We start from the raw sequence: 57,671 nt of genomic DNA on the forward strand, positions 1-57,671 counted from the left end.
TAGGCTATAATCTCGCTGACTCCGTCGTAAATTGTTCTTTAGTTCTTTTTTCATAATAAGCTGAGTTATATGTCAACTTATTTCAGGACGGGACATAATGATAAAAAAAGCCGGATACAAAAATGTATTCGGCTTTTTTTGAAAAATGTAATATTATTATTATTTATCGTATCTTTTAGGATGATTATTTTCATCCATATCTGCCAAAAATAAATGATCTTTGTTTGGATGGATCTTAAGAAGATATTATTTAATTCTTATCTTTAAATAATGGTAATGTATATTGAATCAGTATTGATTACGATCAACCCAAACTAATTTTTATTTTATGGACTACTCTCAATTGATAAAGGAAACGGCCGAATTTGTACATAAGTATATGGATGAACATGACCTTTCAAAATTCAGCTTCCATAATGATGCACATACGCAGGAGGTTGTGGATGCAGTTCAGAAAATGGCAAGTTATTATAATCTTGAAGAGCGCGACACCGCAATTGTAACGTTATCAGCCTATTTTCATGATCTTGGTTATTGTGTTCATGGCAAAGATAGTCATGAAGAGAGGAGTGCGGCCATTGCTTCAGATTTCCTTCATTCAAAAGATGTTGATGATAGTTTCATTCAGTCTGTGTCTGGCTGTATATTAGCGACAAAATTACCGCAATCACCAAAGAATCTATTGGAAGAAATTGTTTGTGATGCTGATTTATTTCACTTAGGCAGCGATCGCTTTGATGCCCGCAATAAATTGATGCGTCAAGAAGCGAAAGCTTGTGGATATGTAGTGAGTAAAGATGAGTGGCGAAAAAATACGATTAAATTAATGGAAGATCATCATTATCATACGGATTATGGTCGTAATTTACTAGAAAATAAAAAGCAGCAGAATATGACGGTTTTGAAACAAAAAGAAAATTCTGGAACTGCTGATCAAGAAAAAAAGAACGGGAGACCTGAAAGAGGGATTGAGACAATGTTTCGCATCACCTCGACTAATAATCAGCGTTTAAGTGATATGGCTGATAATAAATCCAATATCCTAATCACTGTTAATTCGATCATATTATCTGTTGTTATTGCTCTCCTATTACGTAAATTAGACAATAATGCTCATTTAATATTTCCTACATCAATTTTATTATTTACTAGTTTAGCAACTATGGTGATTGCTATTTTGGCAACGCGACCATCTGTTCCGGACGGAAAATACACCGATGAAGATTTGAAAAGTAAAAAAGTCAATTTGTTGTTTTTTGGTAACTTTTACAGAATGAATCTAGAGAGTTATAATAGCGGAATGAAACTTATGATGGAAGAGCGTGATTATCTGTATAGTACTTTAATAAAAGATGTCTATTCTCAGGGTGTTGTGTTGGGCAGAAAGTTCAAATTACTTCGATTAGCTTATAATATTTTTATGTACGGGTTGATTGTATCCGTATGTGCGTTTATTATTGTTGTATTGATTAATTCCTAATGTATGCTAAACATTGAAAGTGAAGAAGTGAGTACACGTCTTTATAATCGTGATTTGAGCTGGTTATCGTTTAATGAGCGTATTTTGAGAGAAGCAGGTAAAAAACAAGTTCCGCTATTAGAGAGAATTAATTTTTTAGCAATTTTCTCTTCAAATCTGGACGAATTTTATCGGGTTAGAATGCCCGTACTGCTTGCTTTGAAAAAGATTAAACATCAGGAAAACATAGATAATGACTCGCAAGACGTTAAAATTTATAAACAGGTCAAGTTACGCATAAAAAAACAGTTATCTCTTTTTGGAAGTATCTTGGTAAGTGAAATCATTCCTGCTTTAAAATCAGCTAACATTCATTTCATCTATAATGAAACAATCCCCGATACTATTGTTAACCAAACTAAAGATTATTTTTATGAACGGATTGCATCATACTTAGAAATATCTATTATCGAAGATGTCACTTTTTTTCCAAAAAACAATCAACTTTATTTTGTTTTTACTTTCAAAGAAGGGGAACTTGATAAGTTGGGAATGATTTCTATTCCGTCGGATCAAGTTCCCAGATTCTATTATGTTGCCACTGAAGATAAAAATTATATTGTTTTTATTGACGATATTATTAGGCAAAACTTTCCAGATATTTTCAAAGATCACTTCATTACAGGTATGTATTCATTTAAGGTGACTCGTGATGCAGAGTTGGAGTTAAATAATGAATTTGAAGGCTCGTTGCTTCTGAAAATTGAAAAGCAGATCAGAAAAAGAGATTTTGGGCTAGCGACACGTTTACTCTATCAGCCAGATCTTCCAGATGATCTTTTAAGTGCATTGATTAAGTTGTTTAAACTTCGCAAATCTAGTTGTATAAAAGGAGGTAACTATCATAATCTAAAAGATTTTTTTTCTTTTCCGATTGATAAAAAAGAGTGGAAATATAGACCTCAACCTCCAATACCTTATCGGTTTAAATCTTCATTTTTATCTTTGTTAGATGAAATTAGTGTTGAAGACATCCTCGTTAATACTCCCTACGAGTCTTATGATGTGGTGCTTAGATTTTTTAATGAGGCAGCGGTTCGTCGAGATGTGGAAGAAATATATATATCCATGTATCGGGTAGCTAGTGATTCTAAAATTCTACATGCAGTATTAAATGCAGTCAAAAATGGAAAAAAAGTAACTGTTTTCGTGGAATTAAAAGCGAGATTTGATGAGGAAAATAATATTTATTGGGCAAAGAAATTAAAAGCAGCAGGTGTAAATGTACTATATAGTATTCCAAATTTAAAAGTGCATGCTAAAATTGCTTTAGTAAAAACAAAACAAGGTAATGCCGTCCAGTATTTTGGTTTACTTTCTACGGGCAATCTGAATGAAAAAACAGCCCATAGGTATGCTGATCATGTTTTATTGACTGCTCAGCAAGAAATCTTACAAGAAGTAATGGAGGTGTTTAATGTGTTAAAAAAAAGACGAGATCAAACTTCCTATTATAGTACCCATTTCAAGTATTTACTGGTGTCACAATATAATTTGGCAGCAGGTTTTATGCAGCTCATCGATCAGGAAATTGCATCTGCAAAGATGGGATTGCCAGCATGGATTATTATTAAGGTCAATAATTTAGAAGAAAAGGGCATGATCCAAAAGTTGTATGAGGCAAGTCAAGCTGGAGTGGTAATTCAATTAATAGTCAGGAGTATCTGTCGTCTAATACCGGGTGTTGCCGGTCTAAGTGAAAATATTAGCGTTAGACGTTTTGTAGATAGATACTTAGAACATAGTAGAGTTTTTATATTTAACAATAATGGTCAAGAACAGGTGTATTTAGGATCGGCAGACTGGATGCACCGTAATATATACAATAGGATAGAAGTTTGTTTTCCGATTGTTAATAGACGATTAAAAAAGGAGATTCAAACAATTATTGCTATACAATTGGAAGACGATACGTCTGCTGAAGTTCTGGATGAACATATGGATTCCATCGAAAGATCTGTTGATAAAGGTATTCGCGCCCAAGAGTGTATTTATGATTATTGTAAACAACTAAATGAGTAAGGAAATGAATGGTAGAAAATTATTATTGATATGTATGCCTATTGCTAGTCTATTTTTCTTGACAGCATGTGCACAAACTACTCAAGTTTATAGGAGTCCAAAGGGCTATGATTTCAATAAAGGAGAAAAATTATTTTTACCAGATGCTCTTCATGAACTATCTGGAATAGCATTTCCTGCAGAAAGCTCCAAACATATCTTTGCAAACGAGGATGAAAATGGTCTGGTGTATTATTTTGCGCCAGGTGAACACCAGTACCAGCAGATCAAGTTTGCAAAGAAAGGTGACTACGAGGGAATTGCCATCAGTAATGGATATATTGTAGTGCTAGAAAGTAAAGGTACAGTCTATTCGTTTCCTTACAGTGATATACTTCAAAGGGAAGCTACAAATGTTAAAGTAGGAAAAGACCTGATTCCTAAAGCTGAATATGAATCACTAGCGGCCTCTCAAGTAGACAGTTTATTGTATATTATATGTAAGAAATGTGCTGTTGATAAATCGTCTAGCAAAGTTACTGGTTATGTATTGGGACTTTCTAAAGAGGGTGATTTTTTCAAAAAAGGGGAATTTAAAATTGATGAGAAACAAATTGACTTAATTAGTAGTTTAAAAGGAAAACAGTTTCGGCCATCAGCTTTGACTAAAAACAAGCGGACAAACGAGTGGTATATTTTGTCCTCGATTAATAAAATGTTAGTTGTTGCAAATGAAAAATGGGAGGTGGTTGGCGCATTTCCATTAGATCCGTCACTTTTTAATCAGCCTGAAGCTATTGCATTTGATGATTCGGGCAGTTTATATATTGGTAATGAGGGTGGAGATAAAGCAAATAAAGCAACATTATTAAAATTTAAATTGAATTAAAAGATGTTGAAATTTTTATGTGTTACACTTCTTTCATTTTTAATGACTGGGGTATTTGCACAAGATAGTGTAGTAAACCGAGTTATTTTTATTGGTGATGCCGGTGAGATTAATTTTAAACAGGAAACGATTATTCCACTTGCCGCCGCACTGGTTTTAAAAGGGAAGACAACTGTTATGTTTTTGGGGGATAATATCTACCCTAGTGGTATGGGGCTACCCGGTAGTAAGGAAGAATTGGAAACAGCATCGATCTTAAGGTCACAGTATGAACCTATGCGAGCCGCTGATGCACCGGTATATTTTATACCCGGCAATCATGATTGGGATAAGATGGGGAAACAGGGACTAGCAAAGATCAGAGCTCAAGGAAATTTTCTGGATGCACAACAAGATTCACTTTTGCAATTAGTTCCTAAAAATGGCTGTCCTGATCCGGTAGAAATTCCTATTTCAGATCATCTGGTTATTATTGCCTATGATAGTGAATGGTGGCTTTTTCCTCATGAAAAGATCGATACTAATATTAGATGTGGCTGTGATTCTGAAGTTAAAGTTATAGAAAAACTGAAGGAATTGGTTCATAAGAATAAGAATAAAACAATTTTGGTTGCTTCACATCATCCTTTCTATTCATACGGTGTTCATGCGGGTTACTATTCGTGGAAGGACCATATTTTTCCACTTACAATATTGAATAAAAATTTTTACCTTCCATTACCTGTAATTGGATCATTGTATCCATTAATGAGATCAACAGTGTTTTCAAATCCTGAAGATATGAATCATTCGGATTACAAACGTTTAAAACTACAAGTAAATGCGGTATTTGAGGGAGTTCCGAATTATGTTTACATATCTGGTCACGATCACGGCTTACAGTTTATAAAAAAAAGAGATCAATATCAAATTGTTAGCGGTTCTGGAGCAAAAAGCTCATCTATAAAAAGTAATAGTAACTTACTTTATAAAAATTCAATGCAGGGTTTTGTTACTGTGGATCTATTATTGGATAGAAGTACTCAGATTACTTATTATACTTACGATAATAAGGGTATTAAGGCAGATTATGCATACCGGATACCTTATAAAACAGAAATCACAAATAAATAACGAACTGAATCTACTCTGCATAACATTCCCATCTTAAATGTGATGGGTCGTGTTAGTAATTTAATTTTTTTAATATGCAATCAGCATTATTTACTATAATAAATGAGGAGGAAGATCAATTTCCTGAAATTGAAACCCACCTTTCTTTTGACCCATTTTTGAATTATCTGAAAAGAAAAGGTGAAAATGAAATATCAATTAAAAAGAACTTTTTAGCTAGTGTATTAAAGGATTTTAATCAAGCATTTGCAAAATATGGTCCTTTGGATAAGCACAATATTCACCAATTTGAAAACGAATTTAGATTAATTCATGCATCTTTAAATCCAGTATTACAAGATGATGAGGACACTTATTGGGCATTGGGCTTTCCTTTAGGACAAAAAATATGTTTTGGAACAGATAAATTCTATGCTTTACTTGAACAGTATAGATGTGATAATCAACTTGCTTTAGCACATGATTCTGTTGGGTTTTCTGAGAAAATCCAGATGTTGTATTCATTTATATTAGAAAGGTTATATGGGATAAAATCTGCAAAGCATTTTGAGATAATTCATTCCTTTATCGATGCATTGACTGGACTACAAAAGTATTACCGGATCAATATCGATCATACTTTTGTAGATGTAAAAGTAATCGGAAATTTACCTGTTTTTGATCGGATAAAAGTAATTGATGAGTTTTCAAAAACATTAAATTTTGAGATAATAAAAACTTTGATTCCATTGAATAAAATCAAAATGGATGGTTTTTCTATTTTAACAGTTACTGATATTACTGAGCAACAGGCGCTTGAAAATATAAAAAATATCATTATAAGGGGAATTGATGAAGCAGATTCTTATGGACACGTGATTATGGCTTTAAGAACATTAGCAGGAAATCCTGCTATTGAATTTTCTCTTTTACCTTTTTTTAAGTTGAATAACAAAGTCGTATTTGATTTTAAAGAAAAGAAAACGTCAGCTTTATTGGATTTATTAAAAATTAATAAAGGAAGTGAGCAACGTATTCAAGAGTTGCTGGATGAATTTATTAAGCAACCCCAAATTCTTGTTTTTAGTAAAGATTTTCCTATTGAAGATAAAACTATGTCGTTCCTTTGGGAACGACTGAAAGATCTGGGCATCGTCAACTATGCATTGATTCCCATAGCCCATAATAAAGAGATCGTAGGTGTTATCGAAGTCTTTACAAAAACAGATGCAGTTCTTGATGAACAGATTTTGGCTCGAATATTTAGTGCAAGTACCTTACTAGCACAGTTGCTAAAAGATGAAATTGTTGAGTTTCAGACAAAAATAAACGAGGTTATAAAGGAAAAATTTACATCTCTTCAATCAGCAGTACAGTGGAAGTTTAATCAAGAGGCTTGGGAATATTTACAAAGAATAGAACAAGATAAACCTAAACCTATTGTTGGTGATATTAAATTTGAACAAATATATCCGTTGTACGGTGCCATCGATATTCGAAATTCAACTATTGAAAGAAATAAGGCGGCTTTTCAGGACATGATTGTTCAATTAGAATTATTGGAGAATGTCTTAATTCAATTGAAACACTTAAATAGTATTGTTATTCTTGATGAAATGATTTTCAACTGCCGAAGATGGTTACAGGAAATTAATGAAGAATTAATGGATAGTATGCAGATTCAGCTTAATGACTTTTTTAATCAAAATGTGGCTGAAGTTCTCACTTATTTTAAGGAGAATTTAAAAGAATCTCATCCGATTATTGCCGCATATGAAAATGCTATCCATCCTTTAAATGGGGTTGTTTATAAAAATCGTAATGTTTTAGAAAAATCGATACGTTTAATTAATAGTGGAATAAGTGGTTATCTGGAGTTATTTGAAAAGGAATTGCAAAATTCTTACCCTTGTTATTTTGAAAAATTTAGATCAGATGGTATTGAATATGATATTTACATAGGCCAATCTATCGCTCCAGACAAAAAGTTCAATGAGATATACTTAAAAAATATCCGACTTTGGCAATTGACGTCAATGGCGGCGATTGCAAAAATTACACATAGTCTGTTGGATCAAATGGAGAAACGTTTACTAACAACGCAGCTTATTTTTGTTAATGCTACGTTGATCGATATTAATTTTAGAACAGATGAACACCGATTTGATGTAGAGGGAGCTTATAATATTCGCTATCAGATTATAAAAAAGAGAATCGATAAAGTGACTATTAAAGGTTCGAACGAACGCCTTACTCAGCCGGGTAAAATTGCTATTGTCTATTTTACAAAGCGTGAGGAAAAGGAATATTTAGGATATATTCAATATCTACAAAAGAGCGGATCTTTATTAGATGATCTAGAAGAATTGGAATTGGAAGAATTACAGGGTGTTAAAGGATTGCAAGCGTTGAGAATAGGAATTAATTTAGCCTAAAGTAGCATACTCAACGTATCAAACAAATGATCTAAATCAATTTTTAGATTTTTAGTAATCCTTATTTGCAATTATTAGATATCTACCTAATTAATTAAAATAACAGTTTATGGCAACATACAAATGGTCAATAGACCCAAGTCATAGTGAAGTCGCTTTTAAAGTGAAACACTTAATGATTACAACGATAACAGGTTATTTTGGGAAGTTCACACTTGATCTTGAAACTACTTCTAATGATTTTAATACCGCTAAGAATATAGCATTTAAAGCGGAGATAAATTCTATCAATACCAATGATACACAAAGAGACGAACATTTGAAGTCAGCTGATTTTTTTAATGCTGAAGCCTACCGTTATTTAGAATTTACTGGTGTTAAATATGTAGGAATCGGGGATGAAGCGCAACTAACCGGAAATTTGACAATAGGAAATATTACCAAAGTTATTACATTACAAGTTTTGTTTGGCGGGATTGTGGTCGATAGTTATGGCCAAACAAAAGCAGGCTTTTCTTTAAGCGGGCAACTTAGTCGTAAGGAATTTGGTTTAACATGGGATGCTGTTACAGAAGCTGGTAATATTGTGGTTAGTGATGAAGTACGAATTAGTGCTGAAGTTCAAGTGATTAAAAAAGATATAATACTCTAGATTTTGGATCATGATAAAGATATATCATAACAAATTGTGTAGTAAAAGCTGTGCTGTATTAGATTTATTGAAATCGAAAGATGTAGATTTATCAATACGGGAGTATCTTCAAGATGTTCCTAGTAAAGATGAATTGCTTGAGCTGGTCACTTTACTTCAATTAAAACCTCTTGAGCTGATACGACGTAATGAATCAATTTTTCAAGAAAAGTTTAAAAATCTTGTTCTTTCGGATGAAGAATGGATCTCCGTTATGTTGGAGTATCCTATTCTAATTGAGCGTCCTATTGTTTTAAAAGATGGTAAGGCCGTTATCGGTCGACCGATTGATAAAGTAATAACACTAATATCAGAAAGTTAACATTATTTGTTATGAAAAGTATCTAGATAGGATTGCATACTTTATTTTTTTTAATATTGGGTATCTAAATAGAAATCCAGTCGGAACTTTGGGAAGGTGTTAAAAAATCAGTGCGTGGTGGAAGATTTAGGTATGGATAGTTAACTTTGGATAGATACAAACCTATTGGATGGGCTGGTCTCAATATTTTGGGAAGTTCTAATGTAATGAAATGATTTTCAAATTCATCAATACTTAGTTCCCCATTACCTATTTTTAAAAGTTTACCGGTTAGAATTCTGATCATCTTACCTAAAAATCTATTACTGGAAATATTAAACCGAATTCTATCACCTTTTGTATTGACAAATATTCCTGCAGCTGTTACGTGGCAGATTGTATGTTCATTTTTATCAGGATGTGTGCAAAAGGGACGAAAATCCTTATATTTTAAGAGCAATTTTGCAGCTTCACTCATTTTGTCTAAATTTAATTTGGGATATAAGTATAATGAGCTTTGATTGCTTAAGAAAGGATCTTTGTACGTGTGAATAAAGTAATCATATTCTCTATGCACTGCATCAAAACGAGCATGCGGCTTACCTTCCATTTTTATTATATCGTAAATGGCGATGTTATCAGGAAGAGCCTTATTGAGTCGAAATAATAAGTCGAAATCATATTCTTTCTCAATATCCGCATGAAAAAAGTACTGACTAGCGTGGACTTGAGCATCTGTACGGCCACAACCAAATATGGTGGTTGGTACTTTTAATACTTTATGGAGTGTATTTTCCAAAACTTCTTGTACGCTTTCTACATCAGGTTGTCTTTGCCAACCATTATAATTCTGACCCTGATAGGCGATATGGAAAAAATATCTCAATTTACCTTTTTAATTTAATGCAATTTTACAAAAAAATGCTAGCTTATTTTTATAAAAAACTTATTACCTTCATAATATTTTAAATTGACTATTCCTTATTCATTTTTGCGATTTTAATATGTGCAAGATGATGCTCACAATGCCAAGCGTACAGTCCAATATTTGTTTTAATATTAATGAGTTCGTTCGAATCAGGATGTCTAAATTGTCTGGCCATATCCGAAGGTGTCATATTTTGTAGTAAAACTACCCAGCGGTAATGTAGAGCTTCTAGCATATTTATAGAAGAATTAATAGCAAGTTCTTTTGAGTCAATAAGTTCTGCCCAAAGATCTTCAGCATATGGTTTTATAACGGGTATATCTTCTGTCAAAGCTAGTTTAAATCTGATTAAACTATTCATGTGGCTGTCAGCACAATGATGTATTATTTGTCTTATTGACCAACCATTAGGTCTATAGGTTTTTTGTAATGCTTCTTCCGATAATTCTTGAACTTCTTTTTTTAGAAGATCTGGGAAAGATTGTATAATTCCAATCCATTTTGTTATCGTTCCATTATCTATTGTATTTGGCGCAATAAATTTACCAATTGGAAACTTCAGTTTATCGATATTAGATTTCATATCTACGTATAAGTTCTTATGTTTTTAACGTCATTGTCGAGCTTCCTGAAAAGATCACTTATTTCTTTTATTTCGAATTACGTATGTATTAATACGGCTCTTAATTCCTTTACAGCGATAAATCATTGTTTTAATAATACGATTAATAATGCGATAGCAAAAATAACCGATTACAGATACAGTTAAGATTATTATTGTATTATCAACCCATTTTGGCAATAGATGATTTAGCAAAAAATATCCCATGAAGATCAGGTATGCTACTAAATAAAGTATGATGTAAAAGCTCTTTTTCCAACCAAACCAAGCTGAGAGATATAAATAGCTACTGATTAATCCAATACATGGTAATATGTAAACAAGGTTTGTATCAGCTAACTTATCATCAAAAGGAGCATAGAAGAATCTACTGATCAGGATGATTATAGCTAAATTAAAAATAAATTTAAGGATCCAGTGGATATTATATATGTACATAAGTTTTATATAATTATTAAAGACAATTGCCAGGTTTTCAACGTATTTTACTATAAACTATAGGTACAGACCAATAATTGAAAACCGAAAAAATTAAAATTAGCAAATTTCGATTCGAAAAACTAATTATAAATATGAAACAACTTGCGTAATCGGTCATAAGACATTTCTAGTTTATTCGGAATATTTATTTATGCATTTAGATTAATGTGTATTATTTTCTTAATTTTTAAACTAAAAATAAGATTCGGTTGTTTAGTAATCGAGTATACATTACAAGAAATCACGATCATGGAAACAATTGTTTTTTTAACCGATTTTTCTGTTCCTGCTAGACATGCTTTCGATCAACTCTTGACCCTTGCTAAGCAAACAGCTATAAAAAAAGTCATCATATACCACTCCTTAGGGTATCTAAATGGAGGATTTTACTATGTCGGCGAGTTTATACCGCCACCAATTCTTGTAGATGAAACAGATATTGCGGCAGTAGACTCAAAAATGCTTCTTTTGAAACAGGAATTATTAAATGTTTCACCAGCTACAAACGTCCATACAAGACATGATAGTTTTACTGTTTTAGATGGCATGGAGCGAATTTCCGAAGAGGGGCATGTTGACCTAGTTATTGCTGGAATGAGAGGAAATGATGATAATGGTAAAAATAGTATTGGTACTATTACCAATGAGCTGATACAGGCACATCTGTATAACCTTTTATTGGTGCCAGATATGGATAAAGTACATATCTTTAAAAATGTGATCCTTGCAGTGGATCTATTGCATTTAGATGAACGATTGCCCGTGAAAACAATATTTCATTTACAAGAATTGTTATCTTTAAGATGGTATGTTGTAAATGTAAGTGTTCAAGGGAAGCATAAGGCAGCTGATTTAATTGAGGAACAATCTTTTTTGCATGCAAGTTTAGATAGTCTTGAACCGACTTACTCTTATTTGGAAGGTGAAGATTTTGTTGAGAAACTAAATGTATATGTTCAAGAACATAATATTCATGTATTGATCACTGTACCCCGTAAACTTGGATTTATCGCTTCGTTTTTTCAAAAAAGTGCCTCAAAAAAATTGGCAGTTAATGCCAAGGTCCCTATTTTAATGTTAGTATCTTAATTAACTTCTTCATTTTTGTAAGTTAAATCAATTAGATTAAAATAAAGGGGTGTATATAGATTAAGATCTATATACACCCCTCTATTTGTTATTGTACGGGTAGATTACTGCATTTGCATTCCTTCCATCGAATTTTGATTTTTGTTTTTCTTAAACATATTCATATCCATTTTTCCAAAGCGATAAGATAAGTTCAATTTGATTAGTTGAGGATTTGAAAGTCGATAATAAGATTGTGTAAACCCTTCTCCTGAAGATACAATTGTATTACCTCGGCTTCTGAAAATATCATTCACAGCTAAAGTTACTGAGGCAGCTTGATTTTTTAAGAAACTCTTTTTGAGAGCTAGATCGACACCATAAAAAGGTTTGATGTATCCTTGGGATGAGCTTTGTGCTTGATTCATTGGAGGACCAAATGACTGGCCTTGTGTGACAGGCATATTTGTTTTGCCTTGATATTCAAATGCGACTTGAAGATTCCAATTGTTTTTAACATTAAAGGTGTTGTTCAATTTTCCAAACACTGTCCACATTGCTTCAGACGGGGTACTGTCGTCAACTTCTATTTTTGAATTATAGAAATTAAGATCTGCGGTTAAATCCCACCATTTTTTAAGATTATTGGTATATGTAAATTCTGCACCATAGTTTTTACTAGAATTGGCATTAATATAGGTATTTATAAAATCCATCTTGCCTGTTACTGGATTTAATTCCTGAGTCAAAAATCTGGTAATCAAATTATTGGTAGATTTATAATAAACTGAAGCTAAAAAAGTGCCTTTTCCATGTGTTCTACTATAAGAAAGCTCGCCAGAAGTCGTGAATTCAGGAACAAGATCGGCATTACCTTTCGTAATATTTAAGCTGTCTGTATAATCGATAACAGGTATCGTTTGAAAAAAATTAGGACGATTCACGCGACGCGTGACACTCATCTGGATTTGATCTTTTTCGGTCAGTTTTTTACTTAAAAACACAGATGGAAATAGGCTTAATGGATAATTGTTCTTAAATTTTTCATTAGTATTTAAAAGTTCTCCATTATAAGTTGAGTTTTCAGCACGTAGACCTATTTTATAGGATACCCAATCTTTAAAATTTCCTCCGAGGGAAACGTAAGCGGCATAAACGCTATTTTTACTATCGTAATTAGCGGATGCTGAAGAAATATTTTTAAAGTCTTCTTCACCAATATCTTGTATTGAATTATCGTTGAGATTTTTTAATTTATTAATTTGGGCACGAAGACCGGTCTCCAATTTCATTCCATTTTTGAAAGGCTTAACATAGTCCGTTTGGATAATAATAAATTTATTATTTCCAAAACCGATGTTCTGTTGTTTTTTTGTGCCTGTTATCTGGTTTATATCATTGAGATAATTTGTGGTGTAAAGACCGTTTGAATTATTATTACCTCCGAAATAATTAAAGTCAACAGTTAATTCCTCACCTTCTGTTTTAAATTTCTGCACTATTCCGGCCTGTAGACCTCTTGGTTTAAAGCTTCGTTCGGATTCCGAAATTCGATTGCTTAATGAGGTTTTTCCTTCAGATTGTGTTGATATTAGGGTTTCTTCATTTGGACGAAATTTCCCTTCAACCAAAACTCCGGCAATTGATAATGAAGTTCGTGGACTGAAATCATAATCTAAACCAAGTCTTCCAAAAGTGATCATACCCTTTGTTTTTCCTTCAATATCTTGATCTACAGTTGAATTTATGTTATTTATATTACTCGTTCTATGACTATCTCCTTCAGTATTCGTACGCATTCGCATATTCATTCCTGTAAATGACAGGTTTAATTTGTTTTGACGCGCATTGAGGCTTCCCATAAAATTAGTTCCGCCAAATCGATCTCCACCTAGGGTAACCATACCATTATATCCTGTTTTCTTATTTTTTTTAAGGATTATATTTAAAATTCCAGCCATACTTCCTGAGGCATCGTACTTTGCAGAAGGGTTTGTGATGATCTCTATTTTTTCGATGACATCTGCGGGGATCTGATCTGGTGAAAGTGTTGTAGGCTTTCCATCTACAAAAATGGTTGGTGCAGCATTTCTGAGCTTGACATTTCCATCGATATCTACTTGTACAGATGGCATATTACGAAGTACATCGATAGCAGTACCGCCAGTTGCTACGATGTTTTTTTCCACATTGAATACTTTTTTATCAATATCCATTTCCAATAAAGCCTTTCGACCTGTGACAGTTACTTCTGCAAGTTGTTGATTGTCATTTTTAAGTACAATAGTTCCTATATTTTTGTTTAAGACTTTTTTATCATCACTATGATCAACATTTAGCTCGAGCGTTGCGTAACCTATTGAGCTGATTTTTAATTTCCAATTATTGGTATTAGAAATAGCTGAAAAGTTAAAATTTCCATTTTCCAGCGAACTTGTACTTCTTATTAATATTTCTCTTTCCTGATTGTTTTTTTGATCTTTGATAACCTGAAAGAGATTAATCGAAGCCTTTGAAATAGGTTTTCCTTGACTGTCTATAATTTGACCAAAGATTGTACCTTCAGACTTATTTACGTTTGTAGGTGAATTTTCAGCGGTATTTTGAGCATACACAGTTGATATTGCAGTTGCTACAATAAGCGTTGATATATATCTTTTCATTATTCTTTTTTTATCGATTTGTTTATCCCTTTTTAATAGAGGTCTGATATATGACAAATTTGAGAAGGATTTTTAATCTACACAATGATCTGTAGACAGACAGCGTAAATGTGTAGACGAATGAAGTTATTGAAATAAATGTTAGTGTCGACAAGAGAATTTAATTTAGAAAATTTCGATATTTCCAACATATTTTTTGCCTACTGGCAGTGCAATCTCAGGAAGTGTTAATTTCGTTAGAGCGACGTGCTGAATTCTATTTTTGTTTACTATATATGAATTATGGATTCTTAAAAAATCTTTTACTGGCAGAATTTTTTCCATACCTCTTAGGTTACTACGGGTAAGAAGTGGAGCATTCCGATTTACCATATAGATTTTAACATAATCTTTTAATCCTTCTATGTAACTTATTTCATTGATAAATATTTTAATCTTTTTATACTCAACATTGACGACGATGTGATCTACTGTATTATTTTGATTTGCTCGTAAAAGCATAATGTCTTCAACCTTTCGAATAGCGCTAGTCAATCTTTCTTTTGCAATGGGTTTCAATAGATAATCCACTGCATTCAATTCAAAACCCTCCACAGCATATTGATGATATGCCGTAGTGAATATAAATAAAGGTGGATTAGTAAGTTCCCGGATAAATTGTGTTCCTAATTTTTCCGGCATTTGTATATCCAAGAAAATCAGATCGACTTCATGATCTCTCAAGTAATCGACGACATCGATTGGCGAGTTAAACTTGTGCAGTATTTCAACCTTGTCAAAGCTTAATAAATCGTCTTCTAAGATGTTTAAAGCAAATGGTTCGTCATCTATAAGTAAGCATTTAATTTTCATCGGTCATCAATTTGAGTAGTACCTGGAAATAACCGTCATCCGTTTTTGTAATGGAAAGATCATGACGATTTGGATATAACAGTTGCAAGCGACGCTGAACATTGGTTAATCCAATTCCTTCACTTGTTCGAAGTTCTGTATGCTGTAGTATTTTATTGCTGGACTTAAAAATTATACCGCCTGGAATCTGTGCGAATTGAAACTTGATTTCTGGACTGTTTTTACTGTCTACACCATATTTGAATGCATTCTCTACAAAATGAATAAATAGTAAAGGTGGTATCAATCTATTTTTTAGATTAGATTCAATTTCGAGATCCACATTTCCAGCTATCGGAAGACGGAGTGTTTGTAAGGCAATAAAATTCTGCATATGCTCGATTTCCTTAAAGAGCTCTACTTTTGCACCATCAACTTCATAGAGAATGTACCGCAATATTTCGGATAATTTGACGATTGTGTCTTCAGAATCTGGTGATTGTTTACGGATCAACCATCGGATATTGTTAAGGGTGTTGAATAGGAAATGTGGACTGATCTGAAGCTTTAGAATTGTTAATTCTGCTTTTGTTTTCTCCAAAGCAATCTGCTTATTTAATTCTTTTTGCCTGGCTTGTTCCCCGTATAGAAAAATCATGGATGAGGTAATTAAACAAAGTGAATATATAATTCCAGGCCCGATCACTAGTCGTACGAAAAGTATATTTTCTTTTGTGAAATGTGCCAATTCTCCATTAGGATTAAAGTATACAATAGCATAGTTTAGCGCGACATAGGATAAAAAAGCACAAGCAATTAAAAGCACCAGAAACTTTCTGCTTGTAAAGAAGTATTTTGGTGCGACATAATAGCAGTGTAAATAAAAATTTGTTGCCAAAAATATAATATTGGCTAGATGAGATAGAGCAGAGTAGGGCTTAAACTCCGAAATCTTATCTGGTTGATAGAGATAGGTGATAAAGGGAAGTAACAATAAAATGGTCCAGATGACTATGTCTAAATAGAATTTTCTGAAAAATTTGCCGATCATAACATTTTTTTAGCCAATATATTTAAGGTATATAACAAATAGTAGATCAGTTTAAATTTATCTTACCATTTTATTTTGTTCTTAAATACTTATAGTAACAATGTTACAAATTTTTAATTAGAATGTTACATGCTGAATCATTGTATATTGGGTTAAATGGTTGCGAATTCTCTGCATAACAATAATTGAACAATTGAAATTAGAAACTAATAATTCTTATTTTCAATTGTTCAATTCCAAGAAATCATATCGAAATTACGATACTGATTTTAAAGTTTCAATAGATGCTGTCACTTGGTCTAAAATTTCGAACGCAACCTCTGCCATTCTATTCCCTTGACTGTCTAAAAGGGGATTTACCTCTACAAATTCTAAGCAAACCACTTTATTAGATGCAATAATTTCTTGAAGCAATGATGTTATTTCCGTTTGATTAAATCCTTTGGGTACTGGTGTACCAGTACCGTTAGAAATTAGCTCGCTGTCCATACTGTCAACGTCAAATGAAACATAAATATGGTCACATCCTTCCAATTGCTGAAGGGTGCTCTGAACACAGGATTTAATTCCCATATCACGTAATTGCTCTACTTGGTATTTTTTTATATTCAGTTCCGCAATTAGATTTTCTTCTGGTAATTCGGTATCGCGAACACCAAAGTAGATCAGGTGTTCTGCTATTATTTTAGCTTGGGAAGTTCCTATTGTTTTTAATTTATTCCAATATTGTTTGGTTTCTGCATCATCATTATTAATTTGATTTTCTAAATTGTCCGTACCTAATACCGCCGCTAAAGGCATTCCATGTAAATTACCAGAAGGTGTGGTATAGGGTGAATGTAAATCAGCATGGGCATCTATCCATATTACTCCTAATGTTTTTTCTGGATATGCCGACTTTATACCACTAATGGTACCAATTGCAGATGAATGGTCTCCTGAAAAAACCAGGGGAAACTGTTCTTCTAGTAAGCTATCTTCAACAGCTATTGCCAATAATTTGCACTGCTGTAAGACCTGCTTTATTCTCTTACCAAATGGATTAACAAGCGGATCATAAACTGTGTTATTGCGCGTTTGTATATCTATAAAATTATAGTTATTGAAGTATTGACTTCCTTTATTAATTGCAGCAATTTCGATAGCGTCAATCCCTAGGTCGGAACCGCGGGTACCTGCTCCAATATCCGATCTATTTTTAATTAATTTAATCGATCTATTCATATTTTTTGTGCAAATTGATGAAGTGATTTTTCTATAATTGATAGACTTTCCGTAATTTGATCTTCTGTTATTACTAATGGGGGAGCTAATCTAATTTTATTACCGTGAGTAGGTTTGGCTAATAATCCATTTTCCTTAAATTTTAGACAAATTTCCCAAGCAGTATTATCTTCTTCTTTGCTATCTATTACAATTGCATTTAATAATCCTTTTCCTCTGACTTCTTTAATTATGGGACATCTTATCATCATTTCTTGAAGGCCTTCTCTGAATATTTTACCCATTTTTTCAGCATTTAATGCTAAATCCTCATCTATGATCACTTGAAGAGCTTCCATGGATACTGCACAGGCTAGGGGATTCCCACCATATGTTGAACCATGTTCTCCAGCTTTTATAGTCAGCATAATATAATCGTCTGCTAGAACAGCAGAAACCGGAAGTACACCTCCAGAAAGTGCTTTTCCTAAAATTAAAACATCAGGCTTTGTATTTGAATTGGTATCTTTAATATCAAAAGAGGCTAGCATATTTCCTGTTCTTGCAATACCAGTTTGAATTTCATCGACTATAAATAATACGTTGTAGTCTTTGCAAAGTGCTTTTATACGAGAAAGATAATCATCACTTGGAACGATAATTCCAGCTTCGCCCTGAATGGGTTCAACAATAAATCCAGCAATGTTCGTATCATTTTTTAGTAATTCTTCAAATGCTTGAACGTCGTTATAAGGCACTTGTGTAACCCCATCTAAGAAAGGTCCAAAATCTTTTCTTGCCGAATCATCATTTGAAGCAGAAATTACGGATATGGTTCTACCATGGAAGTTACCACTAGCGAAGACTATTTTGGCTTGATTTGCAGGAAGCCCTTTAACTAAGTAAGCCCATTTACGGCATAACTTCATGGCTGTTTCTACGGCTTCAACACCGGAATTCATAATTAAAGCTTTATCATAACCAAACAGATTACAAAGATACTCTTCAAAATCACCTAATTTATCACTATAAAATGCTCTTGAAGTTAAGGTAAGCTTTTCAGCTTGTTGGGTTAAGGCTTTAATAATCCTTGGATGACAATGTCCCTGGTTTACCGCTGAGTATGCTGAAAGAAAATCAAAGTATCGGTTTTCTTCAACATCCCACACAAATACTCCTTTTCCTTTTGCTAAAACCACAGGTAAGGGATGATAATTGTGGGCACCATATTTATTTTCTTTTGCAATGAATGCATTGCTTTTTGCTAAATTTGTTAAGTCTGCCATATTATTTGTAATTGGAATTATGAAATAAATGTACGATATTTAATTTTAATAGCCTAATATGGATTTAAATTCACTCAATTAGTAGCTTATTAAATTTAATTTAACTCTAAACTTAATAATTAAAAATAACCATGAATCATTTGGATGATTTTGATATACAGATTTTGAAACAGCTCGAAGCAGACGGACGCATGGCGTATTCTGCTATAGCTACAGAGCTAGGAGTTTCCAATACAATGGTCCATCAGCGTATTACACGCCTTATGGATCAAGGTATTCTTACGGGAATTAAGCCTGTTTTGGACGAAAAAAAATTGGGTTACGATTGGGGAGCTTTTACTGGAATATCTCTTGAAAAAGATCATGATTCAAAAAGAATAATTGAGGAGCTTCATAAAATTCCTGAGGTAACAGAATGTTACTATATTACTGGAAACTATACGCTATATTTAAAGATCATCGCTAAAGATCATGAGCATATGAGACAATTATTGTATGAGAAAATAGACAGTATTGCAGGTATTGCCAAAACGGAGACTATTATCGAGCTGGGGTGTGCTTTTAGACGTAATATTGTTTTATAAATCACTTTATCATAGAAGATAATGAAAATAAACTTACAGAAGTATGGACCGGAAGATTTTAACTCTTTCAAAACACTTGTTTGTGAAGATGATTTAATGAAATATATTTCTGGAAATGGATTGAATGAAAATCAGGCTAGAGCAAAGTTCGATCGTATTCTTGAAATCAATAGTAAGGAACGTGAATTAGGATATTTTAAGGTTCTTACTGAAGAAAATGAATTTGTGGGAGATTGCAAGTTGGAGCGATATAAGCATGATGAGAGCATTCTTGAAATAGGTTATATTATAAAAAAGAATTTTTGGAGAAATGGAATAGGATCTTTAATCTGTCGAAAATTACTAGATGTAGCGCATAATTTATATCCTGATTTAGCGGTTATTGGAATTATTGATCCAGAAAATATGGCTTCTAAAAAATTACTTGAAAAATTTGGATTTGAAAGTTATTTTATTGGGATTGAAGACGATTTACCAACTGAGAAATTAATATTGAAGAAATTGAAAGTTGATGAATGAGTCCTATTTGTAAATAAACGTATAATGATGTATCGTATGTATTTTAACTTAATTTTTTAAGAATTATGAAGTACTGTGCTTTTCTGAGGGGTGTAAATGTCAAAGGAACCAACATGAAGATGACTGATGTATGTCAGGTTTTTAGGGATGCAGGAATGCAGGATGTTAGGTCCATAATCGCATCTGGTAATATTGTTTTTTCATCAGATAAAAACGAGATCGAATTAAAGTTAATTTTGGAAAAGTCCATGTCAGCTTATTTTTCTTACGACGCTGTTTTATTTATAAAGTCGGAGCGTGATACGGTATTATATTGGGAAAGTGTTCCTTTTGAAAAGACTACGGATTTTCATATCTATGCATTTGTCGGAGATACTGGAATAGAAACAGTTTTAATGGCTGAATTTCAGGACGCGACACAAAATACCAATGAGAGCGCAGAAATAGTTAATCATATTTTCTACTGGCAGGTCCCTAAAGGAAACACGCTTGATTCAGCATTTGGAAAGATTTTGGGTAAAAAGACACTTAGAGATCAATTTACAAGTAGAAATATTAATACTTTTGAAAAGGTTCTAAAGAAGATGAATTCGTAATGTGGTCAAGAACTATTTGAAAGGAAATCCCTTGTAATGGCCTTATAATTTATCATAATGACAGTATGACTTATTAAGGCTAATAGAAAAGAGATTATTAACTTTATTTTAAAGAATAGTAGTCAATTTTTATATATTGTTAGACTTAACCACATTCTGGTAAAAACAATTATTCCTCCGATAATCTAATACGATAAATTACTGCGTTTTTTATTTGTAAGCTTTACTGAAACATTTTTATGCAAAACAATAATTATTTTTTAATAGATAGCTTCTTTGGTCTCATTTTTGCTATTAAACAACCTGCGCATTTACAGTGTTTAGAAGGAGCATACTTCGACCTCGTTTTAAATTATATTAAGAATGTTGGATTATGATGGGATTGATCTGGAAATTGAAATAAATCTACCTTTATTTACATAAATAGTAAAGCCATTCTTTTTAAGAATGGCTTTTTTTAATATTCTAAAATTACCCTAATTTGATAATATTAATCAAGTTGTCATATTCATCTGTCTCTCCCAAACTTTTACAAGTCATTAGAATCAAACCTATTGTGACGAAAAGTATCCAACTTAACCTTTCAGGAAAATAATCAGCAACAGTTAGCCGGATTTTTATTTTTGGTCTTTCTGTTATTAAATTGCTAATTTTTATTTGGGATTTTTGATATTGAAATTCAACTTATTTAATTTTTTTTAGCTTTCGATTAAACGTCTATGATAATTTATTTGTCCGAGATGATAAGCGAGATGGGTTGTCAGGTGAATTAAAAAAAACTCGGTTGAAGTCTTTTTTGAAAACACTAAAATGGGATATTCGCTATCTAATTCTTCATCTGCTATTTGGCTTAGTGCAAGTCTAATGGTTTCAATTGTATCTTCTATTTTCGCAATTAGATCTTTTCTCGGAACATTTTTTTCTAAAAATTCAAGATCTCTATTTCTTACATAGTTAGTTTTCCCGATCTCTTTACCTATATAAGTGTTTAAGTTACCAATTAAATGGAGGGTTAAATTTCCCGCTGAATTCAAGATCTTTTTCTCAATCCGCCAAATATTGGATTCATTTTCATAAAGTTCTATTTCAGTTATTAATTTTTTCAGATCTCTTTCAAAAAGGGATACTAATGTATTCGTGAGCATATTTAATTATCATTAAAGTTTTTCCTTGTCTAAAAATGGTTTCAGCAACTTTCGCAATTAAACTGATCCTGATTTAGAATTATTTACTTTTAATTGTCACTGTCTTTTCAAAGCGACCATGGTTGCTATTTGAAGCTGCTTTATATTGATTTGAGTTTGTAATACATAACCAAGGTATTCCATTTATATCTTTTAGCATTTCTTTTTTGTCTATTTCCACTACGAGATCTAGATCTTCTAAGTCATTAGCAGCAATAGTATGGATAAAATCATCAGCTAAAAAAGTTCTTGTATGATAGATATTTCCACTATAAAATACTTGACCAGTTGCACTAAAACAGGTTTGTGATAATATTTTACAAATCAGTTTCTTAGGAATGAATTCTCTTTTTTTTGTCTGTCTATTTAGGATTTTGTACGCAGCTTCTTTCATGCTCCACATCAGCCATACTATAATTTCTGGATCAGAACTATTGGCTATAAAGCACTGTTCTTCTTCTGTAAATAGTTTTTCCAGAAACCCATGTCGTTTCCAATTACTTTCTTGACGGGATTTCTGTATATCTATGATATCATTACCAATCACTTCTGCGCTAATTTGATTTCTATAATTTCGACGGCTGTTCTCACGTTTAACATACGTTCCATATCAGCATTATCGATGACAACATCAAATATTTGTTCAATATCGAGTACAATATCTACCAGATTTGCAGAATTGATGTTAAGATCATTAATAAAATCGGTGTCTTCATTTAGGTTTTCGTATGCTTCTAAATTCGTGGTATAAGGTTTTATAATTTCCTTTAACTTACCTATCAACATTTCTTTATTCATAAGATTAAATTTCAAATTTTTTAAATATTACACAAGCATTCACATCACCAAATCCAAAGCTAGCTTTGGCTATTACATTTAAATTAATGTTAAAAGATTTTGTCGGTATTTTTGAGGCATCAATATGAGTTGCTATTTCTGGATGTAGATCATCGCAATTTGTATTTCCAAATAAAAACCCATGATGAAGTTGCAGAACTGTAGCTACACTTTCAATGCTTCCTGAAGCACTGAGGCAATGTCCTATCAAACTCTTTAATGAATTGACGTAGGGAAAATCAATATGACTTCTGCCCAATGCCTTTGTCCAGTTCTCTATTTCAATACTATCTTTAGCAGTTGCTGTAAGATGACCATTGATTGCGTCAATATCATTTGCTGAAATAGTTGCGTTTTTGAGAGCATCAATAATGCATCTTTGAACAGCTTTGCTATTTGGAGCAGTCATCGTACCATTTCCCCGCTGTCCCCCACAGTTTACACTACCACCTAGAATTTCTGCATAAATATTTGCCCCTCGTTTTAGCGCACTTTCCAAGTCCTCAATAATTAGTGCTCCTGCACCGGATGCAGGTACAAATCCTGCTGCTGTTGCACTCATAGGACGGGAGCCTGCCTCAGGATTGTCATTATATTTAGAACTGCAAACTCTTAAAGCATCAAATCCAGCCCAAATGTAGGGGCCGCTATCTGAAGTGCTGCCGGCTAATATGCGTTTTGCTTTTCCTGATCTTATACGCTCATAGGCCATTATTATTGCTTCGGTCCCTGTTGCGCATGCCGAAGAATTCGTGGTTACCTGATTTCCTAGTCCTAATTTTCCGCCCAGATATGCGCTTATACCACTATTCATAGTTTGAGCAACAACACTGCTACCAAGTTTACGCGTCTGTAAATCATCAATTTTATAGATACTTTCGCGCAATTTATCAATGCCTGATGTTCCTGATCCAAATATAGTTCCACTGTCCCAATCAGGCCCATTATTATTTTCTATCGGAAGTCCGGCATTTTTCCAAGCTTCAACACCTGCAATGACGCCATATAGTATTCCGCTACTGTTAAAACCTCTAAGTTCAAGATCGGTAAAATACGCTGACTTTATTTCATCTGTAATTTGGGGTTTTCCTGCGATCTGACAAGAAAACTGCAATTGCTGTAATTGTTCATCCTGGCGTATTCCAGATATACCATTTTTAATAGCATCGGTAAAAGCAGGTACGCCAACTCCATTTGGAGCAACGACCCCTAATCCCGTTATTACAACTCGGTTCATAGCTCAGTGGTTAACATTCCTGAAAATATACCTTGACTAACAATCTGTTCGGCTTCGTTTTTCATACTGATGTTACACTTGAGTTTGCCGAATCTAAAATATATTTTTTGAGAAATTACAGTAACTTTTTCATTTGGATATACAGGTTTTAAAAATTGCATTTCGACAGATGTAAATGCAATTGAAGTATTTTTTAGCTCATTATTAAGAAGGTAAATGCCGAGACAAACAAGACCTATCTGCGCCATAGTTTCTGTTAAAATCACTCCAGGAGTAACCGGTTTTTCTTTAAAATGTCCCTTATAGAAATCTAGATTTTCATCGAAGGTATATGTACCCATACTTCCATTTTCATCAATATGAAGCAGCTCATCGACAAATAAAAATGGTTTAGTATAGGGTAATTTTGCTATAATATCTTTTACGTTCATTGTACATTACCATTTTAATAAAAGCCCTTGGGCAGAAAATCCTGGACCAAAACTTAACATCAACCCTAATTCTCCCTGTATGGGATTTTTATCCATGACGCGCTCTAGGACGTAAAGAACAGTTGCACTTGACATATTGCCATATTGCAATAATATTTCTTTTGTGTGATCAATATTTTTACCCCATTCTGAAAATAGTTTTTCGACCGTCATTACGATTTTTTTTCCTCCGGGATGAAATATCATATGGTCTATGTTTCTGATTTCTAAATTATTTTTCTTTAAGAACGGATGTATAATATCACCAAAATGTTGTGCTATGGTATCCGGAACTTCAGTGCCAAGTATCATTTTCAAACCACTATTGGTCAGTTTAAATCCCATAATATGCTCCGTATTAAAGAAGTGATACATCTGTTCATCAAGTATGTTGGGACCATAATCTTCTTCATAAGAAGAAAGTAGACAACAAGCTGCCCCATCACCAAAAATAGCCGCGCTTACAATATTTGACATTGAAAAATCATCCAGTTGAAATGTAGCAGTCGGAGCTTCAATCGCTATTACTGCGGCTCGTTTGTTAGGATTGCCTTTGAGGAAGTTTTTGGCATATAACAAACCCGATACTCCTGCTACACAGCCCATCTCTGTAACTGGCAATCTGACGATATCCTGTCGTAGTTTCAGTTTATTTATAAGATACGCATCTAAAGAAGGGATTATAATACCGGTGCAACTTACAGTAATAATATAGTCTAAGGTGCTTGGATCCCATCCCGCTTTTTTAAGTGCTTTCTCAAGCACTTGTTCACCAAGGATAATAACTTCACGGCTGTAAATGTTATTTTTATCTTCAAAAGAAGTTGCTGTAAATACTTCAATAGGATCCATAATTGAATACCGTGTATTTACTGCCGCACCTTCAAATATTTTTTTTACTTTTTTTATAAAACGTGTTTCTTGTCCATAAAGCCAAGTATCTAGCATAGGAAGTATTTCAACTGTATCGCTTGAATATTTCGGCAGTTGTTTTGCAACAGTTACGATCTTTACACTCATAGTTTAGGTATAATCCATTGGTAACGAAAGGCCCATTTCCATTGGATGGTATAATTCTTTAAATTTAGTTTTCTTGCAAAACTTTGTAGTTCATTTCTTTTAAATCCTCTCAATATCGATGTACATCCATCTTCTTGCAACATCCTGTTTAATCTAAAAACAAAACATACCATTTGGTAAAGTCTATAAGCAAATTTGCTGCGCTGTAAATCGTTTATAACTATTCCTACAGAGGCATTATGACTAAAGATAGTAATTAAATCTATTATTTTTTCATTAGTAAAATGATGAATAGTTAAGGTGCAAAGTGCAATATCGTATTTTAATGTCTTGAAATTTTCTTCAAATATATCAGTGCATACATAGTCAATATTAGCGTAGCTTGTTGATAATTTTCGAGCATAGTTGATCGTATATTCATTTGCATCTATACCGATCATTTTAAAATTAATATTGTTCTTAATACCGTATTCGGCTAACATACGTAACATATCACCGTTACCGCAACCTATATCTGCAACAGTGATATGTTTAGATCGATCAACGTGTGCTAACAATTGCTTTACGCCATTAAGTGTAATACTATTGCCTCCAAGAAATTGATTGATGCGTGCAATTTTATCTAGAGCTTCTCGTAATTCTTCACCTTGGAGTGAAAAATCATCCATTAATTCGGTTTTTTCTGTCCTATTATCGGTATTTATTCTCATTTGATTGTTATTGCTTTACCGTGTGTTTGCTTTATTATCAAAGGAAGAAGAGAGGGGAACATCGTTGCGATCCTGATCAATACTGTTGTGATGGTTTGATGTTGAAGTGCTTTCGATAACAGGTTTCCGATTAAGAGTCTCTTTTCGAAATTTTGTTTCCATTGTTGTGTGAATTTTTTTTCTAATAATTTTCGGGATACGATTTTACCTGTGTAATAGTCGACGATTAGCTCTGACGAAATTTTAGCACTGTGCATAGCCATGGCCATGCCATTGCCACAGAGGGGATGGATAAGGCCGGCAGTATCACCGATCATTAATATATGGTTTTCGATGATCGGTTTTTTATCAAATGATATTTGACTTATTGTAAGTGGTTTATCAAAAAGTAATGTGCTATTTTCAAAAAAGTATTTGATGTGTTTATTCTTGTAAAGAACATTTTGTTCAAATTCTGTTATATTCTTGTGCTTTTTAAATGATTTTAAATCAGCCAGGTAGCACATATTTATAGTATTGTCTTCAACTTTTGTAATACCACAATAACCACCCTTAAAGTTATGTAGTGCTACTACATCATCAGGAAATTCTCCGGAATAATGTCCTTTTACGGCTAGCCACGGGGCAGTTTTATTCATAAAATTACGTTTTAGGACCTGATCCACGTTCGATCGTTTCCCGAATGCTCCCAATACGATTTCTGCTATTAAAATCTGATTTTCGGTCATCACTGTGAATGCATTTTCATTAAATGTTACCTTTGTTACTGTAGCTTTAATAACGGTACATCCCATTTTTACTGCTTGTAGATATAGAGAATTATCCAGCGAATACCTACTGATGCCAAGGCCTCCCAACGGTAAGTCTGCTTTTGCAGTTTTACCATTTTGATGAGTAAATATAAGTGTGTTAATATTTGTTGGATATACTTGTAAAATGTCTGAGTTCAACCAATTCAAATAAGGTAATATTTCTTTTGAAAGATATTCCCCGCAGACTTTATGACGAGGATAACTATATTTTTCAATTAATGTGACATTTAATCCTTTTTTTGTTAAATGTAATGCAGCTGTTAAACCTGCAAGGCCACCACCAATAATAATAACATCAGCATTTTTCTTCATATATATTTAGCTATAAAACAGGAATATCATAAATTTTGGAGTGTTTAGTGAATAGGTGAAAGTTTTTTAAGGACGATGAAAGGAACTGATATTGATTTTATTTACCTTTTAGACATCATACAAGAGGGGGAGTTTAGTGCTGATCAAGTTTTGTCTCCCCTCAGATGTTTTAAGAATCCGTTCAATATTAATTAGAGGTGAAATATGTTCGAACAAAAGCGTATCGCTGATTTTCGGTCATTTTATCAGCAGGTTTTATTCCGATTTTAATTTTAGCATATGCTAGATCATCTTTAATAGTATTGTATAGCTCAATCTTTGCATCAGTTGGACCAAAAATGAGTACTTCATCATACTGTTTGATTATTTTAGCTATTTCTTTATAATATTCGGATAGCTCATTCTGTTTTTTATTATGCATGACACTTTCACTACGTTTTAGTGCCTCTTCCTTATCCTCATGGGTAAAGTTGCATTCAATAGTTTTAGTCTGCATAGGATTTATTGAATAATCCATCAAGTTGGCAAATGAATGGTCCATCCAGATACCAATTTTTGTTTTTTCTATCATATTCATATCGTTTAATTACTGGTTACGATCTATTATAACCTGATTTCATGACAAATTACTTCATAATTATTATACAGATCTCTTATCTTTCAGCATAAATCGCTCTTTAGCCATCTGTAATCATCATCATATAAGCCATTTAATAAAAATGCAGATTATAGGAGTTTACGTCTTATCAACAATTTTGAAGGGGATTTTGTTTCATTTAAAAAGACGTATTTATTTGTAAATTATTGATAGACTAGAATTAGTAGATATCAAAACCGGTTTGTATAATTTACAATAATTTATTTTGATATTGATTTACAGAAATGTAAAATATTGAATAAAAGTATACATATGATAAGATTTGAAAGTATCATATAAACAATTTAGGATTTTAATATTAAGTATGACTAGAAATACTTTTGATTGTTTAAAACAAAGATGTAGTGGCTTTCCGCTTCATGAGAAGAAGGACTAAAATGATTTTCACAAGCTTAAAAATGAGGCGATAGTGTTAAAACTAAAGCCTCTTAGTATTAATGATGAATGTTGATCCCCATAGCCGGATGCTATAGCGTTATGCCAGAAGATTAAATTAGAATGAAGTAATTTTTAGTCTTCAAACTCGATAAGATTATCACCTAATGTTTTAATACGTGCGAGAGATTCTATTTGAATATTTAATTCCTGTAGGCGCTCATTTCCCTTTTGAAAAGATTTTTCAATAATAAATCCCATACCCAGCATGGTGGCTCCAGCTTTCTTTACCAGTTCATAAACACCAATAGAAGCATTTCCGTTGGCTAAGAAATCGTCGATAAAAACTACCTGGTCAGTTTTAGTTAAGAAGTCAGTACTTACACATATATCATATGTTTTATCTTTGGTGTAAGAATAAACCGAGGCCGTTAACATATTATTCATTGTTTTCGGAACAGCTTTTTTGACAAATACCACGGGAAGTTCTAATAAATATCCAAGCATTATTGCAGGAGCAATGCCACTTGCTTCAATCGTTATAATTTTATTAATTGGTAGATGCCCAAAGCGACGGACAAACTCTACACCTATAGATTTCATAAGAATAGGGTCCATCTGATGGTTTATAAAACTATCAACTTTTAATATTCCGCCTTCAAAGCTTTTACCATCCTTTAAGATTCGGTCTTTTAGTAATTTCATGTTAAAATAATAATGCAAAGCAAAGATAGTTGAACAAAATGAAAACAAAGCCACTTTTAGATTCATCTTTGTTTTCTGTTTTAGCTCTCTTGTTTACAGATACTATTTAAATAGAACTTATTTTTAGAATTGCTATAAGTAATATTTCATCTTCTTTAATTGCATTAAAATTTAATAATGCATATATCCTTTTATAAAAATAGCTGGAAATTAATTATTAGTCTCAGTGGAGATATCTGAAATATTGGGATTTCATGTTGTTTCAAGAATGCTTCAAATGTAGCGGTGCTTTTTTGCAAAGCATCTTAATCTACGTGTTTAGTTATAAATCACAGTCAGTTATATTGTTATTTTCTTTATGCCAGTCGTGAAAACAAAAACGGCATTGCTTTGCTGTTGGTGTCCGGGCTAGCTTGTGGCATTTTGGACAATAATTGAAAACGATATCCAGGTGGTGGTCTCGCAATATGCGGGTTGCCGTATTTTCATTGAATTTTTCTAAACCATTGTTAAGAAGACTCAATACGGTTTGATCCTTTGTAAGCCATCCGGTCTTCAGGTATATTCGTTGCATTTTCTCTAAATTTTCACTGCCATCTAGTTTTAGCGTGGAATGAGCATGTTTATATGCAAGCTTCTCTTCGGGCGACATCAGATCCAGATAGTAGGTAATAATATAATCCTGAATTTCCTTGTTCATAATAGTAAGTTAAATATGCGATTTGACAATCGCAAAATCAACATTAAATTTTTCTGTTTTAAGTCCTGGTCTAAACCGAGGAAATTTTTAAGAGCAAAAGCTCATTTGGTTAATTCCATCAAACTTTTTAAAATTACTAAATGGTGATTACTATTGTTTTTTTAACTTCAAAAATTGGAGGATTTTAATCAAAAATAATCTATTAATTACCAGCCAATATATTATATTTAGTCTCTGGACATAGAATTAGCAGATCATATTTTTTAAATTATATAAACATCATAATTTTAATTTGAAAATAGCAAAAATTTTTAACTTACAAAGTTCCCTGATAAATATAGTACTTATGAAAAATTATTCTCTTTTAATAATTGTTAGTTTTTTTTGTTCGATTTTAGTTGCTCAACAAAAATCTAATTCTCTGTTGCATTTGAATCGAGCCGAAAAGATTTTATTTCTTGGAAATAGCATAACTTATGATGGTCGATATGTCGCGATGATAGAAAGTGTTCTTCTAAGTAGTCATTTTATAAAAGGTACTGCAATAATTAACCTTGGGCTTCCAAGTGAGACTGTTTCTGGGCTTAGTGAGGACAATCATGCGAACGGTGAATTTGCAAGACCATGTTTATTCGATCGGTTGGAAAGTATATTGCAGAAGATCAAACCTGATGTTGTTTTTGCATGTTACGGAATGAATGACGGCATTTATCTCCCTTTTGACAGTGTGCGTTTCAAAGCTTATCAGGACGGTATAGAAAAATTATATACGGAGGCGCTTAAAAGTGGTGTAAAACGGATTATATTGATTACACCGCCCGTTCATGATGATCCAGATCTTGGTCTTGACGGATATAATCAAGTATTGGATCGATATTCAACTTGGCTATTAGAACAGCGGAAGAATAAAAATTGGGAAGTTATAGATCTTCATTTTCCCATGAAAAAATACTTAGAATCCAGAAGACGGATTGATCCCACGTATAAGCTGGCTCCGGATGGTATACATCCAGAGCAGGAGGGACACTGGTTAATGGCCAGGTCAATTATTTCCTATCTTAATCCTACATTTCCGCAAGTGATCAAGTGGGATGAGTACGTTGCTAAGCATACTTATTTACCCAAGTTGTATGAGGCTGTTCTTAAGAAACAAGAACTAATGAAACTAGCCTTGCTGCGCTATACTAAGCATAAAAGACCTGGCATTCCCTCTGGCTTGACCATGGAACAGGCTAATCAGCAAAATAAGCATTTAGAAAAACAAATTTCATTATTGATTAAACATGATTAATTATTTAATATAATTAGGTGAATTCGGTGGTTTAAAATTTCTTATCTTTATATAGATAAAAGAAGTAATATGGGACTAAAAAAAGTATCATCAACCAGATTATATGTTATTGCATGGATATTTGGACTTTTATTCTATTTTTTAGATTATGTTATCCGTTCATCTCCTGCAGTCATGTTACCCCAATTGGCTGAACAATTTAACGTAACATCGGTTAATCTTATTAGTATTATAGGCACCTACTATTACACCTATTCTATCGTTAGTTTATTGGCGGGTCTTGCTCTTGATAAATTTGGAGCTAAATATTCTTTGTTTACAGGTACATTGATTTTAGGTCTTGGTTGCCTGCTTTTTGTACTCTCCAGTTCTTTTGCTGGTAATGCCGGCAGGTTATTACAAGGCGCTGGCTGTGCATTTGCCTTTCCGGGATGTGTGTACCTTGCTTCAAAAGGATTTTCTGCGAAGTCGCTAGCTACTGCCATAGGATTTACACAATGTGTAGGTATGCTTGCAGGCTCTGCTGGACAGTTTGTCGTTGGACCGTGGGTTGAAAAAGGACTACAAACGAGCGATTTTTGGTTAGGAGTTGGTTTGATCACTATCGTAGTGGCTTTCGGCCTGTTACTTATTATACCGAAAAATGAAGATAAAAATGCATCTGTGAAAACCATAGATTCAAAAGGTATTTTATGGCCCTATAAGGTTGTTTTTTCTAATCCTCAGTCCTGGTTATGTGGTTTGATATCAGGGTTATTGTTTGCTCCTACAACGATATTTGCCATGACCTGGGGTGTGGCTTTTTTTCAGGAGGATAAAGATTTTAGTTTTCATGCTGCAACAATTGCAAGTGCCATGATTCCTATGGGATGGGTACTAGGTTGCCCGCTATTGGGTTATATAACGGATAAAATTGGTGCGCGCAAGCCAGTTCTTTTAGTTGGTGCTGTGGTTATGATTTTAGCAATTGGCCAGATTCTTTTTTTTCCAGATCTGATATCTGTATATACTACTAATTTTATATTTGGTGTTGCTTCAGGAGCTGCAATGATTCCTTATTCAGTTATTAAAGAGTCTAACCCAGATGAGGTTAAAGGTAGCGCTACCGGAGCGATGAACTTTATAACTTTTAGTGTAACTACGCTATTAAATCCTATATTTAGTAAGTTTTTCGGACAAACGCTGTCTTTAGGAATAAACAAATCATCTCATTTTCAATCGACAGGATTATTCTGGATAGGGGGTATAATACTAGCTATTATCTTAACGTTTTTTCTTAACGAAACTGGACAAAGAAAAGTCACGAAGTCATCGTTATAAATTTTAAAACTTAACATGTTTAGTGCAGCTTGTACACTTATAGCGTATTTTTAATAAAGCACTTAAATCGACGATAGATCCTTTATCAGATGTATTTTTCATATACTTTATCTAGGCAAAATTATTTTATGGATCAAAAAAAACAAACTATAGTTGTTTAAAGTAATTGCAAACAACTATAGTATTATTAAAAAAGGTGTAATAAAATATGTTATTTTAGTTGATAAGCAGCAACGCTCTTTTTGAAAAACGTAGGTACATAAACGATCTTCTTGATAGGATCATAACCGATATCTGCTGTATTTTTCTTTTCTGTTGTGCTATCTAAAAGTAATTCTGATTTGCCATTAGCATATACATAATAAATGTAGCCACCCCAACAGGAATATACGAAATCTCCATTGCCGACTGGCTCAATACCATCTCCTCCACAAGGTAGTTCTGCTAAAGCTGTGATTTCTTTCTTTTCATTAGCTTTAAGTAATTGTTTATCACCACCGGCGATATAAAGATCTTTACCAATCGCCTTTAATCCATTGACTCCATTAATATTTTCAAGATAAATACTTGGTTTATTATTGATGATCTGATGAATTTTTTTTGTTCGTGTATCTGAAACATAAACTACACCTTTGTCACTTACAGTAATATCGTTTAAAAATACGGATTCGGAAATTGGAATTTTACGAAGTATTTTACTAGAAGGTATGTCGATAACTACAACATCAGTTATATCTGCAGCATAAAGTGTATTACCGTGCTTAGCTAAACCTTTTGGTGCATGAAGTCCGCTAATCCACTCTAGGTCCATCACTTTTCCGTTCATGTCCAATTTGCCGATACCGCCGATTCCATCTTTCTCATCAGCACTGTTTCCCATGATTGACACATATAAAATTCCGGATTCCGTATCGGGTAGCACAGACTCAGGTAGATTGATGATGCTATCTGTTTCCCATATTTTATCAAGTTTGTGTTGGGCATTGGCAGAGAACCCTAATAGTAAAGCTAGTGCTAGATTGAGTGATTTTTTCATAATTACTTTTGCTTCAAAATGGTTTAAATGTTTAAAATAAATAAAAAATTGTAAATTACGAAGTCTTATTTTAAGCAGATTAGTGATCGAAGTTTTTTTCCCTTCATTATTTTTGTTTTCTGTATGGTAAGAGCGAGATAAAAAAAATCACAAATGTTAATAAGGTAATCGAAGTGAGAGTCGCTATGCTGTAAGCATGACTTAAGTTTTCTATATCTAAAAGTGTTGTATTTTGATTGTGAAAGTAAATACCCACTACTAATGCAATACCCATACAGATAGAAACCTGCTGAATGGTGAGGTAAATGCCGGATGCAGTACCGATTAAATCAGTCTTGATATCCTTCAATGCCATTGTCATAAGTGAAGGTAGTACAGTACCGCAACCTAAGCCGTAAAAGAAAAATAAGATATGGATCTGATGGATGGTTATTGTAGGTTGATTATAAATATACAAATGCGCTATTAAACCTACAACCATGATTGCTAATCCAAATAAAATAACTGATTTTCCATTTTTTTGAACATGTTTGCTTACAATAATACTCGCTAGGACGTATCCGATGCCTTGATATACAAATGCGATACCCGTCATGGTAGGTGTAAAGTTTTTGTAAACTTGCAAATAGTTAGAATTGATAATGAAATAAGCATCCTGTACCATATAATAGCTAAATGCGGCCCCTAGACCTATATTGAAGGTTTTGTTTTTGAATAATGAGAAATTGATAAGAGATGAAATTCCATACTGTTCTCGTTTTTTTTGTTGCTGCAGAAATGTAACTAAGAGAAAGATTGAGACAATAAGTAGCACTATGGTCCATACAGGCCAGTGTAACTCAGGCCCCAGAATAAGGGGACAGATTAATCCAATCAATAAAACAAACAGTTGGATGATGGGCGTGTAACTGACTTTTGCTTTAACATCAGGTTTAATAGAAGGAATGATGATATAAACTAACAGTAGGGCCAATATGCCTACAGGAATATTTACTAAAAAAATCAACCTCCAACTGTCACTCATCCAGGACTGATCGGGAAGGATACCGCCTAACAATTGCCCGAGTACGGATGCTATACCAGCTATACTTCCATAAATACCAAGTGCTAGAGTGCGTTTCTCTTTTTGTTTAAAGAGTGAAGTAACCAACGCAATTCCCTGTGGGACCATAATACCAGAACTTACGCCCTGTAAAAATCGGCCAAGCAGTAAAATAATGATATGATTAGAAAAGCCACATATAAATGACGAAATCGTGAATCCCAGCATGCCGATGAGGTACATCTTTTTTCTGCCATAATAATTACCCGCATTCCCGGAACTGATGAGCAGACTGGCATATCCAATGACATAAAGAATAATGATCCACTGAGTATCGCTGGTACTGAGTTGCAGCGATTTCTGCATGGTTGGTAAAGATACATTAATAATGAAGAGATCAACCACAAATAGAAATATGCCGGCAGAGAGCACGGAAACTTTGAGTAAATCGGTAATTTGGAAACGCATATCAATTGTTTTTAGTAATTTTATCGATCAAATTTAAACGTGATAATTAGCGATATCAAGTAGTTATAAGATGCATACTTAGTATGGTTTTATGCACTAATGCTCAGTATAAGTGGCTTATGGAAGAAAAAAAAATCAAAAATTCGGAAAGTTGTTGCGATGTCAATGGAATTTTTAAAATTATAGGTGGAAAATGGAAGGTATTGCTAATTAAAACCATCGCACAGCAATGCCCAAAGCGTTTCGGCGAGTTACGAAGAGACATGGAAGATATGGCCCAGACAACATTAACGTTGCAGTTACGTGAGCTTGAACGCGATGATATCATCTGTAGACAAGTTTATCTCGAATCACCGCCACGAGTCGAATACAAATTGAGTGAAATGGGGAAAACGATTCTGCCGGTTATCGACATGTTGGATGAATGGTGGGAAGCCTATAAAATGAGATAAGCAGGTAATCTATCGTTGATTAAAATGCGAGCTTGCGTAACCTTTTATGATTCAGTGGCCATCACCATAGTGAGGTCAGTAGTAAACTTCATATCGATAATTTTACGGGTTTTAATTAAAATCTGTTAAGTTATAGCTTCCAATGTTTCAATTTTAGTACAGTCACAATACCTGTATTGACGTTGATTGAAAATATGCCTCTGCTATTTTTATAAGGAATTCAGTTTTCTAGGTAGGTACTAATGAAAAGCTTGCCTTATACTTTTCTAGATATAGCTGAGGTGTCGCTGAAACTCTGATAAATAGAAGGTTCTGTATGACAGTATGATTTGGATCGGGATAATAAGTACCATAGAAAAATTTAATCTGAGGAATAAATATAATTTTAAATTTTGTTGAAGCAATTTAAAAACTGTCTTTTAGTAAAGTAGGAGCAGGTTTATAAGCATGTTCTCACTTTTTTTAAAAATCTCCAACTGTATTACTAACTAAAAGAGAAAATAATTATCGCTCACTGTTAATGCAATTGTGTTGCATTAACAGTATTGTTTTATACCTTTGCATTAAAATATATGTAAAACAAGGTATGATGACCTCAAATAATACTAGTGCTTATCCTCTTTTCATCGCATTTTTACTATTCTGTGCGGAAAGTTCGGGACAAATTAAGACTCCTCTTGACACTTTGAAAAATATAAAACTTCCAAGTGCACAGGTTATAGGCAAAAAAACAAACAATATTCGTCGCGTAGAAATTAATAGACAAAAGCTAGATCAGATCCAGACACAAACTTTGAGTGCGAGTCTCAGTCATATTTCTGGTGTGCAAAATGCTTCTTTTGGACCAAATTCTGGAAGCGTTATGATTCGGAGCTTAAGCGGTAATAGAGTAAAAATACTTAGCAATGGAATTTCCATGCATGACCTTTCTGGGATGAGTCCTAATTTGAATGTCAATCTGGATATGGATAATTTAAGTGGTATTGATATTTATAAAGGTTCTGCAAGTGTACGATATGGTGGCAAGGCAATAGGTGGAGCTGTTGATATGAAGGATAATACCGTTCCACAGTCATTACTTTCAAAAAAATCGTCAGGAAGAGCAATTGTTGAAATTGGAACTAATAGTGGTAATCGCCAGGCCTTACAAATTGCCGGTAATCTTGGGAAACATTGGGTTTGGAATATAGGAGGAATGAATCAGAGTCATAAAAACCTGAAGATTCCCGCAAATACAAAAGCTCCTATTGCGTACGACCCGACTATCGATCACTTGACAGAAACAATGGCACAGGTACACGTAGATAGGGAAACTATCCGCAACCTATCCTTATATCCGTATATAAGTCAATTTGTAAAAAACCATATGAATGACCCCGATTGGGGATTGTCCGAGGCCGATCTTTATACTTTTCAGCAATACTCGTTTATTGGTGGTAAGCAGGTTCCTAATCCTACTAATGACCAATACATTGCTGGACAGGACCCAGCAACAGCCCTTTACACACAAGTTGTTCACGGTATAACAGATTATGTTCCGGTTACTCGTGGTATTATGCCTAATAGTCATGCTGAAAGCCGCTCGGTTAATATTGGGAGTAGCTTTGTTAAAGAAAACTACAGCGTGGGAATTGGTTACCGGGCTCTAGAAGGTTATTATGGTGTGCCAGGATTTGCACAAGCGGCAAAACCAAAACATAGTCATGATGTTGTTTTGCCAGCTCCAATATATGAACCCGTCAATACCCGTGCTTGGTCACATATCCTATCAATGGAAAGCGCTATTAAACCATCTTTTTCACAAATCACGGAAATAAAATTTAATTATTCGATGCAATTTGCTGATGATCGTGAACTTGTCGGTATTTATCAGGTGAACAAATTTAATACACGTAGACATACGACAAGATCAGAACTACTTCATCAGTTCAGTAAAGATTGGACAGCTATAAGTGGTTTAGATTTTTCATCTATACGGATGGATGGGGTAGGGGAACAGAAATATCTTCCCAACAATCTAAGTAGAGAATTGGGAGCTTTTGTATTGCAGAAATATGAACATAATTTATTTACAGTCAATTTCGGTTATCGTCATGACTGGGTGGCTAGACGTGTTCTTTCTGATAACAGTTACACACCCAGTAGAGGCATGGCCGGTGGAAAATTGACACCAAGAGATTTTGATCTGAATCAGTTTTCTGGTGATATTCGTTATCATCTATTAAATATTGCTTATGTTCAGGCGTCATATTCTCATGCTGAGCGTGCTCCAGAGGTCAACGAACTGTATGCGGGAAATGACCATTTTGCAATTTTGGTAGAGGAAAATGGAGATGATCGTTTGAGTAAAGAAACGGCAAGATCTTATGAGCTTGGTACGGGATTAAATTTAGGTGGATTCCATCTGGCAGCAACATACTTCAGTAGCAATTATGATAATTATATTTACCTCGGTCACACCGGTATATCTCGTTCTGGCGGTTTTCTGGTGAAAGAGTGGCGTGCTTCTGATACAGAAATCAAAGGATGGGAATTGGAAGCTTCCTATAATTTTAAATGGAAAGATAAACATAGTTTTGAGTTAAATACTTTTGCAGATCTTGTCAAAAATAAAAATACTGCTGATGATAAAATGCGTACTTGGGCGGAGGGTGACTATATGCCTAATTTGCCAACAAGTAGATATGGCGTATCTACTACGATGACTTTGAACAGTTTTTACTGGAATACAACTTTTGATCATTATTTAAAGCAACGCTACCTTGGGAAAAATATAAATCTTGAGCCAGCGATGCCATCTTATTCATTACTCGCCGCACAAGTTGGTTATTCTTTTAAAATTAGGGAGTATGTTTTTACATATTACTTATCGGGTCATAATTTGCTAAATGTAGAAGCACGCCCTCAAAACTCATTGTTGAAATACCTCGCGCCGCTTCCGGGGCGTAATATTTCATTAGGTATCAAAATACAGTTATAGTCTAGGTTGATTTTTTTTGATTACGATATTATATTGTTTTAAACCCTCTGACGCTACTTGTTATGTTTACGACAAAAAACATCGAAAATATAATTATAAGCTTTCCTGTGACCTGTGTTGAAGTTGAAAAAAAAGGACTTTAAATTTTTCAAATGGAATTTACTTGCATCAGAGGGTAAAATATTTTTATAGCGGAGTAGATGGTGATAGGTGAAGTACTGGCAAAGTATCTAAATTAAATGGATCAACTTGTCTTTCGACCACATATTTTTTTGTTCAAAATAACATTGGCAAATCTTCTTATTATACATATTTTAAATATGGATTTTAAAGGGATTCATAGTGCTTTTAATAACATGACTTAAAAATAAAACACAAGTATTTGTGATTATATCTTATTGAAAATAAGTTAGTTTATCAATTAAACTAAAAATGTTAGCTATTTTAATTTCTCTTTTTAATCTCATTTGTGAGAGAAAATGAGATTCCGAATACTAAATAAATTAGTTTAATTTTTGGATGCAAAAATCCTTCTAAATTTAATTTGAAAAATGAAATAAAACTAAAATAATTAGTATTAAATTGAGTTGTAAATTTGTCTTTATTAACCGCAATGCAGTTGCTATATATTTTAGTATTCGTTTATTAATGGATTTATGTTCATGAATTTTATAGAAATTATTAAATCTAGGATAATTACATATAATGATGAAAATATAGGAAGATAATAGAATTGTAGCTTGGTCTTGATGTCGTGTAGTAGACTTGTAAATTGGACTTTAAAAAATTTTCTAAGTAAAAATACATTTGAAGGTGGTAAACTCTTTATTTATTATTATAAATACCTGTTTTAATGATAATTGTCAAAAGAAAGCACATTTATTGCTTCCATTATAGTAAAATAGTGACAACCCAATATTTATCATTAATTCAAATCGTATGCAAGCACATTCAAAAACATACTCAATTATCATAACTATATTTTTACTTTTTCAAAGTTCTGCTGTTATTTCGCAGGATTATAAAGATGAGCATATACTGCGAGACATTGTTTTTATGAGAACTGAGGGGCTGGTGATGACACAGTTGATGGAAAAACACAGTAAGAATAAGGATATACTTGTATTATGCAAACAGATCAGAAATTATTATAAAAATACACAACCGATATTGGTCGACATTATCAAGGGTAAAACCATTGATCTAGATCAAAATCAGTTTGAGCAGATCTGGAAAGCAGGAGAGAAATCTTTTTTATATTACAGTGATGAGTCCGAAAGTAAGTGGAACAAGTTATTTTTGGAACATATTAATGCAAGTGTCAATGCTTATACCAAACTTCTTCGGGAAAGACAAGATGATGATATCGCTTATTTTACTTTCAGAGCTTTACCAGAACTAGTCAATCTTGCAAAAGCATATCAGACTTTAGACATTAATTGATCAATTTGTAATAAATCTATTTATTGAAAAATTTCGGAAAGTGATTTTCGAAATTTTTTTTTGGGGCTTTTTTTAGCTTTAAAATTCCTGTAATATTTAAAATGTGGGAATTAGCGGGAGAATTCAAAAAAATATATAAGTGAATGAATAATGAATCATTAAAAAGAATTCACGTTAATACTGCTTTATTCGCGACAGGATATGTACATTTTATAAAGAAAAGATAACAATTTCTTAACCTCATTACTTTACAATAGCTAAACACGATTGATATATTTGTTGATATTTTGTGTTTTAAATTTAATATTTGTAAACTTTAAACAAATTGAGTATTATTGTTAAATCATCTTTTTAATAAAAAGTATTAACCACATTAAATCTAATATAAATAAACAGCTTATGGGTAGATAAATATATATAATGATAAAGGAGATGCGACAACATCTCCTTTTAAAGGAATCAAAAGAGTTCGAGTTTTTTAATTAACCTTATTTTTTCAAATATGAAAAATATTTCTCTCGTAAACAAATGGGAAGGGAAGTTTATTGCCCCTATTGTTCGAGTGTCAATAGTGTCGAGTGTGCTATCTCTAGCCCTCATCTTTTCAAAAAATAATGCATTTGCCATCACTGCTATTGATCAGAATAACTTGTTATCGCCTATCAATAAGCATCTATCATCAAAGACCCGCCGCCCATTACAAAATTTTAATGTGAAAGGTACTTTAAAAGATGAGCAAGGAAATCCGATCGAAGGAATCAACCTAACCGAAAAAGGTACGAAGAATAGTACCAGGACCGATGTAAAGGGTAATTTTCAATTTAAGGTGAGTAACAGCAGTGCTATTATCGTTATCACAGGGGTGGGTTACACAACAAAAGAGAAAACCGCTAAAGACTTATCCAATATTACGATGGTGATTGCTAAAAACCTATTCGAAATGGATGAAGTAGTGATTACAGCTTATGGGAAAGTAAAGAAAAGCAGTTTAACAGATGCGGTAGCTACTGTAAGTGGTGAAAAATTAGCAAACCGTCCAATTCGTAATGTTGCTGATGGCTTAATCGGTCTTTCTCCAGGGTTGAACATCAGAATGCCGAGCGGGGCTCCAGAAAGCAATCCAACATTAAATATCAGGGGATTTACCGCTATCAATGGATCTGCTTCACCTCTCGTGTTAATTGACGGAGTAGAAAGACCAATTCAGGATGTTAATCCGAATGATGTTGAAAGTATTTCCATATTAAAGGATGGTGCTTCAACAGCAATTTACGGATCTCGTGCTCCCTATGGGATTATTTTAATTACCACAAAGAGTGGTAAATCTGGAAAGATGTCCATTACTTATTCCGGAAATGTGAAGATCGGTAAACGAGTAACTTTTCCAACCCAACCAAATTCTCCTGATTGGGCCAGATATATCAATATGGCGCAAAAGAACGGTTGGCCTGATGGAACAGGAACAGATGGTGTTGATGCTATTACGATTCAAAGAATGGAAGCATGGCTTCGGAAAGACTGGAATGATCCCTCTTTCGATGAATTGCGGGCACAGTTTGGAGATAAGGCACAATTGTACATTGAAAACGGTCAGTTTCCAACAACAAATGCTGGTTTTAAGAACTGGACAAGAGAACAGTCTTTTGCTACCACAAAGCTTTATGATGCTTATTTAAACAAATCGGCGGTTAGTAGTCAGCACAATGTAAATTTAAGTGGCGGAACAGACCGTGCACAGTATTTCTCCAGTTTTGGTTACAATGGAACTAAAGGATTATTTAAGGGAGATCTTAATAATAATACACGATATAATCTGCAGTCAAAGTTGAATTATAAAGCGGCTGATTGGTTGGATTTGAGGACTGATGTAAGCTATGTTTTGCAACAAAGTAAAGGTCCAAATTACAGAGCGGGCTCTGCAACAGATGCTGGTTCGGGTAGCTCAATAGCTAATTATGGCGATATTTTTGGTAGCATGATGCAATATTTTGCAACTCCTCTAAAAGTGCCGTCTGGTAATGCTTATTCATGGATATTAGGTGCTGCTGGAATAATGGGTGAGGGTGGTTCAATAACCAATGAGCGTAATGATATTGTCATGACAGGAGGAGCGACTCTGAAACCATTCAAATATTTTGAAATTAACGGAGACTATACTTATAGGGTCAATAATTCACAATTTACCAAAGTAGATAAAGTCGCATATACAGAGCTTCCAGATGGAACAAAAATTCAAAATAATCGCTCTGCAAATATTAGTAGCATCGCTAAGTCTAGTGGACTTCAGAAATATCAATTCGCTAAATTAAATGCACAGTACAGTAGGAATTTTGCAGACAAACACAATGTTTTAGTACAAGTGGGTATGCAGGCTGAAGAAAATAATTATCAGTCTTTGAGCGGCAGTAAAACGGATCTTTTTGCTCAGGATGTGATCGAGGCGTTGAATGCCGCTGCAAATAATCCAGTAGCGGGTGATAATATGTATGAGTGGGCAACTTTAGGATATTACGGTATTGCGAGCTACGATTATCAACAGAAGTACATGATCAAATTTGCAGGAAGAAAAGATGCTAGTTCTCGTTTCTCTCCCGAATCACGATGGGGATTTTTCCCATCAATATCTGGTGCATGGAATGTGGCTAAGGAGTCATTTTGGCCTTTAAAAGACATTATTAGTGAATTAAAACCTCGTGTATCATGGTCAACATCAGGAGATTTGACCTCTGTGGGATCAAGTAACTACTATACCTACCTACCCACACTTGGATTTTCTGTAAATAAAAATACGCTTTTAGGCGGTAATTTTTCGAATGTAGCTAGTGCTCCTGGTTTAGTGAGCTCTTCACTAACATGGGCGAAACCAACAGTCCTCAACCTTGGACTGGATGTAACCACTTTAAATAGGAGATTAAATATTACCTATGAATGGTATCAACGTAGGATTATTAATCAGATGGGACCCGCAAATCCTGTCTCAGCAGTATTAGGTACCGGTGCTCCACAATTGAATAATTCGGAATCTGAAACCAGAGGTTGGGAATTGAGTATTGGTTGGAATGACAAATTTCAATTGGCAAATAAACCATTTACATATGATGTGAAGTTTAACATGAGTGATTATATCGGATATGTCACCAAGTATTCTGCAAATGCTAGTGGTGCCCGAAGCGGAGTTTGGACAGTAGGGGAACTATTTGGTCAAAATTATATGTATCAGGCCGATGGAATAGCTCAGAATACTGCAGACTTAAGTGGTAAAACTCTTACTGGAGAATATAACTATCCTGGATATTTAACCTATAAAGATTTAGATGGTGATGGTTATATTGGATCTGGAACAGGAGGTTTTTGGTATAGTAAGGGTGATCAAATAAAAAATGGCTTTAATTATCCCCGTAAATCTTACTCGATTATTCCTTCATTCTCTTGGAACAATTTTAATTTTTCAGCTGTCCTTGAGGGGGTCATGCATTGGAAAATATTTACAAGCTCTGATTGGGTATGGGGAAGTAGTGCAGGTGGCGGTGGTACTGCATATTTCTACACTCCAGCATTTGAAGAAAGTACCAAGCTTGGTTATTGGACACCAACTAATAAGGATGCTTTCTTTCCAGCTTTAAATACCAGTAGAACCTTAGCTTCTGATCGTTATACACTCAACTTAGCCCATCTAAGGGTACGTAATATAACGATTGGTTATGATCTTCCACAAACAATTTTGTCTAAAGTGAAATTGAAACGTGCAAATATTTATTTCAGTGGTGAGAATCTTGGATTTTTATATAATAAATCATTTATAAAGTATGATCCTGAGCTTCTGAGTAATCTTGGCGGACTTTTCTCAGCGAGTACAAATGGGTACCCTCCATTGCGCTATTTTTCATTGGGTGTTAATTTGACTTTGTAATCTCATTTTTTAGAAATTAAAATATAAATATGAAACCTCATAAACAATTAAATAAATACCACAAAATGATGATGTTTGTATGTGTGGTACTGACGGGTTCTTGTTCTAAAGATTTCTTAAACAGAGATCCATTGACATCAGTCAATTCGACTAATTTTTTCAAAACAGCATCTGACCTTCAGATTTATACTAATGGATTGTATTCCAAACTTGCACCTCAATATAATACTATGGGCGGGAGTGGTTCGGTTAGTGGCGGAAATAGTAATCTTGGGTTGGATTTAAATACAGATGTGATGATAATGCAGACTTCGGTGACGGCAAGCTTGAATAGATGGAGTACGGCTTCTACAGCACCAGATGTCAACAGCACATGGGACAATGGTTACGTTGGTCTCCGTAATGATAATTACTTTCTTCATTATGCAAATTTGAATGCTGAAAAGACAGATGCAGCAAAGCATTATATCGGTGAAGGATATTTCTTTAGAGCTTGGGACTATTTCAATTTATTGCAAAACTTCGGTGGAGTACCCATAGTTAATGAACTGCTTACGGAACAGGATACGGATAAATTATACAAACCGAGATCTTCCCGATACGAGGTCGCTAAACAGATAATAAGTGATATCGATTCAGCTATAGATCGATTGCACTGGAAAGGTGAAGGTCAAGCTGCAATGGCTGGTCGATTAAATAAAGAGGCCGCATTAAACTTAAAAGCTAGAGTTGCCCTGTATGAAGGAACTTGGGAGTATTATCACAATAAAAAAGGTACACCATTTGCTATGACCGGTCAAGATGGTGTAGAGTTTTTAAAATTGATTGAACCGACTGTAAATATATTATTGAACCGTCATGGTAGCCGTATCTTTACGATGGCAGGTGACAAAGAGATGGCATACAATCAATTGTTTTCTCAAAAGGATGCCAGTAACATAGATGGTGTTTTTCTTTATAAAGTCTATGATGCCTCTAAGCTAGCTTACAGTCACAATTTCTTTTTTAAAATAAAGGATTTTGGTCATTCAATAACTAATCATCTGGTTGATATTTATTTAAGAAAGGATGGCACGCCTCAGCCGCTTGGACAGAATTATACACCTTCATTAAATGATTTGGGTAATAATTTGGATCCGCGTTTTAAACAGACGGTCTGGACACCAGACCGAGGTTCGCAAAATAAATTAACAGGACGAGGCGGAGATGGCGATCCGTTTAGATATCCATTTATAGCCCATCAGGCTCCCTATACTGAAGGTTTTACATCTACGGGGTATCGTAATTTTAAAGGTGCTGTATTTGCACAAGAAGCCACAAAAGGCGAGACTGATGATATCTTGATGCGGTATGAAGAATCTTTATTGGCACTTGCTGAAGCGAAAGCGATTTTAGGAAGTATTACGCAGTCAGATCTGGACAAAACCATTAATGTAATGAGAGCAAGGGTGGGAATGTTACCGATGCAAATGAATGCTGGGGTAGGTACCAATTACAATGAAGAATATGGTTTCGACAAATCCGAATCTGCTCTAGTTAATGAAGTTCGGAGGGAAAGAATGGTAGAATTGGCTTTAGAAGGTTATAGACTCAATGATCTGAAAAGATGGGCCGTGTATGAAAAAGTTATCAATGGATATCAGCCCAAAGGAGCTTTGTTACAAGAATATTTGGATTATTATAACAGAACACCAGAACAGTTTTCATTAGATCAAGGTAATAATCCTGCACTGTATAGTCAGATTAGGAAAGATGGCTATGTAGTAGAAAAATATGAAAATAGCTTCAAACTTACAGTAGGATCTAATGTGTCGCGTTTCCCTGATGGAAGAATCAATCCTTGGTTTAAGGTAGCTGATTTTTTAAGTGGCGGACGCGGATTGTATATTGATAAAAATAGAGATTATTTAAATGGTATTCCACTAAAACAAATAATGCTCTATCAAGTAAATGGTGGAACACTTGGACAAAATCCTGGATGGAACTAATCGGATAAATTAATTTGAAAATTTTAAATAATAAAATGATGAAATATATCAAAGTAAGTGTTTTCTCTTTTTTTCTACTTCTCTTTTCGTTGGTTTCCTGTTTGAAACCTAGAGTTGAACTTGATGAAGGAATTTACGGAGATAAAGCTTTTATAACAACAGCCGTTCTGTTTAATTATATAGAAGTAACGAATGAACTGGGATATGGTGAGCCTGTAACAGGATATAAATACAATGCTATTCCTACTTCCTCCAATATTGTTAATCCAGAAAATGCAACAATAACCATTATTGCAGTAAAAGGAACTGATTTAAGTAAAATGGCTATTCGATTTACCCATTATGGTACAAAGATCGAACCATTGGAGGGGGCACCTGTTGCAGGTGTAGTTAGCGATTTTTCTAAAGGTTATTTCAAGTATCAAGTGTATTCTGCAGATGGAACTACACGCGAATGGAAAGTCTTGATTTCCGTTGCACAATAAATATTTTACATATAAAAGTACTTTATAGATCAGCTCCGGTATCAACCGGAGCTTTTTTAGTTCTTGACAATTATATCTAAAATTGAACATCCTCCATTAAATTAATGATTGTATACGAAAATCAAAATCATAAATTTTTTTAAAATAATTTTTACTTAATTCAAAATAAATAATATATTTGTCACGATAAATAATAATAATAACCCTTTAAACGGAGAACACAAAAATGTCTATAGTTACTATAACATCCATTAACATTACTGCAAAAGATGCGGTCATGGTTCTTCGTGCCCAGATATAAAGGATTCTATCAAATCATTATATTAAAAGCCCGAAGATAATTCGGGCTTTTTTGTTTATTCTATATTTTACATGCAAATTTTCCCGAATTGACAATTATTGGAACTTGTTTCCAAATATTCACTGTGTTTTTTTAACACATTTTTCAATTTTATAATACAATCATGGGAAGTAAAATCTCAGGGAAAGACCTCATAAAATTAGGTTTTCCTCAAAATAATACAATAAATATTGGTTTAAATCAAATACAACGTTATAGAAAGCGTGAGAAGAAAGAAGCTGTCTTACAAGAATTAAGTGCGGTATTGTCTAACCCTAGCATCTTTCATCATCATGGGATTTGGGGCAAGTTAGCAGAGGGTTTGATCAAGCCTGTTGAAGTGAAAATGCAGGAGTTATTGAAACAGCGCGCTCCATTTTCCATTTTTGGAGAAGATGTGATTGATGAAAAGGCTAAATTTCAACTCTATGATGCTTTAAAACTTCCTGTTGCAGTGGCGGGCGCATTAATGCCCGATGCACATTCGGGATATGGTCTACCTATTGGGGGCGTTTTAGCTACACATCAGGCTGTTATTCCTTATGGTGTTGGTGTAGATATTGGATGTCGTATGAGTATGTCTATTTTTAATTTGCCAGGCTCGTTCATAAGAGGGAAAGATGCTATGCTTTTAAATATCTTATCAGAACACACCAAATTTGGAATGTATGAAACGCATAAAAACAAAAGTGACCATGAGTTATTCTATCGATCCGAATTTCAGGACATCCCGCTTTTAAAAAGCTTGAAAGACAAAGCTTATAAGCAACTGGGAACCTCAGGTGGTGGAAATCATTTCGTTGAATTTGGAATTATTGAACTTACACACCCCAAACCTGAATGGAAACTTGTTGCTGGTGAATACTTAGCCGTATTGTCACACAGTGGTTCTCGTGGATTGGGAGCAAATATTGCAAAACATTATACATATCTGGCTAAAAAGCAATGTCCTTTACCACGTCAAGTACAGCACCTTGCTTGGTTAGACCTAAATACACATGATGGGCAGGAATATTGGTTAGCAATGAATTTGGCAGGAGACTATGCAAAAGCATGTCATGAAAATATCCATCAGCGGATTGCTAAGGCCTTGGGTAAGCGTATTGAAGTGACAATCGAAAATCATCACAATTTTGCATGGAAGGAAATGGTCGGTGGTCAGGAATGTATTGTACATCGTAAAGGTGCGACGCCGGCAGGTAAAGGTGTTTTGGGAATTATCCCCGGATCGATGACCGCACCAGGCTACTTAGTAGAAGGCTTGGGACATGTGGGAAGTTTAAATTCCGCTTCACATGGTGCGGGACGATTATATTCGAGAGCTGATGCAAAATCCCTTTTTACCAAAACAGCAATGAGTAAAAAATTAGCCGATGCTGGTGTTCAAGTTATCGGAGGCAGTATGGACGAATCACCGATGGCCTATAAGGATATTGAAAAAGTGATGAGTTATCAAAAAGAATTAGTAACAGTTTTGGGAATTTTCAAACCAAAATTTGTTCGTATGGAAAGTTAATAAAATGGAAGTATATATTCAATTAAGTTCAGGAAAAGGACCCAAGGAGTGTGACTTTTTCCTTACAAAGGTGTTAAGTATTTTTAAAAGAGAAGCATTAGAAAAGCAGATATTGGTGACAATTGTGAGTCAAGAGCAGAGTGAGGGGGAATTAATAAGATCTGCAATTTGTAAACTAACAGGACACGATATCGATATATTTCTTCAATCGTGGACAGGTTCTTTGCAATGGACTTGTACAAGTCCATTTCGTACTTTTCATAAAAGAAAAAATTGGTTCATTGCTTTGTTTATTGTTAATGAGAAGAATGAGGTAGCAATTTCGGAAGATGATATTCTTTATCAAATGATACGAAGTTCGGGACCTGGTGGACAACATGTAAATAAAGTTAGTTCTGCTGTTCGCGCACTTCATATGCCGACAGGGTTAATGGTCGTAGCGATGGATACAAGATCCCAATTACAAAATAAAAAATTAGCAACAGAACGTCTTGCGTTAAAGATCATGAATATGCAGGATCTGACTGTAAAGCAAGAAAAAGACCTCCAATGGCATAATCATGCTGAAATAGAGCGTGGTAACCCCATCCGGGTTTTTAAAGGTATCAAATTCAAAGGTTCATTATAAATTTGATAGATGGAAATGAATCACTGTTCAAAAGCCCTATGTTTAAATACCTAGGGCTTTTGTACTATAATTAGAATTTGCATTTATATGTGGAGGTACTAATTTATCTAAATAAGCAGTCTTAGACCGGAATTATTTCATTTTTATGTAAAACCGTAGCATCGATAGATCACTAAATTTTAGTTGATTAATGAAAATTTTTAATAAAAACCAGATTAAAAATGTGATTTGTTTTTTGTTAAATATTATATTAACGCTATCTTAACACACCAATTATAACTTTGCAACTGAAGAAATGTAAAGTTCTAGTATGCAATTTAAATTGATCAAGAGTAAGAAATCATGAAGACGTGGTCTGATAGCGAATTGTTTGAGGAATTAAAGAAGGACAATAAAATGGCCTTTTCAATTTTATTCGATCGATATTCGGATATTCTTTTTCGTTTTATCCAAAAGCGGATTGAATCTATTCCAGATGTCGAAGATATAATACAGGAAGTTTTTATTTCTATGTGGAATAGACGAAGCAAAATTGAAGTGGGTGATTCCATTTATCCTTACTTATTTAAAGCGGCCAAATATGAGATGATTGATTGGCTTATTAAAAGTGAAAAAAGAAATCGTCATCTTGATTATCTTGAGATTAATAAAGATCAATATCTTATCGGCAATACCAGTGAAGATGAACTGATCGCTAAAGAACTTGCAAGGCTTTTAGAAAATGAAATGTCTCGTATGCCTGATACTATGCGTTCTGTTTTTAGACTCAGCAGGAGTGAAGATATGTCAATAAAAGACATTGCCAATCAACTTTCTTTATCTGAGCAGACTGTCAAAAATAATGTTTCTATGGCGCTGAATAGACTCAAATTTAAACTCAAATAATTATTTTACTTTTTTTCGGTACTTATTCACCCAAAGTCGGGTTATAAGGATGTATGAAGGAAAATAAACCCATAGATTCTCAAAAACAATTACTTCAGAAATATCTGGATGGTCAATGTACACCTGAAGAACATAGACTGCTTTTGAATTGGTTTTATTCAATTGAAGATGACCAGTCTCAAGAGACTTCGGATACCGAACGGATTCAATCATTAGGTAGATCAAAATCTATCGTAATGGATCAGCTAGATGTTACTTCTGATTCAAATCCAGTGAGAAAGATGTTTGACTGGAAAAGATTTTCCGTAGCGGCCGCTGTTATAGTGCTCGTGAGTATTGCTACATTATACTTCGTGAAAAATAATATTCAATTAAAGGAAGTCCATTTGGCAGCACAAATACCAGATTCTACTGGAACTTATAAAAATGATATCCTGCCTGGGTCTTCTTATGCTTATCTATCTTATAAGGGTAAAAAAAGTGAAATAAAAGACCATCAACTAAATAAGAGTAATGTCCCACATTCCAGCAACTATTTTATAGAAGTACCCAATGCTGGCACATATAAATTGGAATTAGAGGATGGTACATTGGTTTGGTTAAATTCTTCTTCTACACTAGATTATCCGGATGCTTTTGGTGTAAAAGAGCGTCGGGTAAAGCTCACAGGTGAAGCTTATTTTGAAGTGAAGAAGGATAAGAATAGGCCCTTCCGCATTGAAGTCGAAGGTAGTACTGTTGAAGTTCTAGGTACAAGTTTTAACATTAATGCTTATGCAGATCAAGTGAATACAACTCTTGTTGAAGGTAAAGTAAAGATTCTAAAAGGAAATCACGAACATGAGTTGCTTCCGGGAGAAGAGGCTTTGATAAAAGGTGATGAAATTAAAATCCAACAAACAGATGTTTCAAAACATATAGCTTGGCAACGAGGAGAGTTTTATTTTGACGGCAACAATCTTCAAGATATTTTATCACAGATTGCGCGATGGTATGATGTTGAAATTATTAATGCTGAAGCTTTGACCTTAAATTCATCTTATAAAGGCTCTTTAAGTCGTGAATTGAAACTTTCCGAAATTCTAAATTCATTGGCATATGTGACTAAGAAAAAATTTGAAATTGATGGACGAAAAGTAATTATAAAATAACAGAATTATAAACCTTAAAATTTGAATGATATGATCGAAACCTAACAAATACTAGTTTACGGCCAGATCCATAAAAAAAGGGAGTGTTGACGCACTCCCAAATGGAAAAAGGCAATTTATTGAAATGTGAATTCTATAGATTAATCAACCTTTAACTATTCAAAGTTATGAATTTTTTTTCTCCTATAATAATCCGGGATGATCGGAGGAGTCGACCCTATGCCTATGTTTTTAAAATCCTGCTAATTATGAAGTTAATTTGTATGCTGGTTGTGTTGTTTACACTCGGGGCCCAAGCATCGGGATATGCTCAGAATGTAAATATTTCGATGAAGAATGCGAAAATAGAGCATGTGCTGAAAGAGATATCTAAGCAGACTAAATTGCGTTTTTTTTACGATGAAAAATTACTGGAGCAGACCGATCTTGTAGATGTGTCTGTTTCTAAATCAGATGTTCGCACCGTCTTAAATCGGGCACTAAAAGGTCAAAATCTTGCATTTGAGATAATGGGGGGAACAATAGTTATTACTGAAAGAAATAAAACAGATATTGAAATATCTGGTACAGTGCGTGATTCTATTGGGGTTATGCGGGGTGTAACTGTATCCGTTTTGGGAGTATCTGGCCTTTCGACAAAGACAGATGCAGATGGACGGTTTTCTCTTCGTGTACCAGAAAATGGCATTTTACTTTTCCGTTTTTTAGGCTACAAAGATCAAGAGGTTCAGGTTGCAAATCAAAAGGTGATCAATATCCGAATGGAAAGCGCAGAGTCGCACTTGGATGAAGTTATTGTCGTGGGTTATGGAACTCAAAAAAGAGTTAATTTATCTGGTGCTGTTGACCAGATCAGCGAAAAGTTTTTGGATAGCAGACCGATTACTAATGTTGGCACTGGGCTACAGGGAGCTATGGCTAATTTAAACATAACGCCTACGAGTGGTAGAGCAAATAGTTCACCTGGGATTAATGTAAGGGGGTATACATCATTATCTGGCGGTGGACCATTAATTGTGATTGATGGCGTTCCGGCCACAAATGATGAATTAAACAGAATGAATCCCATTGATATTTCTAGTGTTACGGTTTTAAAAGATGCCGCATCTGCAGCAATCTATGGTAGCCGGGCTGCTTTTGGTGTGGTCTTAGTAACGACAAAAACAGGAACAAGTAAAGAGATAAAGGTAGCCGCCAATTCAATTTTTGCAGCTAAAGCAATAACTAGAACGGTCGACATTGAAGATAATCCATATGAAGTCATGAAGTATAGGAATATCATGGGTGCTCCTTGGTATAATCTTTATGATGAAAGGATGCTCGAATATGGTAAAGCTTTAAATGATGATCCTTCATTACCACGTGTGATTGTGGATCCAAAAAATCCTAATGCTTATATCTATTTAGGTTCAACAGACTGGTTCAAAGAAGTATATAAAGATATTCAGCCTTCTTACACGAACAACATCAATATATCTCAAAAAAATGAAAAGTCTTCATTTTATCTTTCTGGAGAGTATTATAGACAAAATGGTATGCTCAGAATCAGTCCAGATACCTATGATCGCTACAATTTTAGAGCTAAGGGAGATTATAAATTAACTGATTGGTTTACATTATCTAATAATACAACCTATACTGCAGATAAATATGACCAACCATCTGCTATTGATCAAGGTTATCTTTATTGGCATAATGTTAACCGCCAGCCCTCATTAAATACGGTACGCAATCCTGACGGAACCTATACAGAAGCCGGTGTAAGTATGATCGGTGCTGTTGCCGATGGAGGAAGAAGTGTTCGCAGAGTCAATGATTTTCAAAGCAGTTTTGGAGCTAAGATCGATCTACTAAAAAATGTTTGGACTTTAAATGGTGATGCAACATTTAGAAGGGTATCCGGTAAAAGTCATTATTTTGTCGTACCGCTGGAATACAGTACAGGACCAGGTCCTTTAAAACGTCAAGCTTTTAATAGTTCTGCTTCCAATGGAAGTGAAGAAACGCGTTATAATGTATATAATGTGTATTCACAGTACCAACAGACATTAAAGGATCACTATTTTTCAGTAATGGTTGGTTTTAATCAGGAAGAGCGTATTTATGAATCGTTTTCGGCATCCCGCGATCAATTGATCGCCAATTCGCTACCTACTATTGAACTTGCAACAGGCGAACCTATTTCAATAGGTGCTTCAGATTATGCATGGTCGGTACGAGGGGCATTTGCCAGGTTAAACTACAGTTACAAAGAGCGATACATTTTTGAATCAAATCTCAGATATGACGGTTCTTCAAGATTTCCGAAAAAAGATCGATTTGCATTTAATCCATCAGTTTCTGGGGCTTGGGTGATTTCAAAAGAGAACTTCTTTGGGCCGCTAAGTGCGTCTGTTTCAAACTTGAAGTTAAGAGGATCCTATGGATCATTGGCTAATCAGGATCTTGAAGACAACTACTATCCATATATTGCAGATATGGGAAAAGGTACAAGTATTGTATTAGATGGTAAACGCCCTGCTTATGTAACAAGTCCAGGATTAGTTTCACCCACGCTTACTTGGGAAACAGTTACGCAATCAAATTTCGGAGTAGATATCGGTCTTTTTGGTAATCAGATTTTTGGATCATTTGATTTGTATCGACGTATGACAAAAGATATGCTGACAAAAGGTAGTATATTACCAGTTGTTCTTGGTACAGGAGTTCCATTAGAGAATGCTGCAGACTTAAAAACGAAGGGTTGGGAATTAACCTTAGGATTTAATAAGGAGTTTATGGTCGGTTCTAAACCACTTTCATTTGCAACCCGATTTAATCTTGCGGACAGTAGGGCATACATCTCAAAATTTAATAACCCTAAAAATAATTTAAATGATTACTATGTAGGACAGGAGATCGGTGAAATGTGGGGATTAACTACTTTAGGTTTTTTCCAATCAGCAGCAGAAATAGAGGCGCATGCTGATCAGAATGATGTTACTTCATATCCGGGTACAAGAGGCCTCGAGCCAGGTGATCTAAAATTTGAAGATTCCAACGGAGATGGTAAAATTACTAATGGGGATTGGACATTAGCAAACCCTGGTGATTATAAAGTAATCGGTAATTATAGACAACGCTATACCTATGGACTTGATTTAACGTCAGCATGGAATGGCATAGACCTTCGTATATTTTTGCAAGGTGTTGGTAAGAGAAATTACTATCCTCCAGGTGGTGACCATTATTTTTGGGGTATCTATGCACAGCCTTGGGCGAGTTTAACAAAGTTTAACTTGGATCACTGGACGCCAGATAATCCAAATGGTTATTTACCAAGACCTAAATCATATGTAGCAGAACAGAGCGGGGTAGAGCTAGCAGCTACACAAACTAAATATTTACAAAATGCGGGCTATTTAAGGGTTAAAAATATAACGGTCGGTTATACTTTTCCAAAATCGTTGACAGATCGATGGGGAGTGGATCGCGTTCGTTTATTTGCCAGCGGCGAAAATCTTTTTGAATTTACGAAATTGATGGATTATTTAGATCCAGAGATTGTAGGGGACAGAACTGCTTATCCATTTCAAAGAACATATTCTTTGGGCTTGAATTTTAATTTTTAAATAATGAAATGTATCATGAAAAATATAAATAGATGGATAATTGTCGCGGGTACATTAATGAGTATGTTTGCCCTAGTCACAAGTTGTAATGATGATTTTATGGATCGTTATCCTACTACATCAGTTACTGAAGAAGTTTTCTTTAATAATGTTTCAGATTTAAAAACTTATACCAATAGTTTTTATAACACCTTAAGTTCGCCAATTGCCGATATTGGCACCGATAATTTGGCTCATCATAATTCGGGAAGCGCTATAGATGAAATGATGAGGGGAGGTATAACACCTCAAAATGCGAGTGTATGGGGCTGGTCGACCTTGCGAAATATTAATTTTTTTTTAGAAAATTATAGTAGAGTTAAAAATGCAAGTGCAGAAGAAGTTAACCATTATGTTGGTATAGCCAAATTTTTCCGTGCTCGCTTTTATATTGATAAAGTCAATATGTATAATGATGTACCTTGGTATGGGAATACTTTAGGTACAGCAGATACTGAACCTTTACATAAAAAGCAAGACAGCAGGGATTTGGTGGTTGATTCTATTATGGCTGACCTAGAATTTGCAGCAGCCCATATAAAACCTGACGGACACAAATCGACTGTAACTAAATGGGCTGCTTTAGCACAGCTGTCACAGTTTGCACTGCAAGAAGGTACATACCGTAAATATCATACCTACTTAGGTTTGGCTGCTAGTTCTAAAACGTTTCTAGAAAGAGCAGTATCTGCTTCGGAGAAAATCATAAATGAGGGTGGCTTCCAGATCAGTAAAGCCGGTGGTGTAGATAGAGCTTACAGAGACTTGTTTATCAGTCAAAATCTTCAGTCAAATCCGGAAACTATTATGTTTATCGATTATGATAAAGATCTAAGTATGAGACGGAATACGCATACGGTATTGGATTATGAATGGGCTTTAAGTCAGACACTGATGGAGAGTTATTTGATGAAGGACGGCAGTAGATTTACCAATCAGCCTAATTATAAAACAAAAAATGTGGATGAGATATTTGTGAATAGAGATCCACGTTTTGCACAAACATTTATGAAACCAGGTTTTCAATCTGTTGACGCAAAAACTCCACACCGGTTGAAACCAACTTTAGGTGGGTATAATCAGATTAAGTTTTATCCAGAGGTATCAGAAATGATAGCTTGGGAGGCTTCCTACACGGATGCATTTGTATTTAGATATGCTGAGGTTTTATTAATCTATGCAGAAGCTAAAGCGGAACTTGGAATTTTGAATAGTCAAGCAGACCTGGATAAGTCGATCAACCAATTAAGAGCGCGTGTTGCTATGCCTCCTATGATTTTAAGTGAAGCGATGGGTGCTGTAGATCCTATATTACAACAGTACTATCCTAATGTAAAAGGAAATGTTGGACTAATTTTAGAAGTTAGAAGAGAAAGACGGGTTGAATTAGCATGTGAAGGCCAGCGCTATCGTGATATTTTTAGATGGGAAGTTGGTGAACGTCTTGCAGATCAACAGCAAGGTATGTATGTAAAGGCGTTAGGTGCAATGGATGTCACCGGTGACGGGAATGCCGATATAGCTATATTAGAATCGGCAAAAGATACAGGTCCTATTGCTGGGTTTACTCCAGAACAACTGAAGAACATTACACTTTACTACCTCAAAGATGCAAATGGTAATAATAATAGCATTTACCTAGAGAATGGAAGTAATGGACATATTATGTTTACTGTTGCTAGGGATAATAAGAAAAACTTTATTAAAAATAAGCACTACTATTATCCTATCGCCAATAGTCAAATGGTGTTGAGTGGAAGTAACTTAGTGCAAACATTAGGTTGGGAACAATAGTAGGAAATAATCGATCTTACATAACCTTAAGAGAAGAATAAGAAGGTAATTAAGAGAAGGCTTATCTGTGATGGGATAAGCCTTCTCTATTTTTGTATTTTTATTAAATTTGGAAATTTAGTAGATCGACCTTAATTAAATAATAGTGCCATAAAAGTCTTTTCGCATAATCGGAAATGAAGGTTTATATTATAGTATGATGGTTTTACAGGAGACCATTCATATTATCGAAAATGAATAACTATGCAACTTGTTGTTTCCAGTAAGATACAAACAAGTCATAGAGTTCATTTATGCTCATATCAATTTCGGAAGCAGAATACATGATCTGTAATTCTTGCGATTGTTTATCAAAAGCCATATTCCAAAACATCTTGGAAAGTTTTGTTTGGTAATATGCTACATTCGTTAAGTATACAACCACCAAAGTATCGCCACCAACTTTTTGAACCTCTAAACCAGTAACATCTTTCCAGTTAATTGCTCCAATACCTCTTGATAGAGGTGAGGTTTTTCCGCTTACAGTATTTTCATTCAATTCAAAAATTGCAGACTTATCATTCATATTTATGATACTCTTTATCACGAAAATCAGCATAATCAAAAATACAGCCCCACTAGCCACTGCTACCTTTGCTTTAAAAATATCGTCAAAAGTGCCTAATCCATAAATAAATACAATGCCCAGGACTAGACAGATCGCTCCAGAACTGATTAATAACTTTCTGCTTTTAGCTGTATCTCTAAAGATTTTAATTTCTTTGTTCATATATCATGTATGTATTAATGAACAGCGAAAGTAAAGAATTTTATCATATACCCAAGAAAATTGCGAAGTTATATGCGTTATTTATATACCTGTCTTTTATGGAAAGTACCTATTATATTTTTATTCTGCGAGGCATGTCGGCTTATGCATTACAGGAAAATTGCACGAATTGGCTATAAAACAAAGTTGATTAGCTTTTTTGTGCAAATCTAACGCTAATGCAATTTGCTCCGGATTTAAAATAACCACTGCAGGTTTTAGTATTACCTCCACAAAACGGCCACTAGCATCTGAATTAACTTCTAATATAGCTTCTGCATGGTCTGTGTAAGAGATGACCTCAATGTTGTTTTGATCACAAAGATAAAGATAAGACATCATGTGGCATGAAACTAAGCTACTCAGCAAGAGATCTTCTGGATTGTATAGACTTGGATCCCCTTTGAAAGCTTTAGCGGCAGAGATTGCCAGATCACTTTTCCCTTCAATAGAAATGTGATGGCTTTTACTATAAACTTTAGATTTAGTAGAAGCTACCTTCTCTGTTGAAAACCAACTTAGTGCTACTTTAAAGATGTGCTTGAACGCCATTTTTTATTTCAAATTTAACTCCATTATACTAGATATCCAATATTAACACTAATTTGACTACAATTTATGTGCTTTCATTTCACTATTCTGAATTTTGTTTAAACCAATGATTTTGTTTTTGGAATCAATCTGAAAGATAGGGGAAGAATCTAG

48 protein-coding genes (1 of these 48 running past the window's edge) are annotated in these 57,671 nt (G+C 34.1%); 25 read left to right on the forward strand and 23 right to left on the reverse strand.

What is annotated here, in order from left to right:
- Positions 1–328: 328 nt before the first annotated feature.
- The 7 genes from EDF66_RS00005 to EDF66_RS00035 all read left to right on the forward strand — a co-directional run bounded on the left by EDF66_RS00005 (position 329) and on the right by EDF66_RS00035 (position 8,949).
- Positions 329–1,480 carry a Pycsar system effector family protein gene (locus tag EDF66_RS00005; protein ID WP_132839684.1) on the forward strand — a complete coding sequence of 384 codons (1,152 nt, stop codon included), beginning with the start codon at positions 329–331 and terminating at the stop codon, positions 1,478–1,480.
- A gap of 3 nt (positions 1,481–1,483) precedes the next feature.
- A complete protein-coding gene (ppk1, locus tag EDF66_RS00010; RefSeq protein WP_132839686.1) occupies positions 1,484–3,541 on the forward strand; it encodes a polyphosphate kinase 1 in 2,058 nt (685 codons plus the stop codon).
- Entirely contained in the window at positions 3,534–4,409 is an 876-nt protein-coding gene (locus tag EDF66_RS00015) for an SdiA-regulated domain-containing protein (RefSeq protein WP_132839688.1), read from the forward strand. The genes ppk1 and EDF66_RS00015 overlap by 8 nt, the downstream gene beginning before the upstream one ends.
- Positions 4,410–4,412: 3 nt before the next feature.
- Positions 4,413–5,522, forward strand: coding sequence for a metallophosphoesterase (locus EDF66_RS00020; protein WP_084825382.1), 1,110 nt, complete (start codon positions 4,413–4,415; stop codon positions 5,520–5,522).
- A gap of 74 nt (positions 5,523–5,596) precedes the next feature.
- Entirely contained in the window at positions 5,597–7,936 is a 2,340-nt protein-coding gene (locus EDF66_RS00025; protein WP_132839690.1) for a GAF domain-containing protein, read from the forward strand.
- Positions 7,937–8,045: 109 nt separating this feature from the next.
- Positions 8,046–8,588, forward strand: a complete 543-nt coding sequence (locus tag EDF66_RS00030) for a YceI family protein (RefSeq protein ID WP_132839691.1) — start codon at positions 8,046–8,048, stop codon at positions 8,586–8,588.
- Between the two features lie 10 nt (positions 8,589–8,598).
- The gene (locus EDF66_RS00035) at positions 8,599–8,949 is read left to right on the forward strand and encodes an ArsC/Spx/MgsR family protein (RefSeq protein ID WP_132839693.1); all 351 of its coding nucleotides are present in this window, start codon (positions 8,599–8,601) and stop codon (positions 8,947–8,949) included.
- 64 nt (positions 8,950–9,013) lie between these two features.
- Here the strand turns inward: EDF66_RS00035 and truA are convergent, their stop codons facing one another.
- Together truA and EDF66_RS00045 are read right to left on the reverse strand one after the other, a co-directional pair.
- Positions 9,014–9,814 (reverse strand): tRNA pseudouridine(38-40) synthase TruA, encoded by an 801-nt coding sequence (truA, locus tag EDF66_RS00040; protein ID WP_132839695.1) that lies wholly within the window; start codon positions 9,812–9,814, stop codon positions 9,014–9,016.
- Between the two features lie 88 nt (positions 9,815–9,902).
- Positions 9,903–10,439, reverse strand: coding sequence for a YfiT family bacillithiol transferase (locus EDF66_RS00045; RefSeq protein ID WP_021188328.1), 537 nt, complete (start codon positions 10,437–10,439; stop codon positions 9,903–9,905).
- 768 nt (positions 10,440–11,207) lie between these two features.
- Here EDF66_RS00045 and EDF66_RS00050 point away from each other — a divergent pair.
- The gene (locus EDF66_RS00050; RefSeq protein ID WP_132839697.1) at positions 11,208–12,047 is read left to right on the forward strand and encodes a universal stress protein; all 840 of its coding nucleotides are present in this window, start codon (positions 11,208–11,210) and stop codon (positions 12,045–12,047) included.
- Positions 12,048–12,151: 104 nt separating this feature from the next.
- On the opposite strand, the gene EDF66_RS00055 is transcribed toward EDF66_RS00050, so the two are convergent.
- The 5 genes from EDF66_RS00055 to rocD all read right to left on the reverse strand — a co-directional run bounded on the left by EDF66_RS00055 (position 12,152) and on the right by rocD (position 19,060).
- On the reverse strand, positions 12,152–14,689 hold the full coding sequence (locus EDF66_RS00055) for an outer membrane beta-barrel family protein (RefSeq protein ID WP_132839699.1): 2,538 nt from the start codon (positions 14,687–14,689) through the stop codon (positions 12,152–12,154).
- Positions 14,690–14,854: 165 nt separating this feature from the next.
- Positions 14,855–15,541, reverse strand: coding sequence for a LytR/AlgR family response regulator transcription factor (locus EDF66_RS00060; RefSeq protein WP_132839700.1), 687 nt, complete (start codon positions 15,539–15,541; stop codon positions 14,855–14,857).
- Positions 15,531–16,571, reverse strand: coding sequence for a sensor histidine kinase (locus tag EDF66_RS00065; RefSeq protein WP_132839702.1), 1,041 nt, complete (start codon positions 16,569–16,571; stop codon positions 15,531–15,533). The genes EDF66_RS00060 and EDF66_RS00065 overlap by 11 nt, the downstream gene beginning before the upstream one ends.
- A 255-nt stretch (positions 16,572–16,826) precedes the next feature.
- The gene (locus EDF66_RS00070) at positions 16,827–17,795 is read right to left on the reverse strand and encodes an arginase (protein ID WP_132839703.1); all 969 of its coding nucleotides are present in this window, start codon (positions 17,793–17,795) and stop codon (positions 16,827–16,829) included.
- Positions 17,792–19,060 carry an ornithine--oxo-acid transaminase gene (gene rocD / locus EDF66_RS00075; protein WP_132839705.1) on the reverse strand — a complete coding sequence of 423 codons (1,269 nt, stop codon included), beginning with the start codon at positions 19,058–19,060 and terminating at the stop codon, positions 17,792–17,794. Before rocD ends, EDF66_RS00070 begins: the two co-directional genes overlap by 4 nt.
- A 131-nt stretch (positions 19,061–19,191) precedes the next feature.
- Between rocD and EDF66_RS00080 the strand changes: the two genes are divergently transcribed.
- The 3 genes from EDF66_RS00080 to EDF66_RS00090 all read left to right on the forward strand — a co-directional run bounded on the left by EDF66_RS00080 (position 19,192) and on the right by EDF66_RS00090 (position 20,759).
- The gene (locus EDF66_RS00080; protein ID WP_132768379.1) at positions 19,192–19,644 is read left to right on the forward strand and encodes an Lrp/AsnC family transcriptional regulator; all 453 of its coding nucleotides are present in this window, start codon (positions 19,192–19,194) and stop codon (positions 19,642–19,644) included.
- Between the two features lie 21 nt (positions 19,645–19,665).
- Entirely contained in the window at positions 19,666–20,163 is a 498-nt protein-coding gene (locus EDF66_RS00085; RefSeq protein WP_132839706.1) for a GNAT family N-acetyltransferase, read from the forward strand.
- Positions 20,164–20,228: 65 nt separating this feature from the next.
- Complete coding sequence (locus EDF66_RS00090; RefSeq protein WP_021188339.1) at positions 20,229–20,759, forward strand: DUF1697 domain-containing protein; 531 nt, start codon at positions 20,229–20,231, stop codon at positions 20,757–20,759.
- A 698-nt stretch (positions 20,760–21,457) separates the two neighbouring features.
- Here EDF66_RS00090 and EDF66_RS00095 read toward each other — a convergent pair.
- The 11 genes from EDF66_RS00095 to EDF66_RS00145 all read right to left on the reverse strand — a co-directional run bounded on the left by EDF66_RS00095 (position 21,458) and on the right by EDF66_RS00145 (position 29,779).
- The gene (locus EDF66_RS00095; protein ID WP_132839708.1) at positions 21,458–21,904 is read right to left on the reverse strand and encodes a DUF1572 family protein; all 447 of its coding nucleotides are present in this window, start codon (positions 21,902–21,904) and stop codon (positions 21,458–21,460) included.
- A gap of 79 nt (positions 21,905–21,983) precedes the next feature.
- The gene (locus tag EDF66_RS00100) at positions 21,984–22,490 is read right to left on the reverse strand and encodes a 4'-phosphopantetheinyl transferase superfamily protein (RefSeq protein WP_132768373.1); all 507 of its coding nucleotides are present in this window, start codon (positions 22,488–22,490) and stop codon (positions 21,984–21,986) included.
- Entirely contained in the window at positions 22,487–22,741 is a 255-nt protein-coding gene (locus tag EDF66_RS00105) for an acyl carrier protein (protein WP_132768371.1), read from the reverse strand. The genes EDF66_RS00100 and EDF66_RS00105 overlap by 4 nt, the downstream gene beginning before the upstream one ends.
- A 4-nt stretch (positions 22,742–22,745) precedes the next feature.
- Positions 22,746–24,017, reverse strand: a complete 1,272-nt coding sequence (locus tag EDF66_RS00110; RefSeq protein ID WP_132839709.1) for a beta-ketoacyl-[acyl-carrier-protein] synthase family protein — start codon at positions 24,015–24,017, stop codon at positions 22,746–22,748.
- Complete coding sequence (locus EDF66_RS00115) at positions 24,014–24,448, reverse strand: 3-hydroxyacyl-ACP dehydratase FabZ family protein (protein ID WP_132768367.1); 435 nt, start codon at positions 24,446–24,448, stop codon at positions 24,014–24,016. The genes EDF66_RS00110 and EDF66_RS00115 overlap by 4 nt, the downstream gene beginning before the upstream one ends.
- A gap of 6 nt (positions 24,449–24,454) precedes the next feature.
- The gene (locus tag EDF66_RS00120) at positions 24,455–25,507 is read right to left on the reverse strand and encodes a type III polyketide synthase (RefSeq protein ID WP_132768365.1); all 1,053 of its coding nucleotides are present in this window, start codon (positions 25,505–25,507) and stop codon (positions 24,455–24,457) included.
- Positions 25,504–26,217, reverse strand: coding sequence for a methyltransferase domain-containing protein (locus tag EDF66_RS00125; protein ID WP_132768363.1), 714 nt, complete (start codon positions 26,215–26,217; stop codon positions 25,504–25,506). Before EDF66_RS00125 ends, EDF66_RS00120 begins: the two co-directional genes overlap by 4 nt.
- Positions 26,214–27,341: an NAD(P)/FAD-dependent oxidoreductase gene (locus tag EDF66_RS00130; protein WP_132839711.1), complete on the reverse strand. Its 1,128-nt coding sequence runs from the start codon at positions 27,339–27,341 to the stop codon at positions 26,214–26,216. Before EDF66_RS00130 ends, EDF66_RS00125 begins: the two co-directional genes overlap by 4 nt.
- Positions 27,342–27,528: 187 nt before the next feature.
- Positions 27,529–27,912 (reverse strand): hypothetical protein, encoded by a 384-nt coding sequence (locus EDF66_RS00135; protein ID WP_132839713.1) that lies wholly within the window; start codon positions 27,910–27,912, stop codon positions 27,529–27,531.
- 597 nt (positions 27,913–28,509) lie between these two features.
- Positions 28,510–29,145, reverse strand: a complete 636-nt coding sequence (gene xpt, locus EDF66_RS00140) for a xanthine phosphoribosyltransferase (RefSeq protein ID WP_232789282.1) — start codon at positions 29,143–29,145, stop codon at positions 28,510–28,512.
- 256 nt (positions 29,146–29,401) lie between these two features.
- Positions 29,402–29,779 (reverse strand): hypothetical protein, encoded by a 378-nt coding sequence (locus EDF66_RS00145; protein WP_132768357.1) that lies wholly within the window; start codon positions 29,777–29,779, stop codon positions 29,402–29,404.
- Positions 29,780–30,125: 346 nt separating this feature from the next.
- Here EDF66_RS00145 and EDF66_RS00150 point away from each other — a divergent pair, with 346 nt between their 5' ends.
- Both EDF66_RS00150 and EDF66_RS00155 read left to right on the forward strand, forming a co-directional pair.
- Positions 30,126–31,070, forward strand: coding sequence for an SGNH/GDSL hydrolase family protein (locus EDF66_RS00150; RefSeq protein WP_132839714.1), 945 nt, complete (start codon positions 30,126–30,128; stop codon positions 31,068–31,070).
- A 69-nt stretch (positions 31,071–31,139) separates the two neighbouring features.
- Positions 31,140–32,390, forward strand: coding sequence for an MFS transporter (locus tag EDF66_RS00155; protein ID WP_132768353.1), 1,251 nt, complete (start codon positions 31,140–31,142; stop codon positions 32,388–32,390).
- A gap of 211 nt (positions 32,391–32,601) precedes the next feature.
- Here the strand turns inward: EDF66_RS00155 and EDF66_RS00160 are convergent, their stop codons facing one another.
- Together EDF66_RS00160 and EDF66_RS00165 are read right to left on the reverse strand one after the other, a co-directional pair.
- On the reverse strand, positions 32,602–33,426 hold the full coding sequence (locus EDF66_RS00160; protein WP_132768351.1) for a YncE family protein: 825 nt from the start codon (positions 33,424–33,426) through the stop codon (positions 32,602–32,604).
- A 106-nt stretch (positions 33,427–33,532) separates the two neighbouring features.
- Positions 33,533–34,936, reverse strand: coding sequence for an MFS transporter (locus EDF66_RS00165; RefSeq protein ID WP_132839716.1), 1,404 nt, complete (start codon positions 34,934–34,936; stop codon positions 33,533–33,535).
- A gap of 83 nt (positions 34,937–35,019) precedes the next feature.
- Here EDF66_RS00165 and EDF66_RS00170 point away from each other — a divergent pair, with 83 nt between their 5' ends.
- The 12 genes from EDF66_RS00170 to EDF66_RS00225 all read left to right on the forward strand — a co-directional run bounded on the left by EDF66_RS00170 (position 35,020) and on the right by EDF66_RS00225 (position 56,158).
- A complete protein-coding gene (locus EDF66_RS00170; RefSeq protein WP_132839718.1) occupies positions 35,020–35,388 on the forward strand; it encodes a winged helix-turn-helix transcriptional regulator in 369 nt (122 codons plus the stop codon).
- A gap of 586 nt (positions 35,389–35,974) precedes the next feature.
- Positions 35,975–38,368, forward strand: a complete 2,394-nt coding sequence (locus EDF66_RS00175; protein ID WP_243655960.1) for a TonB-dependent receptor — start codon at positions 35,975–35,977, stop codon at positions 38,366–38,368.
- A 939-nt stretch (positions 38,369–39,307) separates the two neighbouring features.
- Positions 39,308–39,811 (forward strand): hypothetical protein, encoded by a 504-nt coding sequence (locus EDF66_RS00180; RefSeq protein WP_021188363.1) that lies wholly within the window; start codon positions 39,308–39,310, stop codon positions 39,809–39,811.
- Positions 39,812–40,313: 502 nt separating this feature from the next.
- Positions 40,314–43,721 carry a SusC/RagA family TonB-linked outer membrane protein gene (locus tag EDF66_RS00185; protein WP_132839719.1) on the forward strand — a complete coding sequence of 1,136 codons (3,408 nt, stop codon included), beginning with the start codon at positions 40,314–40,316 and terminating at the stop codon, positions 43,719–43,721.
- Positions 43,722–43,750: 29 nt separating this feature from the next.
- Positions 43,751–45,709, forward strand: coding sequence for a RagB/SusD family nutrient uptake outer membrane protein (locus EDF66_RS00190; protein WP_132839721.1), 1,959 nt, complete (start codon positions 43,751–43,753; stop codon positions 45,707–45,709).
- Positions 45,710–45,744: 35 nt separating this feature from the next.
- Positions 45,745–46,194, forward strand: coding sequence for a DUF5018-related domain-containing protein (locus EDF66_RS00195; protein WP_132839722.1), 450 nt, complete (start codon positions 45,745–45,747; stop codon positions 46,192–46,194).
- 464 nt (positions 46,195–46,658) lie between these two features.
- Positions 46,659–48,050, forward strand: a complete 1,392-nt coding sequence (locus EDF66_RS00200; protein WP_132839724.1) for an RtcB family protein — start codon at positions 46,659–46,661, stop codon at positions 48,048–48,050.
- Between the two features lie 4 nt (positions 48,051–48,054).
- Positions 48,055–48,678 carry a peptide chain release factor H gene (prfH, locus tag EDF66_RS00205; protein WP_132768344.1) on the forward strand — a complete coding sequence of 208 codons (624 nt, stop codon included), beginning with the start codon at positions 48,055–48,057 and terminating at the stop codon, positions 48,676–48,678.
- Positions 48,679–49,020: 342 nt separating this feature from the next.
- Complete coding sequence (locus tag EDF66_RS00210; protein WP_132839726.1) at positions 49,021–49,563, forward strand: RNA polymerase sigma factor; 543 nt, start codon at positions 49,021–49,023, stop codon at positions 49,561–49,563.
- 53 nt (positions 49,564–49,616) lie between these two features.
- Positions 49,617–50,714 carry a FecR family protein gene (locus EDF66_RS00215; protein WP_132839727.1) on the forward strand — a complete coding sequence of 366 codons (1,098 nt, stop codon included), beginning with the start codon at positions 49,617–49,619 and terminating at the stop codon, positions 50,712–50,714.
- 248 nt (positions 50,715–50,962) lie between these two features.
- Positions 50,963–54,325: a TonB-dependent receptor gene (locus tag EDF66_RS00220; protein WP_243655961.1), complete on the forward strand. Its 3,363-nt coding sequence runs from the start codon at positions 50,963–50,965 to the stop codon at positions 54,323–54,325.
- A gap of 15 nt (positions 54,326–54,340) precedes the next feature.
- A complete protein-coding gene (locus tag EDF66_RS00225; protein WP_132839731.1) occupies positions 54,341–56,158 on the forward strand; it encodes a RagB/SusD family nutrient uptake outer membrane protein in 1,818 nt (605 codons plus the stop codon).
- 241 nt (positions 56,159–56,399) lie between these two features.
- Here the strand turns inward: EDF66_RS00225 and EDF66_RS00230 are convergent, their stop codons facing one another.
- The 3 genes from EDF66_RS00230 to EDF66_RS00240 form a co-directional block, all read right to left on the reverse strand.
- On the reverse strand, positions 56,400–56,927 hold the full coding sequence (locus tag EDF66_RS00230) for an STM3941 family protein (RefSeq protein WP_132768334.1): 528 nt from the start codon (positions 56,925–56,927) through the stop codon (positions 56,400–56,402).
- A gap of 120 nt (positions 56,928–57,047) precedes the next feature.
- Positions 57,048–57,518 carry an OsmC family protein gene (locus tag EDF66_RS00235; RefSeq protein ID WP_132768332.1) on the reverse strand — a complete coding sequence of 157 codons (471 nt, stop codon included), beginning with the start codon at positions 57,516–57,518 and terminating at the stop codon, positions 57,048–57,050.
- Positions 57,519–57,575: 57 nt separating this feature from the next.
- Positions 57,576–57,671, reverse strand: partial view of a hypothetical protein gene (locus tag EDF66_RS00240; RefSeq protein WP_132768330.1) — the 3' end only. Its footprint extends 126 nt past the window's final position; 96 of the gene's 222 nt are visible here — the last part of the coding sequence; its start codon lies beyond the right edge, outside the window; the stop codon is at positions 57,576–57,578.

The organism is Sphingobacterium sp. JUb20, from assembly GCF_004342035.1.
GTDB lineage: Bacteria > Bacteroidota > Bacteroidia > Sphingobacteriales > Sphingobacteriaceae > Sphingobacterium > Sphingobacterium anhuiense.

Excerpts from the sequence above, each read along its gene's own strand:
- EDF66_RS00005 (WP_132839684.1), top strand. The coding sequence starts at position 329 with ATGGACTACTCTCAATTGATAAAGGAAACGGCCGAATTTGTACATAAG.
- ppk1 (WP_132839686.1), top strand. The coding sequence starts at position 1,484 with ATGCTAAACATTGAAAGTGAAGAAGTGAGTACACGTCTTTATAATCGT.
- EDF66_RS00015 (WP_132839688.1), top strand. The coding sequence starts at position 3,534 with ATGAGTAAGGAAATGAATGGTAGAAAATTATTATTGATATGTATGCCT.
- EDF66_RS00020 (WP_084825382.1), top strand. The coding sequence starts at position 4,413 with ATGTTGAAATTTTTATGTGTTACACTTCTTTCATTTTTAATGACTGGG.
- EDF66_RS00025 (WP_132839690.1), top strand. The coding sequence starts at position 5,597 with ATGCAATCAGCATTATTTACTATAATAAATGAGGAGGAAGATCAATTT.
- EDF66_RS00030 (WP_132839691.1), top strand. The coding sequence starts at position 8,046 with ATGGCAACATACAAATGGTCAATAGACCCAAGTCATAGTGAAGTCGCT.
- EDF66_RS00035 (WP_132839693.1), top strand. The coding sequence starts at position 8,599 with ATGATAAAGATATATCATAACAAATTGTGTAGTAAAAGCTGTGCTGTA.
- EDF66_RS00045 (WP_021188328.1), bottom strand. The coding sequence starts at position 10,439 with ATGAAATCTAATATCGATAAACTGAAGTTTCCAATTGGTAAATTTATT.
- EDF66_RS00050 (WP_132839697.1), top strand. The coding sequence starts at position 11,208 with ATGGAAACAATTGTTTTTTTAACCGATTTTTCTGTTCCTGCTAGACAT.
- EDF66_RS00055 (WP_132839699.1), bottom strand. The coding sequence starts at position 14,689 with ATGAAAAGATATATATCAACGCTTATTGTAGCAACTGCAATATCAACT.
- EDF66_RS00060 (WP_132839700.1), bottom strand. The coding sequence starts at position 15,541 with ATGAAAATTAAATGCTTACTTATAGATGACGAACCATTTGCTTTAAAC.
- EDF66_RS00065 (WP_132839702.1), bottom strand. The coding sequence starts at position 16,571 with ATGATCGGCAAATTTTTCAGAAAATTCTATTTAGACATAGTCATCTGG.
- EDF66_RS00070 (WP_132839703.1), bottom strand. The coding sequence starts at position 17,795 with ATGAATAGATCGATTAAATTAATTAAAAATAGATCGGATATTGGAGCA.
- rocD (WP_132839705.1), bottom strand. The coding sequence starts at position 19,060 with ATGGCAGACTTAACAAATTTAGCAAAAAGCAATGCATTCATTGCAAAA.
- EDF66_RS00080 (WP_132768379.1), top strand. The coding sequence starts at position 19,192 with ATGAATCATTTGGATGATTTTGATATACAGATTTTGAAACAGCTCGAA.
- EDF66_RS00085 (WP_132839706.1), top strand. The coding sequence starts at position 19,666 with ATGAAAATAAACTTACAGAAGTATGGACCGGAAGATTTTAACTCTTTC.
- EDF66_RS00090 (WP_021188339.1), top strand. The coding sequence starts at position 20,229 with ATGAAGTACTGTGCTTTTCTGAGGGGTGTAAATGTCAAAGGAACCAAC.
- EDF66_RS00095 (WP_132839708.1), bottom strand. The coding sequence starts at position 21,904 with ATGCTCACGAATACATTAGTATCCCTTTTTGAAAGAGATCTGAAAAAA.
- EDF66_RS00105 (WP_132768371.1), bottom strand. The coding sequence starts at position 22,741 with ATGAATAAAGAAATGTTGATAGGTAAGTTAAAGGAAATTATAAAACCT.
- EDF66_RS00110 (WP_132839709.1), bottom strand. The coding sequence starts at position 24,017 with ATGAACCGAGTTGTAATAACGGGATTAGGGGTCGTTGCTCCAAATGGA.
- EDF66_RS00115 (WP_132768367.1), bottom strand. The coding sequence starts at position 24,448 with ATGAACGTAAAAGATATTATAGCAAAATTACCCTATACTAAACCATTT.
- EDF66_RS00120 (WP_132768365.1), bottom strand. The coding sequence starts at position 25,507 with ATGAGTGTAAAGATCGTAACTGTTGCAAAACAACTGCCGAAATATTCA.
- EDF66_RS00125 (WP_132768363.1), bottom strand. The coding sequence starts at position 26,217 with ATGAGAATAAATACCGATAATAGGACAGAAAAAACCGAATTAATGGAT.
- EDF66_RS00130 (WP_132839711.1), bottom strand. The coding sequence starts at position 27,341 with ATGAAGAAAAATGCTGATGTTATTATTATTGGTGGTGGCCTTGCAGGT.
- EDF66_RS00135 (WP_132839713.1), bottom strand. The coding sequence starts at position 27,912 with ATGATAGAAAAAACAAAAATTGGTATCTGGATGGACCATTCATTTGCC.
- xpt (WP_232789282.1), bottom strand. The coding sequence starts at position 29,145 with ATGAATCTAAAAGTGGCTTTGTTTTCATTTTGTTCAACTATCTTTGCT.
- EDF66_RS00145 (WP_132768357.1), bottom strand. The coding sequence starts at position 29,779 with ATGAACAAGGAAATTCAGGATTATATTATTACCTACTATCTGGATCTG.
- EDF66_RS00150 (WP_132839714.1), top strand. The coding sequence starts at position 30,126 with ATGAAAAATTATTCTCTTTTAATAATTGTTAGTTTTTTTTGTTCGATT.
- EDF66_RS00155 (WP_132768353.1), top strand. The coding sequence starts at position 31,140 with ATGGGACTAAAAAAAGTATCATCAACCAGATTATATGTTATTGCATGG.
- EDF66_RS00160 (WP_132768351.1), bottom strand. The coding sequence starts at position 33,426 with ATGAAAAAATCACTCAATCTAGCACTAGCTTTACTATTAGGGTTCTCT.
- EDF66_RS00165 (WP_132839716.1), bottom strand. The coding sequence starts at position 34,936 with ATGCGTTTCCAAATTACCGATTTACTCAAAGTTTCCGTGCTCTCTGCC.
- EDF66_RS00170 (WP_132839718.1), top strand. The coding sequence starts at position 35,020 with ATGGTTTTATGCACTAATGCTCAGTATAAGTGGCTTATGGAAGAAAAA.
- EDF66_RS00175 (WP_243655960.1), top strand. The coding sequence starts at position 35,975 with ATGATGACCTCAAATAATACTAGTGCTTATCCTCTTTTCATCGCATTT.
- EDF66_RS00180 (WP_021188363.1), top strand. The coding sequence starts at position 39,308 with ATGCAAGCACATTCAAAAACATACTCAATTATCATAACTATATTTTTA.
- EDF66_RS00185 (WP_132839719.1), top strand. The coding sequence starts at position 40,314 with ATGAAAAATATTTCTCTCGTAAACAAATGGGAAGGGAAGTTTATTGCC.
- EDF66_RS00190 (WP_132839721.1), top strand. The coding sequence starts at position 43,751 with ATGAAACCTCATAAACAATTAAATAAATACCACAAAATGATGATGTTT.
- EDF66_RS00195 (WP_132839722.1), top strand. The coding sequence starts at position 45,745 with ATGATGAAATATATCAAAGTAAGTGTTTTCTCTTTTTTTCTACTTCTC.
- EDF66_RS00200 (WP_132839724.1), top strand. The coding sequence starts at position 46,659 with ATGGGAAGTAAAATCTCAGGGAAAGACCTCATAAAATTAGGTTTTCCT.
- prfH (WP_132768344.1), top strand. The coding sequence starts at position 48,055 with ATGGAAGTATATATTCAATTAAGTTCAGGAAAAGGACCCAAGGAGTGT.
- EDF66_RS00210 (WP_132839726.1), top strand. The coding sequence starts at position 49,021 with ATGAAGACGTGGTCTGATAGCGAATTGTTTGAGGAATTAAAGAAGGAC.
- EDF66_RS00215 (WP_132839727.1), top strand. The coding sequence starts at position 49,617 with ATGAAGGAAAATAAACCCATAGATTCTCAAAAACAATTACTTCAGAAA.
- EDF66_RS00220 (WP_243655961.1), top strand. The coding sequence starts at position 50,963 with ATGAAGTTAATTTGTATGCTGGTTGTGTTGTTTACACTCGGGGCCCAA.
- EDF66_RS00225 (WP_132839731.1), top strand. The coding sequence starts at position 54,341 with ATGAAAAATATAAATAGATGGATAATTGTCGCGGGTACATTAATGAGT.
- EDF66_RS00230 (WP_132768334.1), bottom strand. The coding sequence starts at position 56,927 with ATGAACAAAGAAATTAAAATCTTTAGAGATACAGCTAAAAGCAGAAAG.
- EDF66_RS00235 (WP_132768332.1), bottom strand. The coding sequence starts at position 57,518 with ATGGCGTTCAAGCACATCTTTAAAGTAGCACTAAGTTGGTTTTCAACA.